The 46,199-nt window shown below is 71.5% G+C and carries 44 protein-coding genes, 1 tRNA gene and 1 pseudogene; 27 read left to right on the top strand and 19 right to left on the bottom strand.

Translation table 11 applies throughout. The features are described from left to right. Nucleotides 1-1,613, top strand: a pseudogene (locus M878_RS83120) (DNA helicase RecD); the annotation flags it as partial. A 119-nt stretch (nt 1,614-1,732) separates the two neighbouring features. Here the strand turns inward: M878_RS83120 and M878_RS83115 are convergent. Further along, nucleotides 1,733-2,428: a hypothetical protein gene (locus M878_RS83115; protein ID WP_023551903.1), complete on the bottom strand. Its 696-nt coding sequence runs from the start codon at nt 2,426-2,428 to the stop codon at nt 1,733-1,735. A gap of 47 nt (nt 2,429-2,475) precedes the next feature. Here M878_RS83115 and M878_RS49520 point away from each other — a divergent pair, with 47 nt between their 5' ends. Further along, nucleotides 2,476-2,664: a DUF5703 family protein gene (locus M878_RS49520; RefSeq protein WP_014671721.1), complete on the top strand. Its 189-nt coding sequence runs from the start codon at nt 2,476-2,478 to the stop codon at nt 2,662-2,664. A 62-nt stretch (nt 2,665-2,726) separates the two neighbouring features. Here the strand turns inward: M878_RS49520 and M878_RS83110 are convergent, their stop codons facing one another. The 3 genes from M878_RS83110 to M878_RS83100 all read right to left on the bottom strand — a co-directional run bounded on the left by M878_RS83110 (nt 2,727) and on the right by M878_RS83100 (nt 5,453). After that, on the bottom strand, nt 2,727-3,554 hold the full coding sequence (locus M878_RS83110) for a chaplin (protein ID WP_023551901.1): 828 nt from the start codon (nt 3,552-3,554) through the stop codon (nt 2,727-2,729). A gap of 193 nt (nt 3,555-3,747) precedes the next feature. Beyond that, the gene (chpH, locus tag M878_RS83105; protein ID WP_023551900.1) at nt 3,748-3,981 is read right to left on the bottom strand and encodes a chaplin ChpH; all 234 of its coding nucleotides are present in this window, start codon (nt 3,979-3,981) and stop codon (nt 3,748-3,750) included. Nucleotides 3,982-4,127: 146 nt separating this feature from the next. Continuing rightward, nucleotides 4,128-5,453 carry a M20/M25/M40 family metallo-hydrolase gene (locus M878_RS83100; protein WP_023551899.1) on the bottom strand — a complete coding sequence of 442 codons (1,326 nt, stop codon included), beginning with the start codon at nt 5,451-5,453 and terminating at the stop codon, nt 4,128-4,130. A gap of 216 nt (nt 5,454-5,669) precedes the next feature. Between M878_RS83100 and M878_RS83095 the strand changes: the two genes are divergently transcribed. From M878_RS83095 to polX, 4 genes are all read left to right on the top strand, one after another. Further along, nucleotides 5,670-5,757, top strand: a tRNA-Leu gene (locus M878_RS83095). A 286-nt stretch (nt 5,758-6,043) separates the two neighbouring features. Next, nucleotides 6,044-10,012, top strand: coding sequence for a Pls/PosA family non-ribosomal peptide synthetase (locus M878_RS83090; protein ID WP_023551898.1), 3,969 nt, complete (start codon nt 6,044-6,046; stop codon nt 10,010-10,012). A gap of 107 nt (nt 10,013-10,119) precedes the next feature. Beyond that, nucleotides 10,120-11,457 carry a M1 family metallopeptidase gene (locus M878_RS83085; protein ID WP_023551897.1) on the top strand — a complete coding sequence of 446 codons (1,338 nt, stop codon included), beginning with the start codon at nt 10,120-10,122 and terminating at the stop codon, nt 11,455-11,457. A gap of 9 nt (nt 11,458-11,466) precedes the next feature. Further along, entirely contained in the window at nt 11,467-13,188 is a 1,722-nt protein-coding gene (polX, locus tag M878_RS83080; protein WP_023551896.1) for a DNA polymerase/3'-5' exonuclease PolX, read from the top strand. 52 nt (nt 13,189-13,240) lie between these two features. Here polX and M878_RS83075 read toward each other — a convergent pair whose 3' ends face one another. Beyond that, on the bottom strand, nt 13,241-13,552 hold the full coding sequence (locus M878_RS83075; protein WP_023551895.1) for a dsRBD fold-containing protein: 312 nt from the start codon (nt 13,550-13,552) through the stop codon (nt 13,241-13,243). 89 nt (nt 13,553-13,641) lie between these two features. On the opposite strand from M878_RS83075, the gene M878_RS83070 reads away from it, so the two are divergent. After that, nucleotides 13,642-14,016, top strand: coding sequence for a YchJ family protein (locus tag M878_RS83070; protein WP_023551894.1), 375 nt, complete (start codon nt 13,642-13,644; stop codon nt 14,014-14,016). Between the two features lie 11 nt (nt 14,017-14,027). Here M878_RS83070 and M878_RS83065 read toward each other — a convergent pair whose 3' ends face one another. Further along, on the bottom strand, nt 14,028-14,729 hold the full coding sequence (locus M878_RS83065) for a FadR/GntR family transcriptional regulator (protein WP_023551893.1): 702 nt from the start codon (nt 14,727-14,729) through the stop codon (nt 14,028-14,030). Between the two features lie 141 nt (nt 14,730-14,870). Between M878_RS83065 and M878_RS83060 the strand changes: the two genes are divergently transcribed. The 4 genes from M878_RS83060 to M878_RS83045 are packed head-to-tail and all read left to right on the top strand — an operon-like array spanning nt 14,871 to nt 18,646. Further along, nucleotides 14,871-15,401, top strand: a complete 531-nt coding sequence (locus M878_RS83060) for a gluconokinase (RefSeq protein WP_023551892.1) — start codon at nt 14,871-14,873, stop codon at nt 15,399-15,401. 41 nt (nt 15,402-15,442) lie between these two features. Continuing rightward, nucleotides 15,443-16,840 carry a GntP family permease gene (locus M878_RS83055; RefSeq protein WP_023551891.1) on the top strand — a complete coding sequence of 466 codons (1,398 nt, stop codon included), beginning with the start codon at nt 15,443-15,445 and terminating at the stop codon, nt 16,838-16,840. A 10-nt stretch (nt 16,841-16,850) separates the two neighbouring features. Then, complete coding sequence (locus M878_RS83050; RefSeq protein ID WP_023551890.1) at nt 16,851-17,612, top strand: SDR family oxidoreductase; 762 nt, start codon at nt 16,851-16,853, stop codon at nt 17,610-17,612. Nucleotides 17,613-17,626: 14 nt separating this feature from the next. After that, nucleotides 17,627-18,646: an L-idonate 5-dehydrogenase gene (locus tag M878_RS83045; RefSeq protein WP_023551889.1), complete on the top strand. Its 1,020-nt coding sequence runs from the start codon at nt 17,627-17,629 to the stop codon at nt 18,644-18,646. A gap of 19 nt (nt 18,647-18,665) precedes the next feature. Here M878_RS83045 and M878_RS83040 read toward each other — a convergent pair whose 3' ends face one another. From M878_RS83040 to M878_RS83030, 3 genes are all read right to left on the bottom strand, one after another. Then, complete coding sequence (locus M878_RS83040) at nt 18,666-19,292, bottom strand: cytochrome b/b6 domain-containing protein (protein WP_023551888.1); 627 nt, start codon at nt 19,290-19,292, stop codon at nt 18,666-18,668. Next, entirely contained in the window at nt 19,276-20,004 is a 729-nt protein-coding gene (locus tag M878_RS83035; protein ID WP_023551887.1) for a molybdopterin-dependent oxidoreductase, read from the bottom strand. The genes M878_RS83040 and M878_RS83035 overlap by 17 nt, the downstream gene beginning before the upstream one ends. A 101-nt stretch (nt 20,005-20,105) precedes the next feature. Further along, nucleotides 20,106-21,104 (bottom strand): hypothetical protein, encoded by a 999-nt coding sequence (locus M878_RS83030; RefSeq protein WP_023551886.1) that lies wholly within the window; start codon nt 21,102-21,104, stop codon nt 20,106-20,108. Nucleotides 21,105-21,434: 330 nt separating this feature from the next. Here M878_RS83030 and M878_RS83025 point away from each other — a divergent pair, with 330 nt between their 5' ends. From M878_RS83025 to M878_RS82995, 7 genes are all read left to right on the top strand, one after another. After that, a complete protein-coding gene (locus M878_RS83025) occupies nt 21,435-22,331 on the top strand; it encodes a DMT family transporter (RefSeq protein ID WP_051430324.1) in 897 nt (298 codons plus the stop codon). Nucleotides 22,332-22,370: 39 nt separating this feature from the next. After that, complete coding sequence (locus tag M878_RS83020; RefSeq protein WP_023551884.1) at nt 22,371-22,886, top strand: NUDIX domain-containing protein; 516 nt, start codon at nt 22,371-22,373, stop codon at nt 22,884-22,886. A 21-nt stretch (nt 22,887-22,907) separates the two neighbouring features. Beyond that, the gene (locus M878_RS83015) at nt 22,908-23,300 is read left to right on the top strand and encodes a YidH family protein (RefSeq protein ID WP_023551883.1); all 393 of its coding nucleotides are present in this window, start codon (nt 22,908-22,910) and stop codon (nt 23,298-23,300) included. Next, nucleotides 23,288-23,611 (top strand): DUF202 domain-containing protein, encoded by a 324-nt coding sequence (locus M878_RS83010; protein WP_023551882.1) that lies wholly within the window; start codon nt 23,288-23,290, stop codon nt 23,609-23,611. The genes M878_RS83015 and M878_RS83010 overlap by 13 nt, the downstream gene beginning before the upstream one ends. 87 nt (nt 23,612-23,698) lie before the next feature. Continuing rightward, complete coding sequence (locus M878_RS83005) at nt 23,699-23,998, top strand: hypothetical protein (protein ID WP_023551881.1); 300 nt, start codon at nt 23,699-23,701, stop codon at nt 23,996-23,998. Between the two features lie 125 nt (nt 23,999-24,123). After that, complete coding sequence (locus M878_RS83000; RefSeq protein ID WP_023551880.1) at nt 24,124-25,146, top strand: phosphotransferase family protein; 1,023 nt, start codon at nt 24,124-24,126, stop codon at nt 25,144-25,146. A gap of 7 nt (nt 25,147-25,153) precedes the next feature. Continuing rightward, nucleotides 25,154-26,368 (top strand): acyl-CoA dehydrogenase family protein, encoded by a 1,215-nt coding sequence (locus M878_RS82995; protein WP_023551879.1) that lies wholly within the window; start codon nt 25,154-25,156, stop codon nt 26,366-26,368. Nucleotides 26,369-26,458: 90 nt separating this feature from the next. On the opposite strand, the gene M878_RS82990 is transcribed toward M878_RS82995, so the two are convergent. Genes M878_RS82990 through M878_RS82980 form a run of 3 tightly spaced genes read right to left on the bottom strand, consistent with a single transcriptional unit; the run spans nt 26,459 to nt 29,515 of the window. Next, nucleotides 26,459-27,052, bottom strand: coding sequence for a TetR/AcrR family transcriptional regulator (locus M878_RS82990; protein ID WP_031226599.1), 594 nt, complete (start codon nt 27,050-27,052; stop codon nt 26,459-26,461). 28 nt (nt 27,053-27,080) lie between these two features. Then, on the bottom strand, nt 27,081-28,745 hold the full coding sequence (locus M878_RS82985) for a class I adenylate-forming enzyme family protein (RefSeq protein ID WP_023551877.1): 1,665 nt from the start codon (nt 28,743-28,745) through the stop codon (nt 27,081-27,083). Beyond that, nucleotides 28,742-29,515 (bottom strand): SDR family oxidoreductase, encoded by a 774-nt coding sequence (locus M878_RS82980; protein ID WP_023551876.1) that lies wholly within the window; start codon nt 29,513-29,515, stop codon nt 28,742-28,744. Before M878_RS82980 ends, M878_RS82985 begins: the two co-directional genes overlap by 4 nt. A 170-nt stretch (nt 29,516-29,685) precedes the next feature. On the opposite strand from M878_RS82980, the gene M878_RS82975 reads away from it, so the two are divergent. Next, a complete protein-coding gene (locus M878_RS82975; RefSeq protein WP_023551875.1) occupies nt 29,686-30,906 on the top strand; it encodes an exo-beta-N-acetylmuramidase NamZ family protein in 1,221 nt (406 codons plus the stop codon). Nucleotides 30,907-31,007: 101 nt separating this feature from the next. Next, entirely contained in the window at nt 31,008-32,303 is a 1,296-nt protein-coding gene (locus M878_RS82970; protein ID WP_031226597.1) for a hypothetical protein, read from the top strand. 44 nt (nt 32,304-32,347) lie between these two features. Here M878_RS82970 and M878_RS82965 read toward each other — a convergent pair whose 3' ends face one another. Further along, on the bottom strand, nt 32,348-35,134 hold the full coding sequence (locus M878_RS82965) for a penicillin acylase family protein (protein ID WP_031226595.1): 2,787 nt from the start codon (nt 35,132-35,134) through the stop codon (nt 32,348-32,350). A gap of 219 nt (nt 35,135-35,353) precedes the next feature. Between M878_RS82965 and M878_RS82960 the strand changes: the two genes are divergently transcribed. From M878_RS82960 to M878_RS82950, 3 genes are all read left to right on the top strand, one after another. After that, entirely contained in the window at nt 35,354-35,956 is a 603-nt protein-coding gene (locus M878_RS82960) for a hypothetical protein (RefSeq protein ID WP_023551872.1), read from the top strand. 265 nt (nt 35,957-36,221) lie between these two features. Then, complete coding sequence (locus M878_RS82955; protein ID WP_051430141.1) at nt 36,222-36,998, top strand: 3-keto-5-aminohexanoate cleavage protein; 777 nt, start codon at nt 36,222-36,224, stop codon at nt 36,996-36,998. 103 nt (nt 36,999-37,101) lie between these two features. Then, nucleotides 37,102-38,169: an RNA ligase (ATP) gene (locus M878_RS82950; RefSeq protein WP_023551870.1), complete on the top strand. Its 1,068-nt coding sequence runs from the start codon at nt 37,102-37,104 to the stop codon at nt 38,167-38,169. Between the two features lie 51 nt (nt 38,170-38,220). Here the strand turns inward: M878_RS82950 and soxR are convergent, their stop codons facing one another. Continuing rightward, nucleotides 38,221-38,679: a redox-sensitive transcriptional activator SoxR gene (gene soxR, locus M878_RS82945; RefSeq protein WP_023551869.1), complete on the bottom strand. Its 459-nt coding sequence runs from the start codon at nt 38,677-38,679 to the stop codon at nt 38,221-38,223. Between the two features lie 138 nt (nt 38,680-38,817). Here soxR and M878_RS82940 point away from each other — a divergent pair, with 138 nt between their 5' ends. Beyond that, entirely contained in the window at nt 38,818-39,279 is a 462-nt protein-coding gene (locus tag M878_RS82940) for a MaoC family dehydratase (RefSeq protein ID WP_023551868.1), read from the top strand. A 13-nt stretch (nt 39,280-39,292) separates the two neighbouring features. Here M878_RS82940 and M878_RS82935 read toward each other — a convergent pair whose 3' ends face one another. The 3 genes from M878_RS82935 to M878_RS82925 form a co-directional block, all read right to left on the bottom strand. Then, on the bottom strand, nt 39,293-39,916 hold the full coding sequence (locus M878_RS82935; RefSeq protein WP_023551867.1) for a TetR/AcrR family transcriptional regulator: 624 nt from the start codon (nt 39,914-39,916) through the stop codon (nt 39,293-39,295). A 73-nt stretch (nt 39,917-39,989) separates the two neighbouring features. Further along, entirely contained in the window at nt 39,990-40,277 is a 288-nt protein-coding gene (locus tag M878_RS82930) for a YiaA/YiaB family inner membrane protein (protein WP_031226591.1), read from the bottom strand. Nucleotides 40,278-40,353: 76 nt separating this feature from the next. Continuing rightward, nucleotides 40,354-41,505: an acyl-CoA dehydrogenase family protein gene (locus M878_RS82925; protein WP_031226590.1), complete on the bottom strand. Its 1,152-nt coding sequence runs from the start codon at nt 41,503-41,505 to the stop codon at nt 40,354-40,356. A 90-nt stretch (nt 41,506-41,595) separates the two neighbouring features. Between M878_RS82925 and M878_RS82920 the strand changes: the two genes are divergently transcribed. The 3 genes from M878_RS82920 to M878_RS82910 are packed head-to-tail and all read left to right on the top strand — an operon-like array spanning nt 41,596 to nt 43,992. Next, nucleotides 41,596-42,243, top strand: coding sequence for a TetR/AcrR family transcriptional regulator (locus tag M878_RS82920; RefSeq protein ID WP_023551864.1), 648 nt, complete (start codon nt 41,596-41,598; stop codon nt 42,241-42,243). A 41-nt stretch (nt 42,244-42,284) separates the two neighbouring features. Next, complete coding sequence (locus tag M878_RS82915; RefSeq protein WP_023551863.1) at nt 42,285-42,992, top strand: ArsR/SmtB family transcription factor; 708 nt, start codon at nt 42,285-42,287, stop codon at nt 42,990-42,992. A gap of 58 nt (nt 42,993-43,050) precedes the next feature. Further along, a complete protein-coding gene (locus M878_RS82910) occupies nt 43,051-43,992 on the top strand; it encodes a DMT family transporter (protein WP_078630466.1) in 942 nt (313 codons plus the stop codon). Between the two features lie 5 nt (nt 43,993-43,997). Here the strand turns inward: M878_RS82910 and M878_RS82905 are convergent, their stop codons facing one another. Next, the gene (locus M878_RS82905) at nt 43,998-45,080 is read right to left on the bottom strand and encodes a Zn-dependent alcohol dehydrogenase (protein ID WP_023551861.1); all 1,083 of its coding nucleotides are present in this window, start codon (nt 45,078-45,080) and stop codon (nt 43,998-44,000) included. 15 nt (nt 45,081-45,095) lie between these two features. Continuing rightward, on the bottom strand, nt 45,096-46,199 hold a 1,104-nt coding region (locus M878_RS82900; RefSeq protein ID WP_023551860.1), incomplete at its 5' end, for an aldehyde dehydrogenase family protein.

Below are 46,199 nucleotides of genomic sequence, written 5' to 3'. Positions count from 1 at the left end.
CCTGGCAGCTGCTGCGGATCAGGGGCGTACGGCCCGACCAGGCCGACGGGTTCGCACGGGCGCTGCTCGGCGCCGCCGGCGGTCCGGGCGACGAGCGGCGGGGCCGCGCGCTCACCGTCTGGCTGCTGGAGCAGGCGGCCCTGGCCGGGCACACCGCGCTGGAGCTGCCCACGCTCGATGCGGCGCTCGGCCGGCAGAGCGTGCCGGACCCGGACGCGGCGGTGCAGAGCACGCTCGCGGAGGGCGAGGCCCTGGCCTTCCAGGACGCCCTGGAGGAACCGGGAGCCGCCGCACCGCAGCAGGCGGAAGAGGGCGAGGAGGAGGAGCGCCCGGTGCGGGTCCTCGTCGGCCTGGAGCGGTACGCGCTGGCCGAGGAGAGCCTCGCCGACGGCCTGGCCCGGCTGGTCAACTCGCTGTCCAAGGAGACCGACCAGGCCTGGCGGACGGCCGCCGACGCCGTCTCCGGCGGGGCGGCCGAGCTGGTCCGCGCGGTGGCCGGACACGGCCTGGTGCTGCACACCGGCGGGGAGACGGCCCGGACCGAACCGGCCGCGCTGCTCGGTGCCGCGCGCGCCGCGGGCCTGCGGGCCTTCGCCGTCTGCCACACGCCGGACGGACGCCACCGCATCGCCGCGCAGCCGGGGGCGGACCCGGCGGAGCACAGCGTGGGCACGGTCGCCGGTCTGCTGTCCGGCGCCGAGGGACCGGGCCGGGACACGGACGGCGCGCTGGAACTGGACCTGCTGATCGTGCTGGACGCCCCGCAGCTCGATGTGGAGAGCGCCGCGATGCTGGTGGAGTCGCTGCCCGACGGGGCCCGGCTGGTGCTCAGCGGTGACCCGGCGGTGCTGTGGTCGGCCGGTCCCGGGCGGGTCTTCGCCGATCTGCTCGCCGCCCGCGTCTGCCCGCAGATCGCCTCCCGTGTCCCCGACCCGGGCCCGATCGGCGAGCTGGTCTCCGGTATCGGCGTCGGCGAGCTGAACCAGGTCGCCGCGCCGGGCAAGGAGATCGTCATCGTCCCGGTGCGGGACGCGGGCGAGGCCGTGCACCGGACGGTCCAGCTGGTCGCGGACTCAGTGCCGCGGGCAATCGGGATCCCGGCCGACCAGACCGTGGTGATCACCCCGGGACACGGCGGCGCCGCGGGCACCCGTGCACTCAACTCCGCGCTGAAGGAACGCCTCAACCCCGGCCCCGGCCGCTTCGGCGGCTTCGACCCCGGCGACCGGATCGCCTACTCCCCCGCCCCGGGCCGTACGGTGCCGGGTGTGGTGGTCAAGGCCGACGCGGACGGGCTGCATCTGACGTGCGCGGGCGCCCCGGTGGTCGTACCGCGCGAGCGGGTGGAGGGCGCCGTACGGCATGGCTGGGCGCTGACCGCGCACCAGGCGGTGGGCGCCCGCTGGCTGGCGGCGGTCGTGGTGCTGCCCGGCGACGCGGCGCAGGCGCTCAGCAGACCCTGGGTGTACACGGCGTTCGGCCGGGCGGAGCGGCATCTGTCCGTGGTCCACGGGGTGGAACAGGCCCTGCCGAAGGCGGTGGCGGAGACACCGGCCAAGCCCCGCACGACCCGCTTGCAGACGCTGCTGCGCGCGCAGGTCCCGAACGACTAGCTCTCTGTCCGCCCGCCCTCTCCGCCGCCACGGCGCTCCGCCACGACGGCGGAGTCCGGCGGTGCCGAACCTGCCGCGGACCACTCGGCACAGCCGGACTCCGCACCGTCGTCACCGCACTACTTCTCGGTGTCCAGCGGCTCCAGTACCTCTTCCTCGTCCTCGACGAACTCGAGGTCGTCCTCCTCGTCGCCCTCGTCGGAGACGTCGTCGTCGAACACCGCGCTCACGTCGAACCGGCACACCACACTCTGCGGGTCGATGTGGTCGAACGGCGCCTCCAGCCACTCGCCCGCCTCGGGTGTCTCGTCCGCCGCGGTGACCCAGAGCGTGGAGTCGCCCTCCTCCAGGCCGAACTCCTTGTGCCGGGAAGCGATCTCGTCCGGTTCGAACTCGCCGAACAGGATGCCGAGCGCCCCCGGAACCGTACCGGCGGCATCCTCGGCCAGGCCGCCCGCGGCCTCGTACTCCGCTGCCTCGACCCGCTGGGCCTGCGCCAGCAGCCGCTGCGGTTCCGCCACGGCATAGTCGCGGCGGATCAGCACGCTGATCGCGTTCGGTTCCTCGGGGCCCGCGTACGGCGGCAGCTCCTCCGACCCGGGGATCTCGAAGGGCGTGACCTCGTCATAGCGGTCGTAGAGCAGCTCGTCGTACACCTCGGCGGCCGCGGCCAGCTGGTTGAACGCCTCAAAGACAGCCGGGTCGTCCTCCCCCGACCTGCGTTCGACGGCCGCCAGATGACGATCGAGGGCGGTCTTGACCGCCTCGGCGGCGGCGCGTACCTCGGCAGCGGTGGGCTGCGCAGCATCAGACATAGTGCAGACGCTATCCGTACCGGGCCCCAGCCCGCACAATAGATGCGATGCCGGAATACGAATTTGTCGACGTGTATGTGCCACGCGGGGTGTCCCGCAAGGAGGCCACACGCCTGCTGACGGACCATGCCGAGTACGGACACTGGGAGTTGGACCGACTGAGTCTGCTGCGCGACGGCAGCCGCCGGGTGCGGTTGCGCCGGCGGATCATCCGCCAGGTGCGTGCCACATGGTGAGCCCGGACAGCTGAACGGAGCGGGCCCCGCCGGCATGGCAGGGCCCGCTCCGTTCGCCGTACCTACGCCGCGGCCCGCGCCTTGCGGTAGAGCACCGCGCCCGCGAGCAGCGCGCCCGCGCCGACCGGCAGCACGAGGCCCACCGGCAGATCACTGCCGGTGTGTGCGAGCTGCCCGTTCGTCAGGGGCTGGGCGGAGCGGCCGCCCTGCTGGTTGACCGGCGCAGTCCCGTGGGACCCCTGGGGACCGTGGGGCGTGTGACGGCCCTTGCCGGGCGGGGTCGTCGGGTGACCGGGGTGGCCAGGATGACCCGGGTGACCGGGGTGGCCCGGGTGACCGGGATGCCCGGGGTGGCCAGGATGCCCGGGGTGACCCGGCTGGCCGGGCGGGTTTCCGTGGCCGCCACCCGGCGGCTGGCCGTGGTGGCTGCCGCCTCCGTTGGCGCAGTCGTTGTCCGTGGTGGCGTTGCCGACCCCGATGACGTTCACGCTGTTGCCGCAGACGTTCACCGGCGCGTCGATCGGTACCTGCACGGTGTTGCCGGAGCCGACACCGGGCGAGTCCGAGGTACGGCCGCCCGCGTGCGAGCCGCCGGAACCGCTGGAACCGCCAGAACCGCTGGAGCCGCCGTGTCCCCCCGAAGTGCCGTCGTCGTTGGCACACTTGTTCCCCACGGACGGGTTGAGCAGCCCGACGACGTTCACGGTGTTGCCGCACACGTTCACCGGCGCGTGCACCGGCGCCTGCACCGTGTTGCCGGACAGTACGCCGGGCGAGCCGGCGGCGGTGCCGAACGCGCCCGCGTCGGCGTGGGCATAGCCGCTCGCGGCGGCGATCACACCGGTGGCGGCCGCCATCGTCATCAGGCCCTTGCGGGTGCCCTGTCGCATTTTCTGATTTCCCCTGCCTTCGATCCTGCTGTGCCTCGCGATTGCGTCGCATTGCATTGCGCTAGGTAGCGTTGTGTTGCATTGCGAACCTCGCGGATCATGTGTCCGCGCAAGAGGCCGGTCGGCCCTGGAGCGCATAGCAGGCGCTCCAGGGCCGACGGCTCGAAAAGACGCCCCCCTCAGGAGGTCGTCGTCAGTCGTTGAAGCACTTGTTGCCGAAGGCGGGGTTCAGGAGCCCGATCACGTTGACCGTGTTACCGCAGACGTTCACCGGGACGTGCGCGGGCACCTGAACGACATTGCCGGAGACAACGCCCGGCGAGTGCACAGCGGCACCCTGGGCTCCGGAGTCTGCGACGGCGAGGCCCGCGCCCGCGAGAACCAGCCCACCGGTGGCAGCCGCAGCAGCGACGACCTTCTTGATCATTATTCCTCCTTGTTGGCAATGCGACTCCAAGGTGCGGAGTCACATCACCTGTAACGAGGAGGAACTAATGAAGCTACGAACCGATCGTCGCATTCACCCGTTCCAGTCATCTCCGTACGCGCGCCCGAATATCTGGGCCCAGAGCCTCACGACGCGTCGATGAACCGGTCCAGCACGCGCACCCCGAACCGCAGCCCGTCGACCGGCACCCGCTCGTCCACGCCGTGGAACATACCGGCGAAGTCCAGCTCCGGCGGCAGCTTCAGCGGGGCGAAGCCGAAGCCGCGGATGCCGAGGTCGTCGAAGGACTTGGCGTCGGTGCCGCCGGAGAGCATGTAGGGGATCGCCTTGGCGGTGGGGTCCTCGGCCAGCAGCGCGGACTGCATGGCCTCCACCAGCGCCCCGTCGAAGCCGGTCTCGACCGCCTTGTCGGCGTGCACGTCCTCGCGCCGGACGTGGGGGCCGAGCAGCCGGTCGAGGTCGCTGAGGAACTCCTCCTCATAGCCGGGCAGGAACCGTCCGTCGATGTGCGCGGTGGCCTCGCCCGGGATGACGTTGACCTTGTAGCCGGCGTTCAGCTGGGTCGGGTTGGCGGTGTTGCTGAGGGTCGCCCCGATCAGCTTGGCGATGCCGCCGAGCTTGGCGAGGGTGGCCTCCATGTTCTCCGGGTCCAGCTCGGTGCCGAGCGCGTCGCCGAGTTCGTCGAGGAAGGCCCGGGTGGTCTTGGTGACCCGCACCGGGAACTTGTGCCGGCCGACCCGGGCCACGGCCTCGGACAGCTCGGTGATGGCGTTGTCCCGGTGGATCATCGAGCCGTGCCCGGCGGTGCCGGCCACGGTCAGCTTCATCCAGTGGATGCCCTTCTCGGCCGTCTGGATCAGATAGAGCCGGCGCTGTTCGTTCACCGTGAAGGAGAAGCCACCGACCTCGCTGATGGCCTCGGTGACACCCTCGAACAGCTCGGGGTGGTTGTCGACCAGGTGGCGGGCGCCGTAGGTGCCGCCGGCCTCCTCGTCGGCGAGAAAGGCGACCACGATGTCGCGAGGGGGCCGCCGGCCGCTGCGCAGCCGGTCGCGCACTACCGCGAGGGTCATGGCGTCCATGTCCTTCATGTCGACGGCCCCGCGCCCCCACACGCACCCGTCGGCGACCTCGCCGGAGAACGGGTGGTGGGTCCAGTCGCCGGCGTTGGCCGGTACGACGTCCAGGTGGCCGTGGATCAGCAGCGCGGGCCGGGACGGGTCCTCGCCCTCGATACGGGCCACCGTCGAGGCGCGGCCCGGGTGCGACTCGTAGATCTTCGGCTCCAGCCCGACCTCGGCGAGCTTCTCGGCGGTCCACTCGGCGGCCTGGCGCTCGCCGGGGCCGGAGTGGTCGCCGTAGTTGCTGGTGTCGAACCGGATCAGCTCGCGGCAGAGGTCCACGACCTCGTCCTCACCGGTGATGCTCCCGGCCGCGTCCGTCTCGCTCACGTGCTTCCTCCCGCGCTGTCGCTGCTGGTGGTCCTCCTCATCCTCCCTCTCCCCCGGCCCCGGCCCAAGACCGGTCCCGGCCCGTCACACACCGTTCACGCGCGAAGGGCCACCGGGGCGGGGGGTGATCAGCCACCCCCGAAAGCCTGGTAATGTTTCCTCCGTCGCCGCGAGGGAAACCCCGCCAAAAGGGCTCCCCCGCACGACAGACACCTTGTCCGGGTGGCGGAATGGCAGACGCGCTAGCTTGAGGTGCTAGTGCCCTTTATCGGGCGTGGGGGTTCAAGTCCCCCCTCGGACACCAGCGAAGGCCCCTGCTCACGCAGGGGCCTTCTGCGTTTCCTCTTCGCTTCCTCCGCGTCGGCCCGCCCGAGGCCCCCGCTCCCTGCGAACTGCCCCTGAATGTCCGCTCCTTGGCGGTGTGTGGGGCATGTCTCGTACGGCGCGAAGAACGGCTGCTCAGGGGCGCCGGGCCGGGTGGCGCAGGTCGGCCGGGACGGCCTTCTCGAGTGGCCGGACACCGGGGCGGCGCCTAGCGTCGTACTAAAATTTCCGGCTTGTGACTTCAGCCGGACCGACGTGAGGACCTGATGGCAGCCATAGACGAGCACAGCGCTCTCGGCCTGCTCGACGAAGAGATCCGCACGCAGTTCGGCGACCGGGCGCGGTTCTCCGCGGCGCCCGCGGCCTCGCCGCGCACCCTGGTCGACCTCTTCGACGCGACCGTGCGGTCCCATCCGGACGAGCCCGCCCTGGACGACGGTGCGGCATGTCTCACCTACCGTGCGCTGGCCGTCGAGGTGGAGCGGCTGCGCCGGCGGCTCTCGGGCGAAGGGGTCGGGCTCGGGGACCGGGTCGGGGTGCGGGTGCCCTCGGGGACCAATGAGCTGTACATCGCGATCCTCGCCGTCCTCGCCGCCGGTGCCGCCTATGTCCCCGTCGACGCCGAGGACCCGGACGAGCGGGCCGAGCTGGTCTTCGGGGAGGCCGGGGTGCGGGCCGTCATCGGCGCCGGGCACGCCATCACCGTCGCCGGGGACGCCGTCGCCGACCACGGCACTGACGCGCAGGGTGCCCCCGGCCCCACCGTGCAGGCCGCCCCCGGCTCCACCGCACAGGGCATCCCCGGCTCAACCTCGCAGGGCGCCCCCGGCTCTCCCGCCGCGCGGCCCGGTGCCGAGCACGACGCCTGGATCATCTTCACCTCCGGGTCCACCGGCAAGCCCAAGGGCGTCGCCGTCACGCACCGCAGCGCCGCCGCCTTCGTGGATGCCGAGGCGGCCCTGTTCCTCACGGAGGAGCCGATCGGGCCCGGTGACCGGGTCATGGCGGGGCTGTCCGTCGCCTTCGACGCGTCCTGCGAGGAGATGTGGCTGGCCTGGCGGTACGGCGCCTGTCTGGTGCCGGTGCCGCGGTCGCAGGTCAGGAGCGGTGCCGATCTCGGGCCCTGGCTGGTCGAGCAGGAGATCACCGTCGTGTCGACGGTGCCGACGCTGGCCGCGCTGTGGGAGCCGGAGACCCTCAACGACGTACGGCTGCTGATCTTCGGCGGCGAGGCCTGCCCGCCCGAGCTAGCGCAGCGGCTGGTCACCGAGGGGCGCGAGGTGTGGAACACCTACGGGCCGACCGAGGCGACCGTGGTGGCCTGTGCCGCGCTGATGACCGGCGAGGAGCCCGTCAGGATCGGGCTGCCGCTGAACGGGTGGGAGCTGGCCGTCGTCGATGACGCCGGTGAGCCGGTGGCCATGGGCGGCAGCGGGCAGCTGGTGATCGGCGGGGTCGGGCTCGCGCGGTATCTCGACGCCGAGAAGGACGCGGAGAAGTACGCGCCGCTGGAGTCCCTCGGCTGGGAGCGGGCCTATCGGAGCGGTGACCTGGTCAAGGCCGACCCCGAAGGGCTGATCTTCCTGGGGCGGGCCGACGAGCAGATCAAGCTCGGCGGGCGGCGGATCGAGCTGGGCGAGGTGGACGCCGCGCTGCAGGCGCTGCCCGGAGTGGCCGGGGCCGCGGCCGCCGTGCGTACCGCCCGCAGCGGCAATCAGCTGCTCGTCGGCTATGTCGTCACCCAGGACGGCTGGGATCACGCGGCCGCCGTCGAGAAGCTGCGGGCCGCGCTGCCCGCCGCGCTGGTGCCGCTGCTCGCGCCCGTCTCCGAGCTGCCGACCCGGACGTCCGGGAAGGTGGACCGGGGCGCCCTGCCCTGGCCGCTGGAGGGCGTTCAGACGCCCAAGGCCGATCTGTACGGCACCGAGGCCTGGCTCGCCGAGCAGTGGGCGGAGGTCCTGGGCATCCCGGTGAGCGGCGCCTCCGACGACTTCTTCGCGATCGGCGGCGGCAGTCTGGCGGCCGCCCAGCTCACCACCCGGCTGCGTACCCGCTACCCGAGCGCCGCCGTCCTCGACATCTACCAGCAGCCGGTGCTGCGCAAGCTGGCCCGGCGGCTGGAGGAGTCCACGCAGGACGACGGCGCGCGGCGGACGGTCGCGCCGGTCCCGGTCCGCGCCCAGGCCGTCCAGCTCCTGCTGCTCGTCCCGCTGGTCACGCTGCTCGGGCTGCGCTGGACGCTCGTCCTGGCCGCCGTGGGGAACCTGCTGCCCGGCTACGTCTGGCTGCCTACCGCCCCCTGGTGGCTGCTCGTGGCCGGTGCGCTGCTGTTGTTCACCCCGCCCGGCCGGATCGCCGTGGCGGCGGGCGGGGCGCGGCTGTTGCTGCGAGGCCTCGTTCCCGGGCGGTATCCGCGGGGCGGGAGCGTGCATCTGCGGCTGTGGGCGGCCGAGCGGCTGGCCGAATTCAGTGGGGCCACCACGCTGACCGGATCCTGGCTGGAGCGGTACGCGCGGGCGCTGGGCGCCAAGATCGGGCCCGAGGTGGACCTGCACTCGCTGCCGCCGGTCACCGGGATGCTCAGGGTGGGCCGGGGTGCGGCCGTGGAGTCCGAGGTCGATCTGTCCGGATACTGGCTGGACGGCGACCGGCTGGAGATCGGCACGGTCAAGGTCGGCGCGCATGCCGTCGTCGGCACCCGCAGCATGCTGTTCCCGGGCGCGCGGGTCGGCAAGCGGGCCGAGGTGGCCCCCGGCTCGGCGGTCAGCGGGCAGATCCCGACCGGTCAGCGGTGGGCGGGCGCGCCCGCGGTCAAGCTGGGCAAGGCCAAGCGCAACTGGCCCAAGGAGCGCCCGCAGCGGGGCACGTACTGGCGGGTCATGTACGGCATCACCGGTCTCGCGCTGAGCGCGCTGCCGCTGCTCGCGGGCGGGGCCGCGCTGCTGGTCGCCCGGGTCTTCGTGGCGCCCGGTGCCTCCCTCGGCCCGGCTCTGCGCGGGGCCGTGCTGGGGCTGGTCCCGGCCACGCTGGCCTACGGGCTGGCGTACGCGCTGCTGATCCTGGTCGCCGTACGGGTGCTCAGCCTGGGGCTGCGCGAGGGCACGCATCCGACGCACAGCCGGGTCGGCTGGCAGGCGTGGACCGTGACCCAGTTGATGGACCGGTCCCGCGAGACCCTGTTCCCGCTGTACGCCGGGCTGGTCACGCCGGTGTGGCTGCGGCTGCTGGGGATGCGGATCGGGCGGGGCGCCGAGGTGTCGACCGTGCTCGCGCTGCCGAGCCTGACCACGGTGGGCGAGGGGGCGTTCCTCGCGGACGACACGCTGACGGCGCCGTACGAGCTGGGCGGCGGGTGGATGCGGATCGGGCGTGCGCAGATCGGGCGGCGGGCGTTCCTCGGGAACTCGGGGATGACCGCGCCGGGGCGGCGGGTGCCGGACGGCGGTCTGGTCGGTGTGCTGTCGGCGACGCCGAAGAAGGCGAAGAAGGGCACCTCGTATCTGGGGCTGCCGCCGGTGAAGCTGCCGCGCAGTGCCGCCGACGGGGATCAGAGCCGTACGTACGACCCGCCGGCCCGGCTGCTGTGGGCGCGCGGGCTGGTGGAGCTGTGCCGGATCGTGCCGGTGCTGTGCTCGGCCGCGCTGGCCGCGGCGACGGTGGCGACACTGTGTGCGCTGGGCCCGTGGGCCTGGGCGCTGTCGGGTGGGGTGCTGCTCGGGGCGGGTGTGGCCGCGGCGGTCGTCTCGGTCCTGGCGAAGTGGCTGCTCGTGGGGCGGCACCGGGCCGGGGAGCATCCACTGTGGAGTTCCTTCGTGTGGCGGGGCGAGCTGGCGGACACGTTCGTCGAGGTGCTGGCGGTGCCGTGGCTGGCCGGAGCGGTGCCGGGGACGCCGGTGCTGACGGCGTGGCTGCGCGGGCTCGGCGCGCGCATCGGCAAGGGCGTGTGGGTGGAGAGCTACTGGCTGCCGGAGACGGACCTGGTGACCCTGGAGGACGCCGCGACCGTGAACCGTGGCTGCGTCCTGCAGACGCACCTCTTCCACGACCGGATCTTGCGGACGGATACTGTGGTCCTCCGTGCGGGCGCCACGCTGGGCCCTGGCGGGATCGTGCTGCCCGGCAGCACGGTCGGGGCCGGTGCGACCCTGGGTCCCGCGTCGCTCGTCATGGCCGCGGAGTCCGTCCCGGACGACAGCCGCTGGCTCGGCAACCCGATCGAGGCGTGGCGTTCCTGAGCGCGCCGCCCGGGTCCGCCCGCCGAAGGGGCGCGCCGGAGGCGAAGAATGTCTCGGGTGGGGCATCGGCACGGAGTGGTGGCACAGCGCAGGGAGCAGACACAGCAGTGGCAGTTCAGCAGTCGGCCGGCCCGGACCCGTACTTCCCGGACAATGGCGATCCCCGGTACCGGGTGCATCGCTATGAGCTCACGCTGGACTACCGGCCCGGCCCGAACCGGCTGTCCGGGAGCGCCCGGATCAACGCCATCGCCGGGCGGGCGCCGCTCACCGAATTCCAGCTCGATCTGGCCGACTTCAAGATCGGCCGGATCCGGGTGGACGGCCGCCAGCCGCACTACACGCACCGGGGCGGCAGGCTGCGGGTGAAGCCGGCGAAGCCGCTGCGGGCCGGAGCCGCCTTCACCGTCGAGGTGCACTGGTCCGGGAATCCGAAGCCGGTGGCCAGCCCCTGGGGCGGGATCGGCTGGGAGGAGCTGGCGGACGGGGCGCTGGTGGCGAGCCAGCCGGTCGGGGCGCCGTCCTGGTACCCGTGCAACGACCGCCCCGCCGACAAGGCGTCGTATCTGATCTCGGTCACCACGCCGTCGGCGTACGCGGTGGTGTCGGGCGGGCGGCTGCTGACCCGGACGACGAAGGCGTCGACGACCACCTGGGTGTACGAGCAGTCCGCGCCGACGTCCAGCTATCTCGTCGGGCTGGCGATCGGCAAGTTCCAGACGGTGCTGCTGGGCGACCCGGGGCCGGGCGGGGTGCCGCAGCACGGGCACATCCCGGCGCAGCTGCTGCCCGAGTTCTCCCGGGACTTCGCGCGGCAGCCGGCGATGATGGAGCTGTTCCAGGAGCTGTTCGGGCCGTACCCGTTCGAGGAGTACGCGGTCGCGGTGACCGACGAGGAGCTCGATGTGCCGGTCGAGGCACAGGGGTTGTCGCTGTTCGGCTCCAACCACGTGGACGGCGCCCGGGGTTCGGAGCGGCTGGTGGCGCACGAGCTGGCGCACCAGTGGTTCGGCAACTGTGTGTCCATAGCCGACTGGCGGCAGATCTGGCTGAACGAGGGCTTCGCCAAGTACGCGGAGTGGCTGTGGTCCGAGCGCTCGGGCGGCCGCAGCGCCCAGCAACTCGCTGCCGCCGCACACCGGTTGCTGGCCGGGCTGCCGCAGGATCTGCGGCTGGCAGATCCGGGGCGCCGGTCGATGTTCGACGACCGGCTCTACGAGCGCGGCGGCCTGACCGTGCACGCGGTGCGCTGCGCGCTGGGCGACGACGCGTTCTTCCGCATGCTGCGCGGCTGGGTGCGGCTGCACCGGAACGGGTCGGTGACGACGGCGGCGTTCACCCGGCATGTGGCCCGGTTCACGGACGAGCCGCTGGACGGGCTGTTCGAGGCGTGGGTGTACGGGGCGAAGCTGCCGCCGCTGCCGATGCGGAGGGAAGTTCCCTAGACTTGAAGGGTGGCCCGGCCCAATGACGAGGTCGAGGCGCTCCTGCAGGAGTACGCGGACCTCATCGCCATCACGGGAGGCGACGCCTTCAAGGCGCGCGCCTACGAGAAGGCGGCGCGTGCCATCGGCGGCTATCCGGCCGACATCGCCAAGCTGGACGAGGACGGCCTGAAGGAGATCCCGAACGTGGGCCGGTCGATCGCCGACAAGGTGATCGAGTACCTGCGCACGGGCAAGATGGCGGTGGTCGAGGAGCGCCGGGCGAAGATCCCGGCCGGGGTCCGGGAGCTGATCACCATCCCGGGTCTGGGCCCGAAGAAGGCGCTACGGCTCTACGAGGACCTGCGCATCTCCTCGGTCAGTGAGCTGGCCGCGGCGATCGAGGCGGACGCGCTGGCCGATCTGAAGGGCTTCGGCGAGAAGACGCAGGACAACATCCGGCACGGCATCGAGCTGCTGCAGCAGGCGGGCGCCCGGGTGCCGCTGTCGCTGGCGCTGGACACCGCCGAGGAGATCGTCGCCGAGCTGTCCGGGGTGACCGGCTGCACGCGCTGTGCCTATGCCGGCTCGCTGCGCCGGATGCGGGAGACCGTCGGGGATCTGGACGTCCTGGTCGCGGCGAAGCGGTCCGATCCGTTCATGGCGGCGCTGTGCGAGCTGCCCGCCACCGCGGAGGTCATCGCGCGGGGCACGAAGAAGACGTCGGTGCGCACCGCGAAGGGGCTCCAGGTGGACCTGCGGGTGGTGCCGCCGGAGTCGTGGGGTGCCGCGATGCAGTACTTCACCGGCTCGAAGGCGCACAACATCCGTACCCGCACCATCGCGGTGCACCAGGGGCTGAAGCTCTCCGAGTACGGCCTGTTCGACACCGAGAGCGGGGACTCGCTGGCCTCCCGTACCGAGGAGGAGGTGTACGCCCGGCTCGGGCTGCCGTGGATCGCGCCGACGCTGCGGGAGGACCGCGGCGAGATCGAGGCGGCCCTGCACGGCGAGCTGCCGGAGGTGGTGACCGAGCGGGACATCCGCGGTGACCTGCACACCCACACCGATCTCACGGACGGCCTCGCCCCACTGGAGGAGATGGTGGCGGCGGCCGCCGAGCGCGGCTACAAGTACTACGCGGTGACGGACCACGCGCCCAACCTGTACATGCAGCGCATGACCGACGAGAAGATCCTCGCCCAGCGGGAGCGGCTGCGGGAGCTGGACGGCACGCAGCACAGGATGCGGCTGCTGCACGGCACGGAGCTCAACATCGACCCGGACGGCGGGGTGGACTGGCCGGAGGAGTTCCTGGCCGGCTTCGATCTGTGCGTGGCCTCCCTGCACTCGCACTTCGACCTGGGCCGCAAGGCGATGACCCGGCGGCTGGTGCGGGCCTGCGAGAACCCGTACGTCAACGTCCTCGGGCACCCGACGACCCGGCTGATCGGCAAGCGGGCGGGCGTCGACGCCGACTGGGACGAGGTGTTCGCGGTGTGTGCGCGCACCGGCACCGCGCTGGAGGTCAACGCCCAGCCGGACCGCCTCGACCTGTGCGACGAGGACATCCTGCGGGCCAGGGAGCACGGTGTGAAGTTCGCCGTGAACACCGACGCCCACGCCGTACCGCACCTGGCGCAGCTGCGCTACGGCGTCGGCACGGCGCAGCGCGGCTGGCTCACCCGGGACGACGTGATCAACACCTGGCCGCTGACCCGGCTGCGCACGTTCCTGCGCAAGGGAAGGTGAGGGGCGTCCTTCCTGGCCATTTCCGGCCATTCCCGGCCATTCCCGGCCGGGGTCATTCCTCCGTCGGCCACAGGGGCGACGGGCCGTCCGTCTCGTTCGATCCCACCGCCTTCATGTCCCCGTCGGCGGCGCGCAGCAGGATCCGGCCCATGGCGATGAGCGCCCGCCCGGCCGCGAGTTCGTCGCCGATCTCCGGTACGTCGGGGTCGTACGGGCTGCGGCGGGCCTCGGCGTGGCTCTCCAGCACGTTGTCCCCGGTGTCGAGGACGATCCGGGCGGTGGTGTCCGGGTCGTGCTCGGAGAGATACAGGTTCAGCCGCCACTCCTTGACGGCCGGAGGACGGCTCCTCACGGGTCGGGTCATGGCCGTTCCTCCTCACTGTGCTGCGCTGCCCTTCCACTGTGCATCCGGCCCGAGGCGGACGCCTCCCCTGCTGCGGGCAGAATGGGCCCATGACCTCGCGCGCCTGCCCCTGCGGACTCCCCCGGCCCTACGACGCCTGCTGTGGCCGTTTCCACGCGGGATCCGCGAGCGCGCCGACCGCCGAGCTGCTGATGCGGTCCCGGTACAGCGCGTTCGTGACGGGGAACGCGGGGTATCTGCTGCGTACCTGGCATCCGCGGACCCGGCCCGAGGATCTGGAACTCGACGCGCGGATGAGGTGGACGGGGCTGGAGATCCTGGACACCGCCGGCGGATCCGCCTTCCACACCACGGGCACGGTGACTTTCCGCGCCTCCTACCGGGGCGGTTCACTGCACGAGCGCAGCCGCTTCGAGCGGGTGGAGGGGGCGTGGGTGTACGTGGACGGGGACTTCCTCGACTGACGCACGTCGACTCAGGGCGCCAGGATGTCCAGTTCGTGGAGCGCGCCCTCGGTGATCTCCCTGGTCAGCTGTTCGGCGCGGATCGCGTCGCCCGCGCGGACGGCCTCCGCGACCTGCACATGCAGGGTGACCGCCGCCGGGTCGGGGTCCTCGAACATGACCTCGTGATGGGTGCGGCCGACCAGGACCTCCGCGACGACGTCGCCGAGCCTGGCGAACATCTCGTTGCCCGAGGCGTTCAGGATGACCCGGTGGAAGGCGATGTCGTGGATCAGGTACGCCTCCAGCTTGTGGCCGCGTGAGTTGGCCACCATGCCGAGCGCGCACTCGGTGAGTTCGGCGCACTGCTCGGCCGTGGCGTGCTTGGCGGCGAGGCCGGCCGCGACCGGTTCGACCGCCGAGCGCAGCACGGTAAGCGAGCGCAGCTGGCGGGGGCGGTCGGCGCCCGCGAGGCGCCAGCGGATGACCTGCGGGTCGTAGACGTTCCACTCGGCCTTGGGACGGACCGTCACGCCCACCCGGCGACGGGACTCGACCAGGTGCATGGACTCCAGCACACGGACCGCCTCACGCATCACGGAGCGTGAGACCTCGAAGTGCTGGGCGAGTTCGTCGGTGCGCAGCACGCTGCCCGGCGGGTACTCGCCAGCGGTGATCGCGGGGCCGAGGGTGTCCAGTACACGGCCGTGCAGCCCCCGGCCCGGTGTGGTCATGCACTCAGCGTACGGCGTGGATCAAGGCCACAAAAAGTCAGACTTATATGTCACAGACCCTTGAATTCGTCGTACCTAATGGGTTTCAGTGTGGCGACGCCGATGGGGCGTCGGATGTCGAGGAAGACAGCGAGGCAGTTCATGCGAACCCCCCAGGTCGTCGTCGTGATGGGCGTCGCGGGGACGGGCAAGACCACGATCGGTCCCCTGCTCGCCGCGCGGCTGGGCGTCCCGTACGCCGAGGGCGACGACTTCCACCCGCAGGCCAACATCGACAAGATGTCGGCCGGGATCCCGCTCGACGACAGCGACCGCCGGCCCTGGCTGGACGCCATCGGTCACTGGGCGCACGGGCGGGCCGGGCGGGGCGGGGTGGTCAGCAGCTCGGCGCTGAAGCGGTCGTACCGCGACCGGCTCAGGGCCGCCGCCCCCGGAATCGTGTTCGTGCACCTCACCGGCGACCGGAAGGTCATCGAGGACCGGATGTCCGACCGGCAGGGGCACTTCATGCCGACCGCGCTGCTGGACTCCCAGTTCGCCACGTTGCAGCCCCTTCAGGCGGACGAGGCGGGAGTCGCCGTGGACGTCGGCGGCAGCCCCGAGGAGATCACCGAACGCGCCGTGAAGGCACTTGAGGCGCTTCCAGACACGCTTCCCGACACCACCGAGTAGCACTCCCCTCCCCTCGTCCCCGTAACCGCAAGGGAACCCCCGTGACCAGACTCAGCGTCGAGATGCTGGCAGCGGACGCGCCTCCGCCGATCACCTCCGCCGGACACGCCCAGCTGGGCATCGCCGTCCTGGTGGGCATCGCCGTGATCGTCCTGCTCATCACCCAGTTCAAGCTCCATGCCTTCCTGGCGCTGACCATCGGGTCACTGGCGCTCGGGGCGGCCGCCGGGGCACCGCTCGACAAGGCGATCACCAGCTTCACCACCGGGCTCGGCGCCACGGTGGCCGGCGTCGGCGTCCTGATCGCGCTCGGGGCGGTCCTGGGCAAGCTGCTCGCCGACTCCGGCGGCGCCGACCAGATCGTCGACACGATCCTCGCCAAGGCCGGTGGCCGGGCGATGCCGTGGGCGATGGTGCTGATCGCCTCGGTGATCGGCCTGCCGCTGTTCTTCGAGGTCGGCATCGTGCTGCTGATCCCGGTCGTGCTGATGGTCGCCAAGCGCGGCAACTACTCCCTGATGCGTATCGGCGTCCCGGCCCTCGCCGGCCTGTCCGTGATGCACGGCCTGATCCCGCCGCATCCCGGCCCGCTCGTCGCGATAGACGCGCTCAAGGCCAACCTGGGCGTGACGCTGGCGCTCGGCATCCTGGTCGCGATCCCGACGGTGATCGTCGCCGGTCCGCTGTTCTCGAAGGCCGCGGCCCGCTGGGTGGACGTCCCGGCCCCCGACCGGATGCTGCCGCAGCGCACCTCCGAGGAGCTAGGGCGCCGTCCGGGCTTCGGCGCGACGCTCGCCACCGTGCTGCTGCCGGTGGTGCTGATGCTGGCCAAGGCCCTGGTGGACATCGTCGTCGACGACCCGGCGAACCGCACCCAGCGGGTCTTCGACGTCATCGGCTCCCCGCTGATCGCGCTGCTCGCCTCGGTGATCACCGGCTTCTTCACGCTGGGCCGGCCCGCCGGGTTCGGCAAGGAGCGGCTCCAGCAGACCGTGGAGAAGGGTCTGATGCCGATCGCCGGCATCCTGCTGATCGTCGGCGCGGGGGGCGGCTTCAAGCAGACCCTGATCGACTCCGGGGTGGGCCAGATGATCCTGGACATCTCCAAGAACTGGTCGATCCCGGCGGTGCTGCTCGCCTGGCTGATCGCCGTGGTGATCCGGCTGGCGACCGGCTCGGCGACGGTGGCGACGGTCTCGGCGGCCGGTCTGGTCGCGCCGCTCGCGGTCGGCACGTCGACCACCCACACCGCCCTGCTCGTCCTGGCGATCGGCGCCGGCTCGCTCTTCTTCAGCTTCGTCAACGACGCCGGCTTCTGGCTGGTGAAGGAGTACTTCGGGCTGAGCGTCGGGCAGACCGTCAAGACCTGGTCGATCATGGAGACGATCCTGTCGGTGGTCGCCGGCGGCCTGGTCCTGCTCCTCTCACTGATCCTGTAGGGGTACGGGGATGAGTCACCCGCTCTTCGACATCAGCGGCCGTACGGCCCTGGTCACCGGCTCCAGCCGGGGCATCGGCCACGCGCTGGCCCGGGGCCTGGCCGAGGCCGGCTGCACGGTGGTCCTCAACGGACGTGACGGCGACCGGCTGGCCGACGCGGCCGCGCAACTCCCCGGGGACCGGATCCACACGGCAGTGTTCGACGTGACCGACGCCGCCGCGGTCGCCAACGGGATCGCCGCCGTCGAGGAGCGGGTCGGCCCGCTCGACATCCTGGTGAACAACGCGGGCATACAACTGCGCGCCCCCTTGCTGGAGTTCGCCGACGCCGACTGGCACCGGATCCTGGACACCAACCTCACCAGCGCGTTCCTGGTCGGCCGGGAGGCGGCCCGGCGGATGACCGAGCGCGGCCACGGCAAGATCGTCAACATCTGCTCGCTGCAGAGCGAGGTCGTCCGGCCGGGCATCGCGCCCTACGCCGCCGCCAAGGGCGCGCTCAAGATGCTCACGAAGGGCATGTGCGCGGACTGGGGGCCGTACGGCGTCCAGGTCAACGGGCTCGGCCCCGGCTACATCGAGACCGAGCTGACCCGGCCGCTGGTGGCGGACGAGGAGTTCAGCGCCTGGGTCCGCCGGCGCACCCCGGCCGGCCGCTGGGGCCGCACCGAGGACCTGGTCGGCGCCCTGCTCTTCCTCGCCTCGCCCGCGGCGGACTTCGTGGGCGGGCAGATCCTGTACGTCGACGGCGGCATGACGAGCGTGCTCTGAAAGGAGCTACGGGAATGCTGGGTTGTGTGATCCACGGCGCGGGCGATCTGCGCGTGACGGAGCTGCCGGTACCCGAACCCGGGCCGGGCGAGGCCCTGGTGGCCGTCCGCTACGGCGGGATCTGCGGGTCGGATCTGCACTACTGGCGGCTCGGCGAGGTCGGGGACTTCCGGCTCCGGGAGCCGATGGTGCTCGGGCACGAGGTGGCGGGCACGGTGGTGTCCTACGGCGCCGGGGCCGCGGGTCCCGTGCCGGGTACTCCGGTCGCCGTGCACCCCGCCACCCCGTGCGGGCGCTGCCCGGAGTGCGCCGACGGGCGCGCGAACGTGTGCCGGGACAGCCGGTATCTGGGCAGCGCGGCGCGCTTTCCGCATGTCCAGGGCGGGTTCGCCTCCCACATCGCCGTACCGGCGGGACAGCTGCGGGCGCTGCCCGGCGGTCTCGGGCTGCGGCGGGCCGCGCTCACAGAGCCGCTGTCGGTGGCGCTGCACGCGGTGCGGCGGGCCGGGGACGTCTCCGGCCGGCGTGTGCTGGTGACCGGGGCGGGGCCGATCGGGTGTCTGGTGGTCGCGGCGGCGAAGGCGGCCGGCGCGGCACGGGTGACGGTGACCGACCTGGTGCCCGAGGCCCTCGGGTACGCGGCCGTCACCGGGGCCGACACGCTCGTACGGGCCGATGATCCGGGTGATGCCGGGTGGCCCGAGGAGGTCGACGTGGCCGTCGAGGCGTCGGGGGTCGCGGCCGGGCTGGACACGTGTCTGCGGCGGGTGCGGCGCGGCGGTGTGGTCGTCCAGCTCGGGATGCTCCCGCCGGGGCTCTCGCCGTTCGCCGGACATCGCGTGGTGAGCCGGGAGATCGAGCTGCGCGGAGCGTTCCGGTTCGGCGCGGAGTTCGACGACGCGCTGGAACTGCTCGCCGCGCGGGGGGAGTTCGACGGGCTGATCAGTGCCGTGGTTCCCGTACGGGAGGCCGAGTCGGGGTTCGAGCTGGCCGCTGACCGGGGGCGGTCCTGCAAGGTGCTGCTGGAGTTCTGACCGGGATGTCCGACCGGGATCAGGGACGCCACAAGGGGTGTTCCCGGTCCGCCCACTCCCTGCTCACCTTCCCCGTGCGCAGGCCCCGTCTCGCCTCCGGGTCGCCGAGTGCCATGCCGATGTGGCCTGCCAGGACCACGCCGATCGTGAGGGCGAGCCAGTCGTGGACGAAGGTCGCCGAGGTGCGCCACATCAGCGGGGCGAGATGGGTGAACCACATCAGCAGGCCGGTGCCGAGCATGACCAGCGTGGCACCGGCGATCCAGGCGGCGTAGATCTTCTGTCCGGCGTTGAACTTGCCCGCGGGGCGGGACGAGCAGCGCTTGTCGCGGACCAGCGCGGCGCGCAGCCAGAGCCGGTCGTGCGGGCCGAAGCGGTTGAGGTAGCGCAGGTCGGCGCGGAAGGCGCGGGAAGCGAGGCCCAGCAGGACCGGGACGGGGAGCGCGAGCCCGGCGCACTCGTGGATGCGGACGACCAGTTCCCGGCGTCCGAGCATGACCGCCAGCTGGGGGATGTAGAGGACGGCCGCCGTGGCCACGCAGACGCCCATCAGCGCGGCCGTGGTGCGGTGCACCCAGCGTTCGGCCCGGCTGAAGCGGTGGACACGGGCGCTGGGCGGGGCCGGGGTGTCAGCTCGTAGGGACATCGGTGCGTCCATTCGACTTGCCGACCCAGGCGTCGACGTCGTAACCGAGGTTTTCCCAGTAGCCGGGCTCGACCCGGTCGGTGACCGTGATCCCGGAGAGCCACTTGGCCGACTTGTAGAAGTACATGGGGGCGACATAGAGGCGCACCGGGCCGCCGTGTTCGTAGGAGATGTCCTTGTCCTGCATGCGCAGGGCCACCAGGATGTCCGGGCGGCGGGCCTGGTCGAGGGTGAGGCTCTCGGTGTAGGTGCCGTCGAAGCAGGTGAAGCTGATCGCCTTCGCGGTGCCGCGAACCCCGGCCAGGTCCAGCAGGTGGGAGAGGCGTACGCCCTGGAAAGGGGTGCCGGGGACGCGCCAGCCGGTCACGCACTGGACGTCCTTGACCAGCCGGGTCTGCGGCAGGGCGCGCAGATCGGCGAGGGTGTAGGTGCGCGGCCGGTCGACCAGGCCGTCGATCTTCAGCTGGTAGTCCGTGGCGTTCTTGTGGGGCACCGACGCGGCGACGGAGTAGTAGCGGAAGCCGCCGCCGTTGGGCAGCAGGCCGGTCAGACCCGTGGGGTCCTTGCCTGCGACGCTGCCGAGGAAGCCCTCCAGGCCGCGCTGCAGCACAGGCGCGGTGACGACGCCGAGCGCGCCCAGGCCGAGCGTGCCGAGGAAGACGCGGCGGCCGACGGGTTTGCCGTCCTGTTCCTCGGATTGTTCAGAGTTCACGTATTCATTCGAGCACTCGGGGCCTGGTAGGGCCAGGGGATCGGGTCTGCGGTCAGACTTCCGTAATCACTTCTTACGCGGGTCTCGGAGAGCAGTACGGCTCAGTGGGCCGTGCCGTTCAGCGCGCGGGCGCGGGCCTCCCGGAAGGCCGTCCGTGGGTCGCGGTGTGCGTAGGACCAGGGTGCCGGGGTGGCGTGCCGGCCGATGCGCTGGAACAGGGCCGCCGCCTCGGCGGGGCGGCCTGCGCAGGACAGCGCGAAGGCGAGGTGGTTGAGGTCGAGGTGATGGCGGGGGTGTTCGTCGTGCTCCCACTCCAGCCACCAGTCGAAGGCGGCGCGCAGGATCCGGCGGGCCCTGGGGCCGGACCAGTGCCCGGAGGCGGCGGGATCGGCGGGGGCGAGTCCGGTGGCGGCGAGGACCCGGTAGCGCTCGGCGTAGGCGACGACCGGCAGCACGGCGAGCGGGGAGTCGGCCGGGGCCTCGGCGGCGGCCAGCTCGGCGAGGTCGTACACCTCGTGGTCCTCTGCCGCCCGGCCGCCGGCGGGCCGTTCGGCGAGACGGGCGAGCAGCAGATGGTGGGCGTGATGGTGTTCGGGGTGGCGGCGGCGCAGCTCGGCGAAGGCGCCGAGGACCTCGTGCTCGGGGCCGAGAGTGCGGGCCAGCCGGAGCAGTCCCAGCCAGGGGGTGGGGTCGGCGGGGGCGTGCGCGGCGGCACTGGCGCAGGCCTCGCGGGCCAGGCCGGGGTCCTCCTTGCCGCGCAGGGCGCGCTGGACCTGGGCGAGGGCGTAGAGCGTGGCGGCGTCGGCGGAGCCGGGTTCGGCCTGCAGCCAGTCGCTCGCCCAGGCCGCGGCGTACGGCTCCTGAGCGAGCACGGTCAGGCGGTGGCCGCGGCGGTCCCAGTCGTCACCCGTGTGCAGCAGCAGGGAGCGAGCGGCCTGCCGTCGGCCCTGTGCCAGCGTGGCGCGTGCGGCGCGCAGTTCGGCGTCGTCGAAGGCGTCGTCGAAGGCGTCATCGAAGGCGCCGGAGCCGTCCGGGGCGGTGTCGCCGGACGGGGCCGTGGCGGCCGGGCGTGCGCCGAGCAGGGGTGGGAGAGGGGGCACCGCGGGACTTCCTGTTTCTCGGGCTGCCATCGACCGATCACGCACAGCAAACCCTCAGCCATGGATCGCGTCAAGCGGAACGGTGCTGATACTGGGTTCAACTACCGTTGTTCACAGGGAACTTGGAGAACTCCGTCCAGGTACGCCGGTACGCGGACGGGGGTGCCCGGTGCACGGCTGTGGCCTACGCCATGGCGCCGGACGGCCGGGCCACGGAGCATGGCGAGTCAACTGCCCTGTTCCGCGTACTTCCGGGTCAATGGCGACCCGGGAGCGCTACAGTCGGCCACTACGCGCCCGTGGTCCGGCCGGATGATCGAGGTACGCAGCGTGTCCGTTCTGGTTCTCCTTCTCGCCGTGAGTGCGGCCTGCTGTCTGGGCTTCGGGTTCGTGCTCCAGCAGAACGCCGCACAGAAGGCACCGCTCAGCGACTTCCTGTCCTTCCGGCTGCTGCTGGACCTGATGCGGGTGCCGCGCTGGCTGGGCGGGCTCGGCCTGATGATCGCCGGCATGGTGCTCGGCGCGAGCGCCCTCGGCAAGGGCGAGATCTCCCTGGTCGAACCGCTGCTCGCGACCAACCTCCTGTTCGCGCTCGCCCTCTCCCGGTACCAGACCAAGCAGCCCCTGGGCCGTCAGGGCTGGGCGGGGCTGCTGCTGCTCGCGGGCGGGGTGAGCGCGTTCATCACGGCGGGCGAACCAGGCGCCGGCCACGCCGTCTCCGATCCCCTGCGGCACTGGCTGATCATCGGCGCGATGGTCGGCGCGGCCCTGGTGCTCACGACGTACGGCAAGCGCTCCCGGCTGAGCTGGGGCCCGGTGTTACTGGCCACGGCGGCCGGGCTGCTGTACGGCGTGCAGGACGCGCTGACCCGGGTGAGCGGCACCCGGTTCTCCGAAGGCGGCTTCACCGAGCTGTTCACCGGCTGGCAGCCGTACGGCGTGCTGGTGTGCGGGGCCACCGGGCTGCTTCTGGTGCAGAGCGCGTTCGAGACGGCGCCGCTGCGCATGTCGCTGCCCGCGCTGACCGCCGCCGAGCCGCTCGCCGGGATCCTGTGCGGCGTCGGCTTCCTCGGCGACCGGCTGCGCACCGATACCGGGGCGCTGGCCTGGGAGGCGGCCGGGCTCGCGGCCGTGGTCGCGGGCATCGTGCTGCTCGGGCTGCATCCGGCGATGCCGTGCGGCACGGCCGAGGCGGAGCCGTCGGCCCGGGACCTCCAGCGCCGCTGAGCCTCCGGCCCGGCCGGGGCACCCTGCTTGGATGGGGGCATGAACCCTGCTGACGAGATCCTCGACGTCGTCGACGAGAACGACCAGGTCGTCGCCCAGTACCCGCGCGGCGAGGTGTACGCCCGCGGGCTGCGCCACCGCTGCGTGTTCATCCAGGCCCGGGACGGGGCCGGCCGGCTCTTCGTGCACCGGCGCACGGCCATCAAGCTGGTCTTCCCGGCCCTGTACGACATGTTCGTCGGCGGGGTCGTCGGGGCGGGTGAGTCCTACGACGAGGCCGCGCTGCGGGAGGCCGAGGAGGAGCTGGGGGTGACGGGCCTGCCCCGGCCGGCGCACCTGTTCAAGTTCCTGTACGACGACAGGGCCGGGAACAGCTGGTGGTCGGCGGTGTACGAGGTGCGCTGCGACCTGCCCGTACGGCCTCAGGCGGAGGAGGTCCAGTGGTACGACTTCCTGGCCGAGGACGAGGTCGAGCGGCGGCTCGGCACATGGGAGTGGGTGCCGGACGGGCTGGCGGCGTACGAGCGGCTGAAGGCGTTCCGGGACGGCCGGTGAGACGCCGGTAGGGTCGGCCGTGTGAGCGAATTCGTACGGAACATCCGGCTGTGGTTCGCGCCGGAGCTGGTGCGGGACGAGGGCGGCACGCCCGACTACCGGTTCTCGCTGGCCAACGAGCGCACCTTTCTGGCCTGGCTGCGGACCGCGCTCGCGCTGATCGGCGGTGGATTCGCGGTGGACCAGTTCCTGCCGGCGCTGCCGTGGGCCTGGCGGGTCGGGCTCGCGCTGGCACTCCTGGGCGCCGGTGTGCTGTGCTCCCTGCGTGCGGTGAACCACTGGGTGCGTTGCGAGCGGGCGATGCGGCGCGGCGAGGACCTGCCGGCGTCGCGGTTCCCGGCACTGCTGAGCCTGGTCATCGCGGTCGTGGCCGTGGTGATGGTCGTGGTGGTGCTGGCCGGATGGGCGGGGTGAGCGCGGCCGGGCGCGATCCGGGGCTGCAACCGGAGCGCACCCGGCTGGCCTGGCGGCGTACGACCCTGTCGGCCGCCGCGGCCGCCGTACTCGCCGTCCGGACCGCTCTGCACGGTGGCGCCTCGGCCGCCGGCGTCGCCGCCTGCGCGCTGTGCTGTCTGCTCTTCCTGGGCTTCCTCGGGGTGGCCCACCGCCGGATCCGCGCCCTCGCCGCCGTTCCCCGGCCGGCCGCGCTGGCCCCCCGCCATGCGACGGCGGCGGTGCTCTACGCGGTGGGCCTGGTGGTGTGCGCCGTGATCCTGGTCGTTTAGCGTGCGCCACGCGGGCGATTTGACCATATATATGCGGATCGCGCGTAACCTGTGCGGCGTCAGAACCCCCATCCGAAGGTGAGCACCATGACCACCCTTCATCTGGAACACACCGGACACGACACGCACCACCACGGTCCGGGCTGCGGGCACTGCGCCGTGCGGCACGGCGACCATCTGGACTACGCGCACGACGGGCATCTGCACCGGGAGCACGAGGGACACTGGGACGAGTGCGAGCCGGCCGGGCACGCCGTCCACGAGGGTCATGAGCATGTACATCATGACGAGTGCGGGCACGCACAGGTGCGGCACGGCGACCATGTCGACTATCTGCACGACGGGCACCGGCACGCCGAGCACGGGGACCACTGGGACGACCACTGAACCACCCCTTCGGCCTCTCGTGGCTCCGGTCACGTTTGGCCTTGTGTCCGGCATACGCACTGGACGACATACCGACTGGTCGGCATCATGAATGGGTCCTGTTCACCCGTTCGTAGGAGTCATGTATGAGCGCCGACCACCCGCCCGGACTCGACCTGGACCGGCTGCGCGCCCTGCTCGACCGCGAGCGCCCCGGTCTGGTGACCGGCCCCCTCTCCGGCCGGCTGATCGAGGGCGGACGGTCGAACCTCACCTACGCGGTGTCCGACGGCACCGCGCGGTGGGTCGTACGACGGCCCCCACTCGGCCATGTGCTGGCCACCGCGCACGACATGAAGCGCGAACACCGTGTGATCAGCGCCCTGCACCCGACGCGGGTGCCGGTCCCCCGCCCCGTGTGGCTGTGTGAGGACGAAGAGGTGCTCGGGGCGCCGTTCTACGTCATGGAGTTCGTCGAGGGCACCCCGTACCGCACCGCCCAGCAGCTCACCCCGCTCGGTGCGGAGCGCACCCGGAACGCGGTGCTGTCCCTGGTGGACACGCTGGTCGAGCTGCACGCGGTGGATCCCGCCGAGGTGGGCCTCGCGGACTTCGGCCGGCCCGAGGGCTTCCTGGACCGGCAGCTGCGCCGCTGGGGCAAGCAGCTGGACGCCTCCCGCAACCGCGAGCTGGCCGGCATCGACGAGCTGCACGCGGCTCTCGGACGCGCCCTGCCCGCCTCCCCCGCGCCCGCCGTCGTCCACGGCGACTACCGGCTGGACAACGTGCTCATCGGCGAGGACGACCAGATCAAGGCGATCCTCGACTGGGAGATGTCCACCCTCGGCGATCCGCTCACCGACCTGGGCCTGCTGGTGATGTACAGCCAGCCGCTGGGCATGGCGGACTCCCCCGTATCCACCACCGCCGAGGCCCCGGGACACCCCTCCCCGCAGGAGCTGATCGAGCGGTACGCCGCGCGCTCGGGGCGCGACGTGTCCGACGTCTCCTGGTACACGGCGTTCGCCTGGTTCAAGCTCGCCGTGATCCTGGAGGGCATCCACTACCGGTACACGCTGGGCCAGACGGTCGGGCGCGGCTTCGACCGGATCGGCGATCTCGTACCCGTCTTCATCGACCACGGACTGACCGTTCTTCAGGAAGGCTGATCCAGAGATGGACTTCGCGTTCGACGCGCGCACCGAGGAGCTGCGCACCAAGCTGCTCGCCTTCATGGACGAGTACGTCTACCCGGCCGAGCCGGTGGCCGAGGAGCAGCGGGCCGCGCTGGCCTCCCCGTGGGACACCCCGGCCGTGGTCGAGGAACTCAAGGCCGAGGCCCGTGAGCAGGGCCTGTGGAACCTGTTCCTGCCCGACGCCGAGTACGGCGCCGGGCTGACGAACCTGCAGTACGCGCCGCTCGCCGAGATCACCGGCCGCTCCCCGCATCTCGCGCCCACCGCGACGAACTGCGCCGCGCCCGACACCGGGAACATGGAGGTGCTGGCGCAGTTCGGCGACGAGCGGCAGAAGAAGCAGTGGCTGGAGCCGCTGCTGGCCGGTGAGATCCGCTCGGCGTTCGCGATGACCGAGCCGGAGGTGGCCTCCTCGGACGCCACGAACATCACCACGCACATAGAACGCGAGGGCGACGAGTACGTCATCACCGGCCGCAAGTGGTACATCTCCGGCGCGATGAACCCGGACTGCAAGATCTTCATCGTGATGGGCAAGACGGACCCGGACGGCGCCGACATCCGCCGGCAGCAGTCGATGGTCCTGGTCCCGCGCGACACGCCGGGCGTGACCATCAAGCGCGCGATGCAGGTCTTCGGGTACGAGGACCACTCCCACGGCGGCCACGCCGAGGTGATCTTCGACCACGCGCGCGTGCCGGTGTCGAACCTGATCGGCGAGGAGGGCGGCGGCTTCGCCATCGCCCAGGCCCGGCTCGGCCCCGGCCGGATCCACCACTGCATGCGGCTGATCGGCATGGCCGAGCGGGCGATCGAGCTGATGTGCCGCCGGGCGGTGTCCCGTACGGCGTTCGGCAAGGCGCTGGCCCAGCAGGGTGTCGTCCAGAACTGGATCGCCGACGCCCGGGTCACCGTCGAGCAGCTGCGGCTGCTGGTGCTGAAGACGGCCTGGCTGATGGACACCGTCGGCAACAGGGGCGCCCACACGGAGATCCAGGCCATCAAGATCGCCACCCCGCGCGCGGTGGTCGGCATCCTGGACCGCGCCATCCAGCTGCACGGCGCGGGCGGCGTCAGCCAGGACTTCCCCCTGGCCGAGCTGTACGCGAGCGCCCGCACCCTGATGCTGGCCGACGGCCCGGACGAGGTGCACCAGCGGTCGCTGGCGCGGCGGGAGTTGAAGAAGTACATCTGAGCCGCACTGCAGACATGCGACCACCCGGAGTTGCGGGGCAGGACCGAATCGCCTCGCTCCACGACTCCGGGAGTTGCTCGCGCTGTCACCTCACGGGCGCAGGGCCCGCAGCAGCAGGTCGGCGAGGTGGTCGGCGACCTGCTGCGGGGTGAGGGGGCCGTCGGGGCGGTACCAGGTCGACAGGTGGTGGACGGAGCCGAAGTGGTAGTCCACGACCAGGTCGGCCGGGGTCGCCGTGGAGAAGACGCCCTCCTTCTGGCCCTCCTCGATGAGCGCGCGGAACCGTTCGTGGTAGCGCCGGCGCTCGGCGCGGACCTGCTTGTTCTTCTCCGGGCTGAGATGGTGCATCGAGCGGAAGAAGATCATCGCGTCGTCGAGGTTCTCGATCGTCGTGACGACCACGTCCGCCGCAGCGCCCCGCAGCCGCTGCTCGACCGGCGCGTCCATGTCCGCGAAGTGATCGAGCCGCTCCATCTGGACGCGCAGCACGCGCGCGTACACCTCGTGCAGGAGGTCGTCCTTGGAGCCGAAGTAGTGGTACAGCGCCCCCTTGGTGACGCCGGCCGCCTCCACGATCTCCTGCACGGAGGTGCGGTCGTAACCCTGCTCGGCGAAGAGCCGGGTGGCGGCGGCCAAGAGCCGCTGCGGGACGGGCGTACCGTCTCCGTCCGTCGTCCTGGGCACTGCCGCCACCTGCCTTTCGGTCCTGTCGCTAGTTGTCGTCGGTCCGGGAACGCAGTTCCCGACGGAGGATCTTGCCACTCACCGTCTTGGGCAGGTCCGGCAGGATCTCCACCTGACGCGGGTATTTGTAGGCGGCCAGTCTCTCCTTGCAGTACACCGCGAGTTCGTCCGGGTCCGCATCGGCGCCCGGACGCAGGCTGATGAAGGCCTTGACCGTCTCGCCGCGATAGCCGTCGGGAACGCCGACGACGGCCGCCTCGCGCACCGCCGGGTGGGTGTACAGCACGTCCTCGACCTCACGGGGCCACACCTTGAAGCCGGACGCGTTGATCATGTCCTTCTTGCGGTCGACGACGTACAGCCAGCCCCGGGCGTCCATGAAGCCGATGTCGCCGGTGCGCAGCTCGCCGTCGGGGAAGGTCTCGGCGGTGGCGTCCGGGCGCCGCCAGTAGCCGGGGATCACCTGCGGGCCCCGTACGACGATCTCGCCCTGCTCCCCGAACGGCACCTCCGCGCCCCGCTCGTCCACGATCCGCACGAGCGTGTCGGCGCCGGGCACACCCACCGACAGCGTCCCGGAGACGGGGTCCACGGGTGCCTCCAGGCCGGGCGGGACGGCGGCGCACGGGCCGGAGCACTCGGTGAGGCCGTAGCCGACGCGGATGTACGGCCCGAAGAGCCCGCGGAACTTCTCCACCAGGGCCGGCGGCACGGGCGCGCCGCCGGAGGACAGGTTCACGAAGGAGGCGAAGTGCTCGGGGGTGGCGTCCGGGTGGGCGGCCAGTGCCATGTAGGCGGTGGACGGGCCGACCGTGTAGTGCGGACGGTGTTCGGCGAAGGCCTCCAGGACGAGTCCGGGCTCGAAGCGGTAGGCGAGCACCAGGGTGCCGGCGCTGTTCAGGCAGGCGCCGAACTGGCAGACCATGCCGGTGATGTGGAACAGCGGCGCGAGCGCGTAGTACACGGGCGCCTCGGGCAGCGCGAGCCCGGTCCGCTGCCGCTCGGCGTTGTGCATGATGTTGCCGTGGGTGTTGGTGGCGCCCTTGGGCGTGCCGCTCGTACCCGAGGTGTAGCTGATCAGCGCGATGTCGTCCGGGCGCGGCTCGCGGCCCTCGGGCGCCGTACCGCCCCGCCGGGCCACGGTGACCAGGTCGTCGGCGTCCGGCGCCTGGGGCAGCCGCTCGAATCCGAGCACGCGCGCGTCGTTGCGGGTCTGGAAATCCAACTCGCACCCGGTGAGCACGATCCGCACCGGCGAGTCGGCGGCGGTGTCCCTGAGATACGACTCCCAGGCCCGGTCGGAGCAGATCAGAGCGGCCACCTCGCCGTCCCGCAGGATGTGCCCCACCTCTCCCGACTTGTACATGGGGTTGACCGGGACGACGGTCGCGCCCGCCTTCCAGGCCCCGAGGACGGCGAGCACGAAGTGCGGGGAGTTCTGCAGCAGCACGGCCACCCGGTCGTCGCGCTCCAGCCCGCGCGCGGCGAGATGGGCGGCGACCGAGTCGCTCAGCTCGTCCACCTCGCGATAGCTCAGCCGGGCGTCGAAGTAGCCGAGGAAGGTGCGCTCGGGCGCCTCGGCGACGGCGGCGCGCAACGCGTGCACCAGGGAGTCCGCGGGCTCGACCGGACCGCGCTGGGCGTCGTTGAGCAGCGCCAGCCAGGGGCGGTCCGCGTAGCCGGAAGCGCTCACCGGGCCTCCTCCCACTTGCGCTGGATGTGGTTCATACCGCTCAGCCAGCGGCCCGGATCGGCGGCCCGCGCCTGGTAGTACTCGGCCACCTCGGGGTGCGGCAGGATCAGGAAGCGGTCCTCCTCGATGCCCCGGAACAGCGCCTCGGCGACGGCCTCCGGCTCGATCGCGGTCGACTGGAGCACCAGCTCACCGGCGCTGCCGGTCGCGGCCAGCATGTCCGTGCGCACGCCCTGCGGACAGATCGCGTGCACCTTCAGACCCCGGTGGCGGTACGTGAGCGACAGCCACTCGGCGAAGGCGTAGGCGCCGTGCTTGGTGACGCTGTAGGAGGGGGCGCCGATCATGGTGAGCAGCCCGGCGGCCGACACGGTGGACACGAACCGCCCGGCGCCGCGCTCCAGCCACCCCGGCAGCAGCTCGTGCGCCGCCCGGACATGCGCCATGACGTTCACGTCCCACGACACCGCCCAGGACTTCTCGTCGAGCGGCCCGCCCGCGCCTGCGTCCTCGAAGGCGACGCCGGCGTTCGCGCAGTACACGTCGACGGTGCCGCCCAGCGCTTCCCGGGCATCGCCGACGATCGCGGAGGCGTCACCGGGCACGGCGATCCCGCCGATCTCCTCGGCCACCGCCTTCGCCTTCTCGGCATCCAGGTCATTGACGACGACCCGCGCCCCTGCGGCGGCGAACCGCCGGGCCAACGCGGCCCCGATCCCCCCGCCCGCCCCCGTGACGACCACTCCCGCATCCTGCACGGCTTCCACCATCGGTCTCCTTCGACACGACTTCGCGCGGCGCGCATCGGCTCTGGTTCGGTCCAGACTAACCAGTCGGTATGTGTAAAAGGAAGGGGGACTGCACCAACCTCAAGGGGCGCGGGGAACTGCGCGAGCAACCACTGACGGCGTGCACGTCACCCACGACGGAGGCCACCCCTATGCACCTGTCCCGACGCAACCTGCTCGCTTCGGCCACGATGGCAACCCTTCCAGTCCCACCCCAACACCGCGAACAACTCCGCACAGGGTTCGAAAGGCTCGCAGCCGACGGTTACTCGGCACTGAGCGGCCAGCGCATCGGCATCGTCACCAACCCGACCGGCATCGCCAGAGACACCTCACACATCGTCGACGTCATGCACAAAAACCCCCGCGTCAAGCTGACGGCAGTCTTCGGCCCCGAACACGGCTTCAGAGGCACCGCACAAGCGGGCGGCTCCGAGGGCCGCTCCACCGACCCCGCGACGGGACTGCCGGTCTACGACACCTACCTCAAGAGCGGGAAGCAACTCGCCGACATCTTCACCACCGCCGACGTCGACACGGTCGTCTTCGACATCCAGGACGTCGGCGCCCGCTTCTACACGTACATCTGGACGCTCTACGACTGCATGGAGGCGGCCCAGCTGGCCGGCAAGCGCTTCGTGGTCCTGGATCGCCCGAACCCGGTCACCGGACGAGACGCCCAAGGACCTGTGCTGCACAAGGAGTTCGCCACTTTCGTCGGGCGGCAGCCGATCGCGCAGGCACACGGGATGACGGTCGCGGAGCTGGCCCGGCTGTTCAACGGGGAGTTCCTGAGCAGGCCGGTCACGCTGGACACCGTCCTGATGACCGGGTGGCAGCGCTCGGACTGGTACGACGCCTCCGTGCTGCCGTGGGTGCCGCCGAGCCCGAACATGCCGACCCCGGACACGGCCCTCGTCTACTCCGGCACCTGCATGTTCGAGGGCACCAACGTCTCGGAGGGCCGGGGCACGACCCGCCCCTTCGAACTGCTCGGCGCCGAGGGCCTCGACGGCCGCTGGGCCGCCGCCGCGAACGAACTCGCGCTGCCCGGGGTGCGGTTCAGGGAGGCGTACTTCGCGCCCACGTTCTCCAAGTTCGAGGGCAAGACGGTCGGCGGGGTGCAGATCCATGTGCACGACCGGGCCGCCTACGACCCCGTACGCACCGGGATCGCCCTGCTGGTGACCGTGCGGAAGGTCTGGCCCGGCTTCGCGTGGCGCCCGGACAACTGGATCGACAAGCTCACCGGCTCCACCCGGGTGCGCACGATGATCGACGCGGGGGCGAGGACCGACGAGGTGACCGGCGCCTGGCAGGAGGAGCTGGCCGCGTTCCGGCGGGTTCGGAAGGAATATCTCCTCTACGGGTGAGGAGGTCAGGCGTGGTGTATGGCCAACTTGGCCCTGGAGCAGGACGATACGTGCGCGACGCATCGTTACGCATCGTTTCCGGGGCGACGAGGGAGCCTGGTATGGCGGATCCTGGGATGAGCGTGACTCCCTACTGGGAGCTGACCTTCGACTCGGACGGGGACGTGGACGGCCGCGAACGCGACCGACTGGTGGCGCAGGTCACGGAGCACGGCGTCCGTGACCTGATCGTCTTCGCGCACGGCTGGAACGACGACCGCTCGGGCGCGACCGCGCTGTACCGCCGCTTCTTCGCCCCGATCCCGGGGCTCGCCCCGAAGGCCCGCATCGGGTACGTGGGCGTGATCTGGCCGTCGATGCAGTTCAGCGACGAGCCGATCCCGGACTTCCCGAAGTCGGCGGCGGCCGCGGCACCCCCGACGGCTGCCCTGGACGCGGACACCCGCCGGGCCCTGGTGGCGGTCTTCCCGGACCGGGCCGCCCTGATCGACCAGCTGGGCCGGATGCTGGACGAACGGCCGGACGGCCCCCAGGGGCTGCCGGAGTTCGGGCGACTGGTGCGGCAGCTGATCGACGCCGAGCGCGGGCCCGGCGCGGCCGACACGGAGGAGGAGGGCGAGCCGGGCGTGTTCACCATGGACCCGGCGGCCGCGTGCGCGGAGTTCGCCGAGGCGCTCGCGGCCGTGCGGTCCGCAGGCACACCGTCCGAGGGGTTCAGCATCCCGAACCCCTGGGACGGCGCCAAGGAGCTGCTGCGGCAGGCGACGTACTACGTGATGAAACGGCGTGCCGGGACGGTCGGCGAGCAGGGTCTCGGGCCGGTGCTCGGCACGCTGGCCGGTGCGGCGCCCGGGGTGCGGGTGCATCTGATGGGGCACAGCTTCGGCGGGCGGCTGGTGTCGTTCGCGCTGCGCGGGCTCCCGGACGGGGTCCGCACGGTGAAGTCCGTGACCCTCCTGCAAGGCGCCTTCTCGCATTTCGCGTTCGCGGAGCGGGTGCCGCAGGCCCCGGACAAGGCGGGGGCGCTCAAGGACCTGCAGCGGCGTATCGACGGGCCGCTGGTGTGCTGCTACTCGCACTTCGACACGGCGCTCGGCACGTTCTATCCGCTGGCCTCCCGGCTGTCCGGGGACAACCGCTCATGTGTGGGCAGCGAGATCGCGGCCGTGCTGGGGCCGGAGTGGGGCGCCATGGGGTACGACGGGGTGCAGGCGGTGCCGGGGACCGTCCGGCTGGATCTCGCGGCGGCCCTGAGGGGACCGCTGCCCGCTTCGGGATGCGTGAACGTCGACGCGGCCGCGGTCGTCTGCCACGGCGGCCCGCCGACCGGGGCACACAGCGACATCGTGCACCCCGAGCTGGCACGCTTGGCGCTGGCGGCGGGCCGTATCACCTGATACCGGCCCACTGCCAACGGTCGTTGATCTACCGGTCTACCGGTCTACCGGTGTGAGGTGTACTCGACCACCTGCTGGAAGGTCGGCCGGTTCTGCCAGCTGATGTTGTAGTGCTTGATGCCGCCCAGGGTGCGCTGGACGATCGAGTCGGCGCACCACTGGTCGCCCGCCGAGCACAGGGAGTCCCCGGGGTAGACCGTCGACGCGCTGGTGCCGGCGGCCGTCTTCAGGGTGCTGATCAGGGTGTCCCGGCAGGAGCCGAGGTCACCGCCGCCGCAGTACTTCTCGGCGAGCCCGCCCTGCACGTTCTCCCCGAGCACCACCCGGATGTCCTTGTCGACATAGCTCCACCAGCCGTACTGGAAGGAGCTTCCGGCGTGCGAGCCGGTCGGGCCGTGTCCGGCGGACGGGGCCTCGTCGATCGACAGGTTGTCGGTGAGATCGGTGTACAGATCGCTGCCGAGGCCCGGTTCGAACTCGGCCTTGACCAGCAGCGGCCACCAGGCGTCCAGGATGCGGATCGCGTCGGCGTCGGCGTACGTCTTCGAACCGGCGGACGTCTCCGTGCGCCCCGCGCCCGCGTCCACCCACGCCTGGAGCTTGTTCACCGCGTCGGCGGCCGTGGGGTCGGTCACCGGCGAGGAGTTGATCACCTTGAGCAGCTTCGGCAGTACGTCCTCGGCGCGCAGGTCGGCGAGGGCCGCGTCCGCCATGGCCTGCACCAGCTTGGTCCGGGTCACCCCGCCGGCCGCGACCAGCTTCTTCACCCGGTCGTCCAGCAGATTGCCGCGGTGCACCGAGCCGTCGCCCCAGGACGCGGTCGTGTAGTCCTTGGCCTGCTTGTTGTTCCAGGAGATGTAGTAGTCCTGGTCGATGGAGTTGGGGTGGGCGGAGGCCGGGGTGTAGTCGGCCGTGTTGGTGGCCGGGTCCCAGTTCTGCCACTCGTACGCGGGCTGCGCCCAGACCGGGAACTCGGAGTCGACGCCGGCCGCCCGGACCGGGTTGTCACCGCTGTTGTAGTACGCGGTGTGCTGGGAGTCGGCGTAGAACCAGTTGAAGGTGTAGTTGATGTGCTGGGCCGCGCTCTGGAAGTCCTGCGGGCCCTTGACGTAACCGGGATCGTTCAGCATCTGGAAGCCGATGATCGAGTCGGCCTCGTGCAGATACGAGGAGCGCAGCGTGGTGTAGGCGACCTTCGTGCCGCCGACGGTCGCGCGGTACTCCACCGGGCCGTATTTCGTGCGCCAGACCCGCATGGTGTACGACCCCGCCGGTGTGCTGTCGGCCGTGGTCGGCGACCAGGCGTTCTTCTGCTCGACCTTGTCCATGGCCGTACAGGTGCCGTGATACAGGTAGTGGTAGTCGTCCTGGCACAGTTCGACGGCGTAGGTGTCGATGATGTCCTGGCCGGAGGTGGTCGCGCTCCAGGAGTAGTCCTGGCCGCGGCCCAGCTCGACGTACATGCTCAGACCCGCGAAGGAGGCGCCGCGCGCGCTGATGCCCGGGCCCTGGATCTCCTGGAGCATGAGCAGCTGCGGGGCGAAGTAGCCGGTCTGCGGCCCGAAGACGGCGATCGGATGCCCGCTCGCGGTGTACTTGCCGCTCACGACAAGGGCGTTGGACATCCCTCGGTGGGCCGAGCTGAGCGTGGTCTTCGCGGCCGAGGCGGAGGTGCTCTTTGCGGCCGCGCCGGCCGCGCTGCCCGTGCGGTCGTAGACGAGCGGTTCCTGGGTGACCGTGCCGGGGTCGGGCAGGGCCTCGCCCTGGGCGGTGTCCGGCTTGGTGCCGTACGGGAAGCTCTCGCCGTTGTGGACGGTCAGGACGGCCTCGGGGTCGTTGCGCTCACGGAAGGACTCCCAGACCTTGGTGCCCTCCTCGACGCCGTACTTGGACTGCGCGGCGATCAGCGAGAGGGCGTTGCTGACCTCGCCGCCACCGCCGGAGCCGAACAGCGAGCCGATCACGGAGGCCAGCGCCACCAGGTCGGTGATCTTGAAGTGGTCTATGGTCCCGGCATTGGTGATCGCGTCCTTGTGGCCGGTCAGGACGTATTCGCCGGGGAAATAACGGCCGCTGTCGGAAGCGTCGATATAGGCGTTGATGCCGTCCAGGTAGGCATGTGCGTCGGCGAGGGCCTGCTGTCCACGGGCACCGTTCCTCGCGACGGCGTTGTCGATCTGCGCCTGGAGATCGGCCTCGGTGTACGGCGCGTTGCGGTAGAACTCCTGCTCCAGGCCCTGGTTGGCGGCGGCGCCGCCCGCGAAGGAGGTCAGCTGGCCGCGGCCGACGTGCCGGAAGACGTCCATCAGCCACAGCCGGTCCTCGGCCGCCGCATAACCGGCACCGTACTCGGTGCCGTACCGGGTGGTGCCGGTGATGTGCGGCACACCGGTCTTCTTGTCCCGGACGATGGTCACATCGCTACGGCCGCTCGGCTTCTCGGTGGAGGCGACCTGGTCGGACGGGACGCCGAACGAGGAGTCGTTGAAGAAGTTGTTGATCGTCGAATCGGTCAGGCCTGAATAACCGCCGGCCAGATTGGCGTACGGCCCGAGCTGGTCCTCGGCGTGCGAGGGCTGGGTGCCGAAGGCCTGGTTGAGCAGGATCTGCGCCAGCGTCGCGTTGCCGTTCTCGCCGGGCGGCAGGATGTCCGAGCACTGGCCACCGCAGTAGTCGTTCGAGGCCGCGGCCGGGGCGGCGGCCGCCTGCTGGGTGAGGGGGGAGAGAAGTCCGGCGACGAGAACGCATATCGACGCGGTCTTCAGGAACCCGGGGAAGCGGCGGGACGTTCTCAATCTGTCAAGGGCGGTGCGTGGGGTTCGCCGTGGCATGGCAGCTCCTAGCGACAGGGGTGGCCGAACGTTACCGCCGGTATCCCCAGCTTTAAAGATGAACATGCGTCACTTTCCAGAGTCCACAGGCAGAACGAAGAGAAGAGCACGAGAAGAGATGGAGCCGAATCGCCTGTCGATACGTCTATTCGGCGACGTCCGTGCGACGACACCGAAGTGACCGAAGTACAGGTGCAGGTGTGACGGAGGTGCAAGGCGATGGCCGGTTTCCGGAGTCTGGCGAGACAGGTACGCGATCCGGGCTGCGATCTGGCGCTGCGGCGATACTCACTGCGCAAGTGCCTTGAGAAGTTCGCCCCTTACGGGCATCGGGCGACCTGGGACCATCTGTGCTCCCGGGCGGGCTTCGGCCCCGAGGACCGCTCCCCCGACCCGGTGCGGCTCGTGGCCGCGCTGGAGGAACTGGAGGACGCACGGTCCGTCTGGCTCGCCTATGAGACCGACTTCACCGAGCGGCGCAGGAAGGAGAAGCACGACGGGCTGCGCCGGCCGGGCAGTGTGGACGACTGGCACCGGCTGACCTGGGGCGGCTTCGGGGTCGCCTGGTGCGACGACCCGCGCGTCCACCCCGGCGAGCCGCTGGCCGAGGTGCTGCGCCGGCTGATCGCCGCCCTGGAGCGGGAACCGGGCGGGGGCTGCCCGGTATGCGGAGAGGACCGCCTGATCTGGCGGTACGGCCTGGACCACGAACCGTCGTCCGGCCCGGTCTGCACGGCCTGCGGGATACTCGTCCCGCGCCCCGTGCTCACACCACAAGCGCTGGCATCGGCCAGGCGGGGGCAACTGCTGATGTCGGCCTGATGGTTGGGGGGATTCCTGGGGGGTGCGTAGGGGGATGCCGCACCCCTGTCGGCTCGGGGCGATGGTGGGGTCCCTTACGGCCGACGGCATCGCAGCTCCCTGAGGGGCGCGGGGCTGTATGGGATATCCGGCTCCGCCGCGATGGGGGTCCCCCCGGGTTCGAGCGAAGCCGAGAACTTGGGGGAGCGACCAGCCACGACGGAACCGCAGACGACCGACGACCCATCTCGGCATCACGCCATACGGCACTGCAAAGGGGAGCACTATGCAGGCTTGCCTGAACGGCCGCCGATCCCCAGCGGACAGCGCATCCGTGCCGATGTCACCCGAGGACATCGCCCATTCCGCAGCGAAGGCGGTCGCGGCCGGGGCCACAGCGGTCCACGTCCACCCGAAGACACCGTGCGGCCACGACAGCCTCTCCCCGCGCGTGCTGGCACCGACCCTGGAGGCGATCCGGGCGCGGGTGTCGGTGCCGGTCGGGGTGACGACCGGCGCCTGGGCGGAGCCCGATCCGGCGGCCCGGCTGGCCCGGGTGCGCAGTTGGTCGGTGCTGCCCGACTTCGCCTCGGTCAACTGGCATGAGCCGGGCGCCGAAGCGGTGGCCGAGCAGCTGCTCGCGATGGGCGTCGGCGTCGAGGCGGGCATCTGGTCCGGCACCGACGCAGCGGCCCGGTTCGCGGACTCTCCCCTCCGGCCGAGGGTGCTGCGCGTGCTGGCGGAGGTGACCGACCCGGACCCGGCGACCGCCGAGGCTTCGGCGCGCGCCCTGCTGGCGGACCTCGGCGAGGCGTTCGCGCGGCCGGTCCTGCTGCACGGCGAGGAGGGCGGCACCTGGCCGGTGCTGCGGCTGGCCGGCCGACTGGGCCTGGCGACCCGGATCGGCCTGGAGGACACCCTGTTCCTCCCGGACGGCCAACGGGCGGATGGAAACGCACAGTTGGTGGCCGGCGGACTGGTCCAGTACGGGTCGTTCCACCGCTCTTCGCAGGGCAGGCCGGGGCGCCAGACCCTTGCCGCCGGCCGGAGGGCGCGACGCTAGCAGACCCGAATCCGGTCGCTCCACCGCTTTCCCGTGCGGACAGTTGGAGGCGATGAAACACATCTGACGGGCATCCCTGTGCCCGCACACCCGAGGAGTTGTGATGTCGACGCTGCGCGTCACCGCCGAAGTGCTGGCCGTCCATGAGCATCCGAACGCCGACGCGCTCGAGCTGGCCCAAGTGGGCCTGTACCGAGCCGTCGTCCCCAAGGGCGCGTACCGCACCGGTGAGACCGCCGTCTACATCCCCGAGCAGTCCTTGCTCCCGCCCGGTCTGATCGAGGAGCTGGGGCTGACCGGACGGCTGGCGGGTGGCGAGGCCAACCGGGTCAAGGCGGTGCGGCTGCGCGGCGAGCTGTCACAGGGCATCGTGTGCCGGCCGAAGGCGCTGGCGGACGTCGATCTGGCGCGGGCGGCGGCCGAGGGGACGGACTTCGCCGAGCGGCTGGGCATCACCAAGTGGGTGCCGCCGATCCCGCCGACCATGAACGGCGACGTGGAGTCCGCTCCCGATCTGCTGCCGTGGGTCGACATCGAGAACATCCAGCGCTACCCGGACATCTTCACGCCGGGCGAGCCGGTCGTCCTGACGGAGAAGCTGCACGGTTCGGCGTGCCTGCTGACGTACGTCGCCGACGAGGGGCGGGTGTACGTGTCCTCCAAGGGCTTCGGCGCCAAGTCCCTGGCGCTGAAGGAGGATCCACGGAACCTGTACTGGCGGGCGGTGCGGGGCCATGGCGTCGCCGAGGCGGCGGCACTGCTGGCCGAGCGGCTGGGTGCGCGCCGGGTCGGCATCTTCGGGGAGGTGTACGGCGCGGGGGTGCAGGACCTGTCGTACGGCGCCGACGGGCGGCGGGAGACGCTGGGGTACGCGGCCTTCGACGTCTCGGTCGAGGTGGACGGCGCCGTGCGGTGGCTGGACGCGGCGGAGTTGCTGGAGGGGGAGCTGGCGGTGGTGCCCCGGCTGTATGCGGGGCCGTACGCCATCGAGCGGGTGCTGGAGTTCGCGAGCGGGCGGGAGACGGTGTCCGGGCGGGGCCTGCATCTGCGGGAGGGTGTGGTCGTACGCCCTGCGGTCGAGCGGTACAGCGCGGTGACAGGGGGCCGGGCCATCGCCAAGGCGGTGAGCCCGGCGTACCTGACGCGTAAGGGCGGGACCGAGTACGAGTAGAGCAACGACCCGCACCCGGCAGACCCGCGCCCCCCTCCCCGGTGGCCGGGCTCAGCGTTTCTCCGCCAACAGCCGTGACCCGGTGAGCCGTTCACCGAACACATCGTCCGGGTTGGACAGCACACAGTTCTCCAGCGAGAGACACCCGCACCCGATGCAGTCGGTCAAGTGATCGCGCAAACGGTTCAGCTGCCTGATGCGTTCGTCGAGCTCCGACCGCCACATCTCCGACAGCCGGGCCCAGTCCTCCCGCGTCGGCGTCCGTTCCTCCGGCAGCTGCGCCAGCGCGTCCCGGATCGTGGCCAGCGGGATGCCCACCCGCTGTGCCGCGCGGACGAACGCGACCCGCCGCAGGGTGTCACGGCTGTAGCGTCGCTGGTTGCCGGACGTGCGGCGGCTGCTGATCAGGCCCTTGGACTCATAGAAGTGCAGGGCGGAGACCGCGGCGCCGCTGCGCGCGGACAACTGGCCGACGGTCAGCTCATGGATCTTCTCGGGAATCTGGGGCACTTCTCAGAGCCTAGTCGTCCGGAGTCAGGTCCTAGGTCGCCCGAAGCTGGTCGCGGTCCGTTGACAGGCGCTCCGTACCCGACCATGCTAAGCAGTTGCTTAGAGGTATGAGCGAGATGCGAGCGAGAGGCCGGGATCATGGCAGAACCGAGGACCTTCACCTCCCCCGACGAGCTGAAGGCGGCCGTCGGCGAGCAGCTGGGGTACACCGACTGGCTGGAGGTCGACCAGAAGCGCATCGATCTGTTCGCCGAGGCCACCGGCGACCACCAGTGGATCCATGTGGACCCGGAGAAGGCGGCGGCGGGGCCGTTCAAGACCACCATCGCGCACGGATACCTCACGCTCTCTCTGCTCCCGCTCTTCGGCCCGCAGCTGATCCGGGTCGAGGGCGTGCGGATGGGCGTGAACTACGGCACGAACAAGGTCCGCTTCCCCTCCCCCGTCCCTGTCGGCTCCCGGCTGCGCGCCACCGCGAGGATCACCGGCGTCGAGGACGTCACCGGCGGTGTCCAGGTGACCGTCGCCTTCACCGTGGAGCGCGAGGGCGGCGACAAGCCGGTGTGCGTCGCGGAGTCGGTGTCCCGGTACTACCTCTGAGCCCCAGGGCCGGTTACTTCGACCCGACCATCCGGAGCACGAGGTCGGCGTAGAGCGCGCCGACCTCCTCGGGGGTGCGCGGGCCGTCCACGGTGAACCAGCGGGCCACGTCGATGCACAGCGACAGCACGGCGAGCGTGGTGCCCTTGACGTCCAGGACGTCGAACTCGCCCGAGGCCACGCCGTCCTCGATGATCCCGCGCACCTCGGCGTCGACCTGGCGGCGCAGCGCGACGATCTCGGCACGGGCCTCGGGACCGAGGGCGTCGAGTTCGTACTGCACGACCCGCGCGGTGGTGCGCCGCCCCGCGTGCCAGCGGACGAAGGAGCTGACCGCGTCGGCGAGCCGTTCCTTCGCCGTACCCTCGCGCCGCGCCGCCGTGCGCAGGATGTCGAGGGCCTTGTCGTGGCCGATGCGGCTGATCCGGTGGAGCAGCTCTTCCTTGGTCTTGTAGTGGATGTAGAGCGCGGCCGGGCTCATACCGGCGCGGCCGGCGATGTCGCGGGTGGTCGTCGCGTGGTAGCCGCGCTCGGCGAAGGCCTCCACGGCGGCGACGAGCAGCCGCCGGGCCGCGTCAGGGGTGACCTCTTCCCACGGCTCCACTTCGCCGCCGGTCGTCTCCTCCGCCGTACTCATCGCTCGCTCGCCCCTCTCCATGGCAGGAGCACCACCATACCGCCGAAGGTGAGCGAGCGCTTAGCACGCCGGCTCAGATCTTCTCGAAGGGGTCGTGCTCGGCGAGGAGCTTCTCGAGGCGCGCCTGGTCGACCCGGCTCACGATCTGCCCCGCCTCCTGCCGGTCCCTGATCACCTTGGCCAGGGTGAAGGCGGAGGTCACGAGGTAGAGGACCGCGATCGCGAGGAAGCCCCGGACCCAGGCGTCGGTGTCCAGCTGGTAGATGCCGATGGCGGTGGCGGACATGGCGACCGCGAAGGAGGCGACGGCCTGTCCGTGGAACGCGGCCGTGCTCTGCTGTTTGACCGGTGTGTCACTCATGGGGAAGAGCATCGGCGGACGTGGCCCGCGCCACATCCGCCGAGGTACTCAGGCAGGTACTCAGTCGCACACGTGCTCAGAACGCCGAAACCCCGGTCAGGGCACGGCCGATGAGCAGTTTCTGGATCTGGCTGGTGCCCTCGTAGAGGGTCATCACGCGGGCGTCGCGCAGGAGTTTGCCGGCCGGGTACTCGTCGATGTAGCCGTAGCCGCCGAAGACCTGGAGGGCGTTGTTGGCGGCACGGACGGCGGCCTCGGAGGCGAACAGCTTGGCCTTGGAGGACTCGACGGCGAACGGCTGCCCGCGGTCGATCAGATCGGCGACCCGCCAGGTGAGCAGCCGGGCCGCGTCCACGTCGACGGCGATGTCGCTGATCAGCTCCTGCACCAGCTGGTGCTGGGCGATCGGCTTGCCGAACTGCTCACGCTCACCGGCGTACCGCACAGCCGCGTCCAGCGCGGCCTGGGCTATGCCGACGCAGCCCGCGGCCACCGACATCCGCCCCTTGGCCAGCGCGGACATGGCTACCGAGAAGCCCTTGCCCTCCGCGCCCAGCAGCGCCGACGCGGGCACCCGCACGTCCTCGAAGACGAGTTCGGCGGTGGCCTGGCCGCGCAGGCCCAGCTTGCCGTGGATGGTGCGGCGGGTCAGGCCGGGGGTGTCGGTGGGTACGAGGAACGCGCTGACCCCGTTGTGGCCGGGGGCATCCGTGGTGCGGGCGAAGAGCAGCACGACGTCCGCCCAGGTCCCGTTCGTGATGAACATCTTCGTACCGTCGATGACGTAGCGGTCACCGTCGCGTACGGCACGGGTGGTGAGGTTGCCCGCGTCGGAGCCGGTGCCGGGCTCGGTGAGGCCGAAGCAGCCGACGTATTCGCCCGCCGTCAGCCCCGGCAGCCAGCGCCGCTTCTGCTCCTCGTCCCCCCAGGCGGCGATCGTCTTGGCGACGAGCCCGAGGGACACGGAAACGATGCCGCGGACGGAGGAGTCGCCACGCCCAAGCTCCTCGGTGACCAGGCAGTACGCGAGATGGTCGCCGCCCGAGCCGCCGTACTCCTCGGCGACGGTCAGCCCGAGGAAGCCGACCTCGCCGAGCTTCTTCACGATCCCCCGGTCGACCTCCTCACCCCGGTCCCACTCCACGACGTGCGGGGCGATCTCGCGCTCCACGAAGGCCCGGGCGAGCTGCCGTACGGCGGCCTGCTCCTCGCTCAGCTCCAGGTTCACCACGCGATCACCCCACACCAGGTCTAGCTTGAAAGCCGTACATTTAAATTAGCACTGCTAGTTTCTATCCGCAGCCCTACTATGTGCGCCATGGCCCGACCACGCAAGCCCCTCCTCAGCACCGACCGGATCGTCGAGACGGCCCGGGACCTCGTGGACCGGGAGGGTCTGGCAGCCGTGTCCACCCGCCGGCTCGCCGCCGAGCTGGGGGTGAGCGGGCCCTCGCTCTACAACCACTTCCGTACCAAGGACGAGATCCTGGAGGTGGTCGCCGACTCGGTGAGCGGGCTGGTCGATCTGTCGATGTTCGAGGACGGCCGCGACTGGCGGACCGCGCTGCACGACTGGGCCGTCTCCTACCGGGCCGCCCTGCGCGACCACCCGAACATCGTCCCGGTGCTGGCCAGGGGCCCGGGGCGCCGACCGGCCGCACTGCGACTGGCCGACGCGGTGTACGGCGCGATGGTCGACGCCGGCTGGCCGCCCGCCCAGGCGACCTCCATCGGCGCGCTGATGCGGTACTTCATCATGGGTTCCGCGCTCGGTTCGTTCGCCGGCGGCTTCGTGGACGACGCGAGCGCCTACGACCCCGCCGACTATCCGCACCTCGGCCAGGCCCATCTGCTCGCCGAGCAGCAGGAGAAGATCGACGAGCGGGCCTTCGAGACGGGGCTGACGGCACTGCTGGACGGCTTGGCCCAGCAGTACGAGCAGGTACGGGAGAGCGCGCAGCGATAATTCGGTGGGAGCCGAAGAGTCCGTGCCGCATGCTGTGACGCATGACCGCGAAGGACTCCCGGGCCGCCGGTCTCGCCGCGCTCGCCTCCCTGCTGGCCGACGAGACGCGGGCCGCGTGCCTGCTGGCGCTGCTAGACGGGCGGGCCTGGACCGCCGGTGAGCTGGCCCGGCACGCCGGGGTCGCCGCCTCGACGCTCAGCGAGCACCTGGGCAAGCTGGTGGCCGGGGGCCTGCTGGCGGAGGAACGGCAGGGCCGCCATCGGTATGTGCGGCTGGCCGACGCGCGTGCGGCGGGGCTGGTCGAGGAACTCGCCGCGCAGGTGCCTGCGGCGGGTGTACGGCCACGTTCACTGAGGGAGTCGAGCGCGAGGTCCGCGATGGCTCGGGGGCGTACCTGTTACGACCATCTCGCGGGGCGCCTCGGAATGGCGCTCACGGACGCGATGACCCTCCGGGGGTTGCTGCGGCAGGACACGGGGTTCGCGCTCACGGATGCGGGTGTGGAGTGGTTCGGTACGGCGGGGATTCCCCTTGAGGTGTCGAGCCGACGGCCGCTGGCCCGGGCGTGCCTCGACTGGACCGAGCGGCGGCCTCATCTCGCGGGTGCGGCGGGGGCCGCGTTGTGCCGGCATGCGCTGGATACGGGGTGGTGTGTCCGGATCGGCTCGGATCGGGCGGTGAAGGTGACTCCGTCGGGGGAGCGGGAGTTGTCGGCCCTGTTGGGGATCACTGCGGAGGCGTTGCGCTGAATTCGGCCGTCCGATATCCGCCAGCCCAGAACAACGATCCGTACCTAACCTCAGGAGCATGATGAACGCCAACCAAAGCCGGGCCCGCCTGCTCGCGACCGGCGCTGCCTGCGTGACCGTCGTCCTCTGGGCCTCCGCCTTCGTGGCGATCCGGAGTGCGGGCGAGGCCTACTCCCCCGGTGCGCTGGCCCTGGGGCGGTTGACGGCGGGAGCCCTCGGCCTCGGGGTCATCTGGACGATACGGAGGGAAGGGCTGCCTCCCAGGGCGGCCTGGCGGGGGATTCTGCTGTCCGGAGTGTTGTGGTTCGGGCTCTACATGGTCGTCCTGAACTGGGGTGAGCAGCAGGTGGACGCGGGGACGGCGGCGCTCGTCGTGAATGTCGGGCCGTTGCTGATCGCCCTGCTCGGAGCCCGGCTGCTGGGCGATCCGATGCCGCCGCGGCTGCTGGCGGGCATGGCCGTGTCGTTCGCCGGTGCGGTGACCGTCGGGCTGTCGATGTCCGGCGGCGGGGGCAACTCCGTGCTCGGTGTGGCGCTGTGTCTGCTCGCCGCGGTGGCGTACGCCGGCGGGGTCGTCGCGCAGAAGCCCGCCCTGGGGCACGGAAGCGCGTTGCAGGTGACGACGTTCGGGTGTCTGGTCGGTGCGGTGGGCTGTCTGCCGTTCGCCGGGCAGCTGGTGCACCAGGCGGCCCATGCGCCCCTGTCCGCCACCCTCAACATGCTCTACCTGGGCGTCTTTCCGACCGCGCTCGCGTTCACGACCTGGGCCTACGCCCTCGCCCGCAGCACGGCCAGCCGGATGGGCGCGACGACGTACGCCGTGCCCGCGCTGGTGGTGCTGATGTCCTGGCTGGTGCTCGGTGAGGTGCCGGGGGTGCTCACGATGGCCGGCGGTGTGCTGTGTCTCGCCGGTGTGGCCGTGTCGCGGTCCCGGGCCCGCGGGGGCCGCGTGGTCCGGGTCGCGGCCGACGCACGGCCGCGACCCGATAAGGTGCGCTGACCGCCTCAGAACACCACCAGCGCCCGGCCGCCCTTGCCCGCGAGCATGTTCTCGAAGGCCGCCGGGATGCCTTCCAGGGCGATGCGTTCCGTGACCAGCGCGGAGAGGTCCAGGCGGCCCTCGCGTACGAGTTCGGCGAGGACGGGCAGGTCGCGGGCCGGGTCCGTGTTGCCGTAGACGCAGCCGGACAGGGTGCGGCCCCAGTGGAAGATCTCCAGGGCGTTGAAGGTGACCTCCTGGTCCTTGCCGCCGATGCCGACGACCGTCGTGCGGCCGCCCCGGCGGGTGGAGTCCCAGGCCGCGCGGATCGACACCGCGCGGCCCACGCACTCGATCGAGACGTCGACGCCCTGTTTGCCGGTGAGGGCGCGGATCTCCCGGGGGGTGGTGTCGGAGGCGAGGACGTAGTCGGTCGCGCCGGCCGCCCGTGCCAGCTCTTCCTTCTCCGGCGACACATCTACGGCGATGATCCGGGACGCGCCCGCGATACGGGCCGACTGGAGGGTGGCGAGGCCTACTCCGCCGGCGCCGAAGACGGCCACCGTCTCGCCCGCGCGGACCTTGGCCGAGTGGTGGACGGCGCCGTAGCCGGTGAGGACGGCGCAGCCGAGGAGGGCGGCGTCCACCAGGGGGACGCCCTCGGGGAGGGGAAGCGCACAGGACGCCGGCACCACCGTCTCCTCGGCGAACGCGGCCACGTTCAGGCCGGGGTGGAGGCCGGTGCCGTCGGTGGTGCGGGCGTAGACGTCGGCGGCGCCGTTCAGGGCGTTGGCGCACAGCCAGACCTCGCCGAGTGCGCAGGCGTGGCAACTGCCGCAGGACGGTGCCCAGTTGAGGACGACAGGGCTGCCTTCGGCGACGTGGGTGACGCCCTCCCCGACTGCCACGACCGTGCCCGCGCCCTCGTGGCCGAGGACGGCCGGGACCGGGACGCGCATGGTGCCGTTGGACAGGGACAGGTCGGAGTGGCAGACACCGGCGGCGGCGAGGCGGACCCGGACCTGGCCGGGGCCCGGGTCGGGCAGGTCGATACCGGTGATCTCCAGGGGGGCACCGATGGCGGGCAGGACGGCGGCTCGTACGGCCATGGATCGCGTACTTCCTTAGAACTGGAGGGACTTGGTCTGGAGGTACTCGGTGAGTCCGTGCGCGCCCAGTTCGCGGCCCACTCCGGACTGCTTGTAGCCGCCGAAGGGGGCGAGGGGGTTGAACCGGCCGCCGTTGATATCCACCTGGCCGGTGTCCATACGGCGTGCGAAGGCGACGGCCTCCGCCTCGTCGGCGGCCCAGACGGCGCCGGCGAGGCCGTACACCGTGCCGTTGGCGATGCGCAGGGCGTCCTCCTCGTCCTCGTAGCGCAGGATGGTCAGGACCGGGCCGAAGATCTCCTCCTGGGCGATGGTCATTCCGGGCGTCACGTCGGCGAAGACGGTCGGGCTGATGAAGTAGCCCTTCTCGCGGGGGGATTCGGGGCCGCCTGCGACGAGGCGGGCGCCCTCGGCGATGCCCTGCTCGATGTAGCCGCGCACCCGGGCCTGCTGTTCGGCGCTGACCACCGGGCCGATCCGGTCGCCGTACTTGGCGGCCGCCGTCCGGGCCAGCTCGACGGCCTCGTCGTACCGGTCGCGGTGGACCAGCATGCGGGTCCAGGCACTGCACGTCTGGCCGGAGTTGGACATCACGTTGGCGACGCCGACGTTGACCGCCTTGGCGAGGTCGGCGCTCGGCAGGATGACGTTGGCGGACTTGCCGCCGAGTTCGAGAGCCACCTTCTTGACGGCCGCACCGGCCACCGCGCCGATCTGCCTGCCGACCGCCGTGGAGCCGGTGAAGGAGACCAGGTCGACGCCGGGGTGCTCGGCAAGGGCCTGGCCGGCGACCGGGCCGAGGCCGGTGACCAGGTTGAACACGCCGGCCGGTACGCCCGCCGCGTCGACGGCCTCGGCGAAGAGCTGGGCGGTGAGCGGGGTGTCCTCGGCGGGCTTGAGGACGACCGTGCAGCCCGCGGCGAGCGCCGGGGCGGCCTTGGCGACGATCTGGTGGAGCGGGTAGTTCCAGGGGGTGATCGCGCCGACCACGCCGACCGGCTCGTGCAGGACGGTGGAGTTGCCGACCTTCTCCTCGAAGGGGTGGGTGGCGGCCAGCTCGGCGTAGGAGGCAGCGACCGCGATCGGCACGGCCGCGTGCACGGCCTGGGAGAACTGCGG

Source organism: Streptomyces roseochromogenus subsp. oscitans DS 12.976 (genome assembly GCF_000497445.1).
Taxonomy (GTDB): Bacteria; Actinomycetota; Actinomycetes; order Streptomycetales; family Streptomycetaceae; genus Streptomyces; species Streptomyces oscitans.
This window is presented reverse-complemented; position numbering and strand designations above follow the sequence as displayed.

Excerpts from the sequence above, each read along its gene's own strand:
- M878_RS83115 (WP_023551903.1), bottom strand. The coding sequence starts at position 2,428 with ATGTCTGATGCTGCGCAGCCCACCGCTGCCGAGGTACGCGCCGCCGCC.
- M878_RS82920 (WP_023551864.1), top strand. The coding sequence starts at position 41,596 with ATGGCCCGACCACGCAAGCCCCTCCTCAGCACCGACCGGATCGTCGAG.
- M878_RS83020 (WP_023551884.1), top strand. The coding sequence starts at position 22,371 with ATGAACCCTGCTGACGAGATCCTCGACGTCGTCGACGAGAACGACCAG.
- M878_RS82915 (WP_023551863.1), top strand. The coding sequence starts at position 42,285 with ATGACCGCGAAGGACTCCCGGGCCGCCGGTCTCGCCGCGCTCGCCTCC.
- M878_RS83110 (WP_023551901.1), bottom strand. The coding sequence starts at position 3,554 with ATGCGACAGGGCACCCGCAAGGGCCTGATGACGATGGCGGCCGCCACC.
- M878_RS82960 (WP_023551872.1), top strand. The coding sequence starts at position 35,354 with ATGGCCGGTTTCCGGAGTCTGGCGAGACAGGTACGCGATCCGGGCTGC.
- M878_RS83005 (WP_023551881.1), top strand. The coding sequence starts at position 23,699 with ATGACCACCCTTCATCTGGAACACACCGGACACGACACGCACCACCAC.
- M878_RS82910 (WP_078630466.1), top strand. The coding sequence starts at position 43,051 with ATGATGAACGCCAACCAAAGCCGGGCCCGCCTGCTCGCGACCGGCGCT.
- M878_RS82955 (WP_051430141.1), top strand. The coding sequence starts at position 36,222 with ATGCAGGCTTGCCTGAACGGCCGCCGATCCCCAGCGGACAGCGCATCC.
- M878_RS82905 (WP_023551861.1), bottom strand. The coding sequence starts at position 45,080 with ATGGCCGTACGAGCCGCCGTCCTGCCCGCCATCGGTGCCCCCCTGGAG.
- M878_RS82930 (WP_031226591.1), bottom strand. The coding sequence starts at position 40,277 with ATGAGTGACACACCGGTCAAACAGCAGAGCACGGCCGCGTTCCACGGA.
- M878_RS82995 (WP_023551879.1), top strand. The coding sequence starts at position 25,154 with ATGGACTTCGCGTTCGACGCGCGCACCGAGGAGCTGCGCACCAAGCTG.
- M878_RS83075 (WP_023551895.1), bottom strand. The coding sequence starts at position 13,552 with ATGACCCGACCCGTGAGGAGCCGTCCTCCGGCCGTCAAGGAGTGGCGG.
- M878_RS82975 (WP_023551875.1), top strand. The coding sequence starts at position 29,686 with ATGCACCTGTCCCGACGCAACCTGCTCGCTTCGGCCACGATGGCAACC.
- M878_RS82965 (WP_031226595.1), bottom strand. The coding sequence starts at position 35,134 with ATGCCACGGCGAACCCCACGCACCGCCCTTGACAGATTGAGAACGTCC.
- chpH (WP_023551900.1), bottom strand. The coding sequence starts at position 3,981 with ATGATCAAGAAGGTCGTCGCTGCTGCGGCTGCCACCGGTGGGCTGGTT.
- M878_RS82935 (WP_023551867.1), bottom strand. The coding sequence starts at position 39,916 with ATGAGTACGGCGGAGGAGACGACCGGCGGCGAAGTGGAGCCGTGGGAA.
- M878_RS83010 (WP_023551882.1), top strand. The coding sequence starts at position 23,288 with ATGGGCGGGGTGAGCGCGGCCGGGCGCGATCCGGGGCTGCAACCGGAG.
- M878_RS83040 (WP_023551888.1), bottom strand. The coding sequence starts at position 19,292 with ATGTCCCTACGAGCTGACACCCCGGCCCCGCCCAGCGCCCGTGTCCAC.
- M878_RS83045 (WP_023551889.1), top strand. The coding sequence starts at position 17,627 with ATGCTGGGTTGTGTGATCCACGGCGCGGGCGATCTGCGCGTGACGGAG.
- M878_RS49520 (WP_014671721.1), top strand. The coding sequence starts at position 2,476 with ATGCCGGAATACGAATTTGTCGACGTGTATGTGCCACGCGGGGTGTCC.
- M878_RS83050 (WP_023551890.1), top strand. The coding sequence starts at position 16,851 with ATGAGTCACCCGCTCTTCGACATCAGCGGCCGTACGGCCCTGGTCACC.
- M878_RS83065 (WP_023551893.1), bottom strand. The coding sequence starts at position 14,729 with ATGACCACACCGGGCCGGGGGCTGCACGGCCGTGTACTGGACACCCTC.
- M878_RS83070 (WP_023551894.1), top strand. The coding sequence starts at position 13,642 with ATGACCTCGCGCGCCTGCCCCTGCGGACTCCCCCGGCCCTACGACGCC.
- M878_RS82980 (WP_023551876.1), bottom strand. The coding sequence starts at position 29,515 with ATGGTGGAAGCCGTGCAGGATGCGGGAGTGGTCGTCACGGGGGCGGGC.
- M878_RS82950 (WP_023551870.1), top strand. The coding sequence starts at position 37,102 with ATGTCGACGCTGCGCGTCACCGCCGAAGTGCTGGCCGTCCATGAGCAT.
- M878_RS83000 (WP_023551880.1), top strand. The coding sequence starts at position 24,124 with ATGAGCGCCGACCACCCGCCCGGACTCGACCTGGACCGGCTGCGCGCC.
- M878_RS82970 (WP_031226597.1), top strand. The coding sequence starts at position 31,008 with ATGGCGGATCCTGGGATGAGCGTGACTCCCTACTGGGAGCTGACCTTC.
- M878_RS82940 (WP_023551868.1), top strand. The coding sequence starts at position 38,818 with ATGGCAGAACCGAGGACCTTCACCTCCCCCGACGAGCTGAAGGCGGCC.
- M878_RS83060 (WP_023551892.1), top strand. The coding sequence starts at position 14,871 with ATGCGAACCCCCCAGGTCGTCGTCGTGATGGGCGTCGCGGGGACGGGC.
- M878_RS83090 (WP_023551898.1), top strand. The coding sequence starts at position 6,044 with ATGGCAGCCATAGACGAGCACAGCGCTCTCGGCCTGCTCGACGAAGAG.